The following is a 57,671-nucleotide window of genomic DNA, read 5'->3' as shown; positions in this document are numbered from 1 at the left end:
TCCAACGTCACAGGTTCACCGGCTTTCAGCGCGGCATCTAAACAGGCGGCGTCGTCCGGCTCTACGCCAATCACCCGCACATTCGGCAGTACCGCTTTGATATAGACCGCCATACCGGCCAATAAGCCACCGCCGCCAACCGGAATAAACACGGCGTTTAACTGGTTGTTTTGTGTCAGTAATTCTTTGGCGACAGTGCCTTGCCCGGCAATGACATCGACATCGTCAAACGGCGGAATGTAAATGGCGCCGGTGCTTTTTGCCAGTTCGATGGCGTGGCGGTTGGCTTCATCAAACGCCGTGCCGTGCAGCAGCACATTGCCGCCAAAACCGCGCACCGCGCTGACTTTGATTTCCGGCGTGGTGATTGGCATCACTATCGTTGCGTGCAGACCCAGTTTGCTGGCTGACAACGCCACGCCCTGCGCATGGTTGCCGGCGGATGCACAAATAACGCGGGTGCTGTCCAAAGTGCCGGAAGCTGAAGCTTTGGCCGCTACCTTGTGCAGCTTATGAAAAGCGCCACGCAGCTTAAAGGAATACACCGGCTGATGGTCTTCGCGTTTCAGTTCCACCTGGCAACCTAAGCGTTTGCTGAGTTTTGGCATCGTCTGCAGCGGGGTTTCCACCGCCGCCTGATACACCGGCGACAGCAGGATTTCGCGCAGATAATGTTGTTGCAAAGCTGCGCGTTCGTCTGCCGGATGGGCATGGAGTGCAGCAGCGCCCTTTTCTGCAACAGACACGGGCACTTGTTGTAACGCAGTCATTTTTTTCGCCTTTCTGATTGGCCGGCTTTGCTTTTAAGCAGCAAACGCCGGCCTGAAACTATTAGTCTTCCAGCTTGGACAAATCGCGCACTGCGCCTTTGTCGGCCGAGCTCGCCAGTAAGGCATAGGCTTTTAAAGCCGGGCTGACATAACGGGTGCGGTCCACCGGTTTCCAGCCTTGTTTGCCTTTGGCGTCCATGGCGGCTTTGCGCGCCGCCAGAGTTTCGTCAGAAATTCGAATATTAATACTGCGGTTCGGGATATCGATGTCGATGCCGTCGCCATCTTCGACCAGCGCAATAGCGCCGCCGCTGGCTGCTTCCGGTGACACGTGGCCAATCGACAGTCCAGAAGTGCCGCCAGAGAAGCGACCGTCGGTGACTAAAGCACAGGCTTTGCCCAGGCCCATCGATTTTAAGTAGCTGGTTGGGTACAACATTTCCTGCATACCCGGGCCGCCTTTTGGCCCTTCGTAGCGAATGACCACCACATCACCGGCTTTGACCACGCCGCCTAAAATGGCGGTCACGGCGTCGTCCTGCGATTCAAACACCCGCGCCACGCCGTTAAACACCAGGTTGTCTTTATCCACCCCGGCGGTTTTGACGATACAGCCGTTTGGTGCCAGGTTGCCGAATAACACGGCCAGGCCACCGTCCTGCGAGTACGCATGTTCTTTGCTGCGGATACAGCCGTTTTCACGGTCATCATCCAGTGTCGGGTAGCGGCAGTTTTGCGAAAACGCCTGGGTGGTGCGGATCCCGGCCGGGCCGGCGCGGTAGAAATCTTTTACAGCTTGGTCTTGCGTGGTAACGATATCAAAACGGCTTAACACGTCGCCAAGTGAACTGCCGGCCACATGCGGCGTGTCCGGGTTGACCAGGCCAGCGCGTTGTAACTCGGCCAGAATGGCGACGACACCACCGGCGCGGTGCACATCTTCCATATGGTATTTCTGCGTCGACGGCGCCACTTTGGATAAATGCGGCACGATGCGCGACAGCCGGTCGATGTCGGCCATGCCAAAATCGACTTCGGCTTCAATGGCGGCGGCCAATAAGTGCAGCACTGTGTTGGTGGAACCGCCCATCGCGATATCCAGCATCATGGCGTTTTCAAAAGCGGTTTTATTGGCGATAGAACGCGGCAGTGCGCTGGCGTCATCTTGCTGATACCAGCGGCGCGTCAGCTCCATAATGCGGGTACCGGCACTGATAAACAGCTCGCGGCGGTCGGCGTGCGTCGCCAGCATCGAACCATTGCCCGGCTGGCCTAAACCTAATGCTTCGACTAAACAGTTCATCGAGTTGGCGGTGAACATGCCTGAACAAGAGCCACAAGTCGGGCAGGCGCTGCGTTCGATTTTTTCGCTGTCTTCATCCGACACTTTCGGGTCGGCGGCAGACACCATGGCATCGACTAAATCGAGTTTGATGATTTGGTCTGAAAGTTTAGTTTTGCCGGCTTCCATCGGGCCACCGGAGACAAAAATCGCCGGGATATTCAGGCGCAGCGCGGCCATTAACATGCCCGGGGTGATTTTGTCGCAGTTGGAAATACAGACCATGGCATCAGCGCAGTGGCCGTTGACGACATATTCGACTGAGTCGGCGATGATTTCGCGCGACGGCAGGCTGTACAACATGCCACCGTGGCCCATAGCGATACCGTCATCGATGGCGATAGTGTTGAATTCTTTGGCGATGCCGCCGGCGGCTTCAATGGCTTCTGCCACTAATTTGCCCAAATCGCGCAGATGCACATGGCCCGGCACAAATTCGGTGAACGAGTTCACCACGGCGATGATCGGCTTACCAAAGTCGGTGTCTTTGACACCAGTGGCGCGCCACAAGGCACGGGCACCCGCCATATTGCGGCCTTCGGTGGTCGTGGCTGAACGTAATTTAGGCATGCAATTTACTCCTGCATAGGCAAATTTAATGATGCGGCGCCAGCTTTTGTGTATCTGGAAGATGCATGCGCCAGCATCGGGTTTTGGGTTCAGGGCCACTTGGTTGTAACGTCACCGCCTGTGGCAGTGATCATGCCGGGCTCTTATTTGTTGCCCGTGCTTTTTTTGTTGCCGGATTTCGGTCCGGCACCGTCTATTAAATACTTGCTGCTGTCACGTTGCTTCACTGGGCTCTGGTGAACACATGGAGCAGACCCTCTGCGGCAGGGACGCCGCAGAGGAGCCTACAAGGATGTATTCACGGCGTGTCTGCGGAATGTTTCGCCAGAGTCCAGCACAACGATATCGCCTTGTTCTTCAAGCCCGCAGCGCACCGGCTTCCGCTTGGTGCAGCTCCAGATCCAGCACGTCGTACAGCTTATTCAGCTGATTGACCAGCAGGCTGATCGGCTTGTCGCTGACCACGCTTAAGGTTATCAGTAAACCAGTCAAATCAGCCAGCGGCTTTAATTCAAGGCCGGCTAAAGTAAAACCGCGGTAGCGCGTGACTTGCAATAAACGTTCAATCGCGACGGCTTCATGCCGGGTGTGGATCGTCAAAGTATGCTGGTGGCTTTTGGCTGCGTTGCTCATGGTTATTCCTCCCACTGGGGTAAGTCGGTCATCATGTCGTGGTTGGCGGCACCTGGCGGTACTAATGGCCAGACGTTGTCCGTTTCGTCGATGCGTACGTGTAACAAATAAGGGCCTGGCCAGCTGAACATGGCGTCTAAGGCCGATTCCACTTCGTCTTTGTGGCTGATGCTATGGCCGGGAATGGCAAAAGCAGCGGCTAAAGAGACAAAATCCGGGTTGTCGGATAAATCGGTTTCGCTATAACGGCCGGCGAAAAACAGCTGTTGCCATTGTTTCACCATGCCAAGGCGCTGGTTGTCGATCACGACGATTTTGACCGGCAGGCGGAAGCGCTTAATGGTCGCCAGTTCCTGCACGTTCATCATAAAAGAGCCGTCGCCGGTGACCAGTACGCTGGTATCCTGCGGCCGCGAGATTTTGGCGCCAATCGCCGCTGGCAAGCCAAAGCCCATAGTGCCTAAGCCGCCGCTGGATAAATGGTTACGTGGTGAGTTAAAGCGCATGTGTTGCGCCACCCACATTTGGTGCTGGCCAACGTCGCAGCTGACCACGGAATTGTCCGGCATCCGTTCACTCAGCTGTTTCAGCAGCAGTGGCGCGTAGATACGCTCGCCCGGATGGTCGTAACGCCAGCCGTGTTTCGCTTTCAGCGCGGCGCAGTGCGACTGCCATGCGCTGTAATCTCCGGCTACTGTCATGGCTGGCAAAAGCGCTTTTAAATCGCCTAACATGGCAACTTCGGCAACACGTAATTTGTTGATTTCTGCAGGGTCGATATCGATATGAATGACCTTGGCTTCAGGCGCGAATTTCTTCAGATTGCCGGTCACCCGATCATCAAAACGCGCGCCTAAACAGAGCAGCAAATCGGTTTGTTGCACGGCGATATTCGCCGCCTGCGTGCCGTGCATGCCGAGCATGCCTAAATACAACGGGTTGGTTTTTTCCACCGAACCCATCGCTTTTAACGTGGTGACCGAAGGCATACCGGTGGCGGTTAAAAAGGCATTCAGTTCTGCCAGCGCGTCGGCCATATGCACGCCACCGCCGATGTAGGCCATCGGTTTTTGCGCCTGCTGCAGTAAAGCGCGGGCAGCGGCGATCTGTGTGGCCAGGCCGGAGCAATCTGGTGCAGCGGTGGCTGTGGTCAAATGCAGCGGTTGGTAATCCACTTGCGCTAACTGCACATCTTTTGGGATATCCACCAGCACCGGGCCGGGCCGGCCGCTTTGCGCTAACACAAAAGCTTCGCGTAAAGTTGCCGCTAAATCGGCGACATCGCGCACATAAAAACTGTGTTTGGTGCAGGTCAGGCTCAGGCCCAATACGTCGACTTCCTGAAAGGCATCTGTACCGGCAACCGCTTGCGACACCTGGCCGGTGATGGCCACCACCGGCACAGAATCCAGCAGCGCGTCGGCTAAGGCGGTGATGAGGTTGGTGGCGCCAGGGCCTGAAGTGGCCAGGCAAACGCCAGTCTGACCGCTGGCGCGGGCATAACCGATCGCGCTGAAGCCGCCGCCTTGTTCATGGCGGCACAGGTAGTGTTTAACCGGGCTTTGGTAGAGCGCGTCGTAAATCGGCATGATAGCCCCGCCCGGATAACCGAACACGGAATGCACACCGTGCTCTGTTAATAATTTCACTACCAATTCTGCGCCTGTCATACCCGTATCCTCTGTCTTGCCGGCCTGTGCCGGCTATCGTCGCTGTGCTAATCCGCCCATTTCCGCCGCCTGCGTTTTTTCACTGGCCCAGAAAGTACAAAACCCCCGGACCTTGCGGTGCGGGGGTTTTGTCGGAATCTGATTATTTTACGGTCTCAGTCCCAAACAGCAGCCCCCGCGGCGACTAATAATCACCACGTTTACGAGGACCACAATAATGTTCAGGATGGTTGTTTTACGCATAATGTTTGTAGCAATAACTCTGTTGGTTATATGTCTGAAAATGGCTATGACAACTTGGTCATAGCGAAACGCTATTAGAAATAGCCGTCTGCATGGCCTAAGTCAACAGTTATTTTCCGTTTCGACAAAATCAGCCGTAAAAACGTCTGTGGATTAACATTTGTACAGAGCCTGGCGACAGAATCTACATCAACCCGCGGCTTGGCAGTGTGGCTATGGATTGGGTAGACTCAGAGGATCCGCGATTCAGGCCGGCGCTGCCACAACTTCAGGTGCTATGGACCAACTCGAGCTGTTTGACTTACCCAACCCCTGTATCGGGGTGTGCCAGAGCAATAACCGCGGTTATTGCATGGGTTGTCTGCGCTCGCGTGATGAACGCTTTAACTGGCATCAGAAACCGGCTGCCGAACGCGCCCGCATCCTGAAACTGCTGGAACAACGCCGCGCCCGCCGCGATGCGGCGCGGCTGGCCGGTAAACCCGATACCAGCCTTGAAGCTGATCAACCGCCGTCCACACCAGATTTATTTGGTTTCTGAGCCCAGGATTCATCGGCTGCTGTTAAGGATCAACCAGCAAAGCGAAGCGCAATTCAAAAGTGGTGCCGAGTCCTTCCTGACTGCTGAAACTAATCTGCCCGCCCATATATTCCACCAGTTTTTTACTGATCGACAACCCAAGGCCGGTGCCGGGATGGCTTTGCTCAGGTGGCTGATCCAGCTGGGTGAAAGGCTCAAAAATTTTACTCTGTTGGGCGGCCGGAATACCAGGACCCTGGTCCTGCACGCCGATAATCAGCTGATGCTCCTCGCAGCGCGCCCACATCATCACCACACTGTGCTGCGGCGAAAACTTCACCGCGTTGGATAGCAGATTGGCGATCACTTGTTGCAGCCGGTCCGGATCCAGATTCACCACCGCATGCGGCGCCTGGTCGTTAAACAGGATTTTGGAGCCAAATTCCTGCGCATAACCCTGCAAATTATGCGCACAGGCGCGCAGTAACTGGCTGGCATCCACAGGAATCGCTGTCACTTCGAGCTTGCCTTGTTCAATCTTTTGCAGGTCAAGTAAGTCATTGACTAAAAACAACAAACGTTCTGAATTTTGCTGGCAGATCCGCGCCATCTCTTCGGCGCGTTTTGGAATGTCGCCCAAAGCGCCGCCCATAATTAAACCGATACTGGCACGGATAGCGGTCAGTGGGGTGCGCAGTTCATGGCTGACGTTGGCGATAAATTCGTTTTTATGTTGTTCAGCCAGCGCCTGGCGGCTGATGTCTTCAAATACGGTGATGCCATAGCCAATCTCACCCGTTTCGAGATAACCGGGCCAGCCCCAGCAGCGCACCACGGTCTCGCCACTACTGGTTTGCAACAACGCGGCATCAATAAACAGATTTTCACCGCGCAGTGCCGCCATCGCCGGTAACTGAGTCGCCCGCAGTGGCAGGCCGCTGGTTTTGTCGCGCAGGTGCGCCATCATTTGCAACGGCACGCCGGGCTGACTGTCCTGACCAAACAAGCGGCTCGCTGCATGATTGTGGTAATAAGTTTTTTGCTGTAAATCAACCACTTCCAGAGCTAACGGCAAATCATCCAGCCATTGCCGGTATTGGTGTTGTGTCACCGCCATCAATCTCTGTTGTTGTGCCTGGACCGCGCGATGCAGGATAAACACCATCATCACCGCGGTCAGCAAAAAGTTCAGCCAGGAACTGACACCCTGCATGTATAAATCGAGATTGGTTTGGGTGTGCAACAGCCCCGAGCTGTAGCCAATAAAATTCGCCAGGAAGATGGTCAGCGCCAGCGCACAGACCAGATACATAGAGCGCTCTGAAAACAAAAAGCCGGTGATGAGGCAGCCGCAAATTAACCAAAAAGTACCGTTGGCTGCCAATCCAAAGCTATACAAACCGCCCGCACCGAGCAGCAGCATCACAGTGATAATCAAAAAGCCTTTGAACTGCACGGATAAACGTTGCCGGTTCAGCGCAGTGATAATCACCAATGTAGCAATAACCAAATGCACCGCGTACAAATTAAGCCAGCCGGTATGAAAGATCCGCAACAGTGACACCGGCAACACCACAGCGGTCAGGATTAATAAATCGCGCCACAACGAGTTGAGAAACTGATCGGTGATCTGGAGTTTTTGTTGTTGTAACCAGGACGGTGGCTTGGACTGCTGCAAGATTAGAGTTCGCTTATTCAGAACGACTGAAACGTTAAAAGTAGAACGCCGTAGTCAGATTGCCAGCGAAAAACTGCAGGCGGTGCAAGATCAAACGAAAGAAGCGGCGCCCGGCCCTTTAAAAAGTCCGCTGTCACTGCACTTCCACACAAATGGGGTGCGACTAACATCAGTCACAGGGGACCGGGGGACTTGCTCGGAACCAGGGCGCCAAACACGGGAAATTGCAGCGGCTCGATTGAACCGCTGCCGGATGATCAGTTAAACCAGCTGCGCAGCTGCCAGGCAGACAGTTGGGTGGCAGTTGCTTCCGCTTCGTTCCAGCCGTTTTTCAGACTGTTATCCTGCAGTAGTTCCGCCGGCAACGCCTGTGGCTCCGCCGACAGGTTCAGCAGCACAATGCTCTTTTTCCCTGCCAGTTCGCGGCTGATTTGCAGCAATTTGCCGTCATTCAGCACTTTTGCTTCATAGCTGCCGGCGACGCCAAATTCGGCACGTTGTTGTTTTTGTGCAATCAGGAATTTGTACAGAGACCACAGCGATTTGGCATCTTGTTGCTGGTCCGCCACCGTCACTTTGGCGGCCAGCTGCGCTTGCAGAAACGGCGTCCACCAGCTGGTTTCACGCTGTGGCGGGAACAGTTGGTCTGATTGCACCCAGGCATTTGCCGCTGTGGTGAAACCGGCCTGCGGGCTTTGGTCCCACAACATTGGCGCGCGGCGCTGAATATGTTCGGCATCCGACGCCTGATTCAGACCAATTTCTTCACCGTAATACAGATAAGTACTGCCGGGTGAAGTCAGCAACATCGCAGCCGCCAGCTTGGCTTTGGCCAAATCGCCCTGTAACTGCCAGCCCAGCCGGGGTTGGTCGTGGTTGGTCAGAAACGGGCTGAAATAACCCATCGCCACACCGGCAGCTTTCCGCGCGTTGAAATTGGCCTGCAGCAATGGTTCGGTAGCGGCTGCTCCAGCACTATTCATAGTGCCAAATTCAGCTTTGACCCCACCATTGCCTTGCAACAGCTCCAGCACTTTATAACCAAATTCAAAATCAAAACCGGCATCGAGCGCCTTGCCATCACCGGCGTATTTGGCTGCCACCGGCAGGTCGGCCCAGGCTTCACCAACCAGCATCGCGTCTGGCTGCACTGACTTGACGTATTGGGTAAAATCTTTCCAGTATTCGATGGTTTCCGCAGTATCAGCCTGACCATCCGGCCCGGTTTCAATGGCATACCGTACCGCGTCTAAGCGAAACCCTGCCACGCCTAAATCCAACCAGTATTTCGCCATTTTTTTCATCTCAGCGACCACATCCGGATGGGTCAGATTCAGATCGGGCTGCGACGCGCCAAAGGCGGCGTAATAATATTCTTTGCGGCCTTCATGATAATGCCAGACCACTTTCGGGTCGGTTTTGCTGGCGTCCCAGGCTGGGCCCCAGCCATCAGTTGGCAGATCTTTGCGCCAGATAAAATAGTCTTTATACGGCGCTTCACCGGCGGCAGAACGTTTAAACCAGTCGTGTTGGTCTGAGATATGGTTAATGACTAAGTCGAGGATAATGCGGATATTTTTTGCTTTGGCTGCATCAATCAGCGCTTTGAATTCCTGCTGACTGCCGTAGTCGGTTTCGACCTGATAAAACTCGGTAAAGTCATAACCGTGGTAACTCGGCGCTTCAAACATCGGTGTGAGCCACAACGCATTGACGCCTAAATCGGCCAAATACGGCAGCTTCTGTGTGATGCCGTTAAAATCGCCGGTGCCATCAGCGTTACTGTCGGCAAAACTGCGTGGCCAAATCTGATAAAACACCGCGTCCTGCCACCAAGGTTTAGTGGCTACGACTGTTTGTGTTTGGCTGGCCTTTGCTTCGGTAGCCATTGGTGCAGTGACAGCCGCGCTAACAGGCTTGTTGGCCTCAGGGGCTGGCTGGCAGGCTGACAACAACGCCGCCAGCAATGACACTTTCAGTGCAGGTACAGCACGGCGACAGGCAAAAGCGACAGGGGAAAAGGCAGTACGCAGCGTTGTTCTGGTCATGGGCGGCTCCGGTGAATAAAGACCGCCTCAGCTTAGTCGAAGTCAGCGTACCGCGAATAGCACCGCTTTGGTGCAAAACCACTGCATACGTTTGCAGTGGCTTTGGCTGTGGTATGCATCAGGCAAAAATCAGTGGCCAGTCAGACGTTTACCAAAAGAAATGGCATAAGCGGCTGAGCGCATCGCCAGAATAGGATCAGCACTCGGGCTGATGCCGCTACTCAGCACGTTGGGGTCAAAATTCACCTGGTCGCAAGCGTTGTCGCCCTGCGAACGCAGCGTTACCAAACCGGCATCCAGCGTTTTGCGTGACGCTGGCCACTGCACGGACGGGTCCAGCAGATTATCGCCGGCCTCAGCCAGCACCAGCTGCAACTTAAATTGCACCGGCCCCTGCTGGAGCTGCTTTGCCAGTCGCTGTTGCAGAAACTCGCTGGGTTTAGCGGCAATTTCAGCAGCAGTTAACCCTTTCACCCCATCCACCGGTTGCAGCTGCCAGCGTACGGCCTGCTGCTGATCATTTTGATTCGTCAGCATAAAGCTATGCAGGCCAAAGTATGGCGTATTGGCATAACTGGCCGGTGGTGGTGTGCTGGCCAGAAATTTGGCCTGCGGCTGGGTATCCGGATGCGCGGCGCGGTACGCGGCCACTTTTGCCAAATCCGGTTTACCGTCTGGCCCCGGGATCAGCGTTTTTAACAAACCAAGAAATGACTCGGGATCTTTGGCACCAAACATCGGCGTCGACAGCAAGGCAAAATGCTGCAACTCGCCGTTCTTGAGCTTGATTTGCAGCGCCAGCCCACGCGGTGAGCGGCTGTTTTCGGCGGCTTTCGGATTACCGCCCGCCATCGAAAAACGCCCGAGCAACGGGTAAGTATCGCCGCTGAATAACACAGATTTACTATAGGGTTGGATGGCGGCTGCGCCCTGAAAGTCACCGGCAACACAAAAGCCTTTGGCGTGGCCTTTGCGCACGCCAGGGTGCTCACCAAAAATTTTGGCAAAGGTATCAATAAATTCTGGTGCGGTGGCAGATTCTGCACTAACGGGTAGCGCCAGGCTCAGCAACATGGCAACAATAAGTGGTCTTAACCGTGGTTTTACTTGGGGCATTTTGGGTCCTTGGGCAATTGAGCTACATAGCTTGTAGCCCACCGGACCGGCAACTTGGGCATTTGTGTGCAGGGACTGCGGTCAAGTGCTGAATATCAGCGACAACAGCCCGAAATGGTCCATGACGGGCTTTATTGAAAGCATCAACGACGGATTTTCCGCAGCACCTGCCGTAAACCGGCAAAACGCTGTTTATCGGTTTTTTTCCGTACATTCAGTGCCGGGTGCCAGGCATTGAGCGCCAGGCTGATCCGGGTCTGCAGCCCCAGATAAGGGTTCACCCGGTGTCCCAGCCAGCTCGGGAAGATGTACATATCACCATCTTGCGGTGTCACAGCGAAACTCTGCTCCCGTAACGGCACTGGACTGTGAATATTCAGCGGGCAACTTTGTTGGTTGATAAACACCGTTTCGCCGCCAACACCGGCGCCGCCACAACGCAGATAATAAAATGCACTGACGACAACGCCGCTACGGAAGTGATCATGCGCTTTATTAAAATGTCCGGTTTCATTGCAATTCGCCCAAATTTCCATTTGCCACAAATCTGGGTCCAGTGGCGTCTCAAGGGCGAAAAATTGTTGCGCCCAGGCCGACAGATGGGCAGGAATTGTATCGGTAAATTCCCGTATCGCCGGCTCCTGTCGATCCTGCAGCTCGGAAGGCGAATGCCAGCCGCCAACATTGGTTTTACTGACCGACGGTAACTGCTCACGCAGTGCCAGAACTTCATCAATCAAGGCGGGATTTAAACGCTGCGCCTGTGGCCAGGTTACTCTGAGCACCTGGCTTGGAAACAACTGCAGTAACTGATACATATTAACGTCAATCTTCTAAGAATCTGTCACGATCTTATCAACAGTTGCACCACCGTGCCAATTCACTGCGTAAGCTTTTTTGCCTGTTAGCAGCTGAATCAATTAAGTTTATTCTGAAACCATCAAGCCTCTGTTAAACTGCGGCAACTGATTTTGTTGAAGATCAAACCGCCCTGATGCAACTGCTGAATCTGCTTGAATGTGCTGACTTTATACCGACCATCGCCAGTTGGCACTTTACCGAATGGCACGCTTTGTTCCCGCATAAAACGGTGGAGGATTTCGCCGCTGACCTGCGTGAGTCATTGCAGCGGGATGGGCTGCCACAAACCTGGGTATTGCTCGATGGACAGGGCGAACCGATTGGCACTGCGTCTTTGTTGCTGTCAGATATGACCACCAATCAGGATTTAAGCCCTTGGCTGGCCAATATCTACATTCATCCGCTACAACGCGGCAAAGGCTTAGGCAAACAAGTGGTGCTGCATGTGATGGCAGAGGCGCGTCAGCGCGAGCTCAGAAAGCTGTATCTGTTTACTGAAGACCAGCAGGCTTTTTACGAAAAACTGGGCTGGGAACTGCACCACCGCGAGTTCTATGAGAACCATTGGGTCGCGGTGATGCAGTATGAGTTTTTCTGATTAGCTAGCACCAGGCTGATAGTGATAGGCGTAATACACCACCGGGATCACCAGTAACGTCAACACCGTCGACACGCCTAAACCGGCAATCAGCGCCACCGCCAGACCACCGAAGATCGGGTCATCCAAAATAAACATCGCGCCTAACATCGCCGCCAGTGCAGTCAGGATAATAGGCCGCGCCCGCACCGCGGAAGCGTGCACCACGGCCTGCTCCAGCGCGACACCGGCGGCGGTTTGTTGCTGAATGGCATCGACCAGCAAAATCGAGTTGCGCACAATAATGCCGGCCAGCGCAATCATGCCAATCATCGATGTGGCCGTGAACTGCACGCCGAGCAGCCAATGGCCCGGCATAATGCCGATAATCGTTAGTGGAATAGGCGCCATGATCATCAGCGGCACGCCGTAGGATTTAAACTGCGCCACCACCAGCAGGTAAATCATGATAAGGCCGACGCCATAAGCGATACCCATGTCGCGGAAAGTCTCAAAAGTGATTTGCCACTCGCCGTCCCACTTGATGCTGATCTGGTCGGTATTGGTTGGCACACTGAATAGTTGTTGCGCAGGCGCCGCGCTTTGTTGTGACAGCGTGGCTTTCACATCCAACATGCCGTATAGCGGGCTGTCCGGGCCACCGGCCAGGTCGGCTGTGACAAATACCACTGGTCGTAAGTCTTTGCGATAAACCGTATTTTCCCGCGTGGTTTCGACTTTGCGCGTCAGTTCAGACAACGCAATCAGCTGGCCGGTCTGGCTCACCACCGGCAACTGGCCAAGCGCTGTCCAGTTGGCCAGCACGCCTTCGCCCAGTTGCAGTTCAACCGGTGTCAGCTGGCGTTTATGATCGTCCCGGACAAAAGTCGCGATCTGACCGGCTACCGCCATCTGCAAAGTCTGGTTAATCGCTTCGACCGACACGCCAAGTAACGCGGCTTTTTGCTGATCAGCGATAAGCTGCCAGCGCGGCTGCGGCGCTTCGACCGTGCTGTCGATATCGACCAGCAGTGGCGTTTGGGCAAACTGCTGTTGCAGCTTAGTCGCGGCTTTAAGCTGCGCGGGATAATCCGGGCCATAAACTTCGGCGACCAGTGGCGCCATCACCGGTGGTCCGGGTGGCACTTCTACCAGCTTAATACTGGCGCCGGTGCTTTGTTCGAGTTGGCTCAACAGCGGACGCACGCGCAGCGCAATGGCATGGCTTTGTTCGTCACGTTGATGGCGGTCTTGCAGATTGACCTGCACGTCACCCTGCCACGGCAGCTGGCGCAGATAATATTGCCGCACCAGGCCATTAAAATTCATCGGTGCCGCGGTGCCGGCATAGGTTTGTAAATGGGTGACTTCCGGTAAGGTTAAAAGCGCGGTACTGACCTGATTCAGCACGGCCTGGGTTTGCTCCAGTGTGCTGCCTTCCGGCAAATCAACCACCACCTGAAATTCAGATTTGTTATCAAACGGCAGCATTTTCAGCACCACCTGTTGACTGGTGACCAGCAACACCGACATCGTGATCGCCGCCAGTAAGCCAACCAGCAGTTTCACCCGGTTATTACGGCCGGCCCGCGCCTGCAACATCGGTTGCATCAGCCGGCGGAAGAAATGCTCGAGTTTTTCATCCTGTGTTTGATGGGCGCCGGCCGCTGGCGTGCGGTTGGCGAACATTTTCAGGAACAACCAGGGCGTAAAAATAAAGGCGACCAACAGGCTAATCAACATGCCCATACTGGCATTGAGTGGGATCGGGCTCATATAAGGCCCCATCAGACCGCTGACAAAAGCCATCGGCAACAAAGCGGCAATGACAGTGAAAGTAGCCAGAATAGTCGGGCTGCCGACTTCTTCAACCGCCAGCGGTACGGCTTCAGACAGCGGTTTGCCACCCAATAACCAGTGCCGGTGCAGGTTCTCGACCACGACAATGGCATCGTCGACCAAAATACCAATCGAAAAAATCAGCGCAAATAACGACACCCGGTTCAACGTAAACCCGTAGGCCCAGGATGCAAATAACGTCAGCGCCAATGTGATCACGACAGCAGCGCCAACGACAATGGCTTCGCGTTTACCGAGTGCCAGGCCAACCAGCAACACCACCGAAGCGGTAGCGAAAATCAGCTTATGGATCAGCGTGTCAGCTTTGTCTTTAGCGGTGACGCCATAATCGCGGCTGATACTGAGTTCAATTTCCTGACTTAAATAACTCTGTTGCAGCTGCGCCAGTTTGTCCTGCAAGGCGGCAGTGACATCCACCGCATTAAAACCCGGTTGTTTCGCCACGACTACAGTGACAGCCGCAGAACTCAGTGCGCGGCCATCCGAACCAACCGGCTGCAGATGCTGCACATAGGTATCAGGTTCAGCCACCCCGCGGCTGATGTCGGCAACGTCGCGCAAATACACCGGCAACAATTCACCTTGTGCACCGCTACGCACCGCAACCACCAGTTGCGCCACTTCATCAGCGCTGGTTAAAAAGCTGCCGCTTTCCAATTGCACCAGCTGTTGCGGCGCCAGCATCGCCTGGCTGCTGCGCACTGTCCCGGCTTGCTGTAACGCCTGACTTAATTGCGGTAACGACAGCTGATAAGCGCCTAACCGCGCCGGATCCAGCCGCACGCTGATCTGTTCGGCCTGGCGGCCAATGGTATAAATATCGCGGCTGCCGGGCACTTGCTGCAGTTGCTCTTCCAGCGCATTGGCGGCGGCTTGCAGCTCAGCCCGGCCCAGCTGCGGGTTTTTACTCCACAGCGTGACGGCAAAAACTGGTACATCATCGATGCCTTTGGGTTTAATCAGCACAGGACCAATATTGGCAGCAGCGGGCTGCCAGTCGGCTTTGGCATAAAAAGCGTTGTATAAGCGCACTAAAGCGTCCGTACGTTTTTCACCGACTTCAAACTGCACGGTCAGCACGGTGCGGCCAGGCTCAGACACTGAATACACGTGTTTGACGCCGGCGATTTCGGCGATGATTTTTTCTGCCGGTACCGCCACTTGTTGTTCCACCATCGCGGCAGAAGCACCTGAATAGGCAATAAATACATTGGCAAATGTCACTTCAATCTGCGGTTCTTCTTCGCGCGGTGTGACCAGCACCGCAAACAGCCCTAATAACAAACTGACCAGCGCCAGCAGCGGCGTGATCTGATTCTGTTTAAAGGCTGCCGCTAAACGGCCGGAGATCCCAAGGTGCATTATTGTGGCTCCTGCACTGCAGCATTTGCCGCCGGTTGCAGGCTTTGCAGCATCGCCTGCGCATCCAGCGCGATTTGTTGCCCTGCTGTTAGGCCGGATAGCAGCTGGTACTGCTGGTCATTCATTTGCAATACCCGCACTGGTTGTAACAGCGGGTGAGATTGCTGCTGCAGATAAACCATTGCCACTTCACCGCGCCATAACACAGCGCTGGCCGGCAACAATAATTGCTGCTGGCTGCCGGTTTGCAGTTTCAGTTTGGTCCAGCTGCCCGGATACAAGTGCTGCGCGCTGTAATCGGCCACCGGCAATTTCAGCCGCAGCAGAAAACTATGACTGAGCGCATTACCCTGTGGCGCGATAGTCAGATCGGGCGCGCCCAGGCTGAGTTGACTGCCATTGACCAATTGCAGCTCGGCCGCGCTGCTTTGCCGCGCAGCCTGTAATTGTTGTTGCGGTAACTGCGCCGTTAACCGCAGGTGTTCCAGGCTCAGACCGACCAGTAACGGTTTACCGACGGTCGCCAGTTCGCCCAGCTCAACCAGCCGCTGCTGTAAAATGCCGCTGTAAGGCGCACGCACCACGGTTTGTTCCAGTTGCTCTTTCGCCGCACTGGCAGCGGCACTGGCTTGCTGTTGACGGGCTTTGGCAGCATTAAAGTTGGCCTGTGCCAAATCCAGTGCAGCTTTGGCCACCAGGCCCTGCTGATGAATTTGCTGCACCCGCTTCAGCTCTTTGTCCTGTTCGGTGAAACGCACCTGCGCTTCAATAAGCGCAGCTTCGGCCTGCGCCAACCGGGCTTTTTGTTCGGTATCGGTAAAACGCACCACCACAGCGCCTTGCGGCACGAGGTCGTTCACATCAAACGGCAGCTCAATGATCCGGCCCGAGGTTTGGGCCGATATGGTCGACTGCGCTACGGCTTCAACCAGCGCCGGCAATTCCAGCCAGACCGGCTGCGCCTGTGGCGTCAGTGTGTGCCAGTCAGTGGTGGCCGCTGACAGGGGCTGTACAGTGATCATCATCGCGCTGATGACCCAGGTGGCTGAGGCTGTCAGCTGCCGGACCAATCGTTTCATCTGCATATTGCCTCCAAATGTGTTGCGTTGCTGCTGTGTGGCATTTCCATACGCTAGTGCTCTGGCATAGTTCCCCGGCACTTTCCCTGAGGCAGGAACAGTATAGTCGCCACACATTGCATTAGATAAATTTAATATAAGTATATATTAGAAAATTCTAATTAGAAAGTGACCTGCCTACAACTCGAGCCAGCCGAAAAACCAGATTAATAAAATGCAGTCGTGATCAAATGATGTGGGATGGTTGGGGCGCGCAAAGTATTTAACCCTGACGCTTAGTCAGGGTTAAATACTTATTACAAATTATAAGCTTATTTGAATGAAGCGATTTCGTCCGCGCTCAGAAAACGATATTCACCTTCGGCCAGACTTTCATCCAGCGCCAGCGAACCTACACGTTCGCGGTGTAGCCGTACCACTTTATTGCCAATGGCGGCAAACATACGTTTGACCTGATGGTAACGACCTTCATGAATAGTCAGCAGGCATTCGGTCGGGCTGACTATTTCCAGCTGCGCCGGTTTGGTCAGATCTTTTTCACCGCGTAGCATCACCCCTTCAGCAAACAGCGCAATAGCAGTGTCTTCGACCGGATCTGCCAGCCAGGCGCGATACGTCTTAGCACACTGATGTTTCGGACTGCTGATTTTATGCGACCACTGACCATCGTCGGTGATCAGCAGCAAGCCGGTGGTATCCAAATCTAACCGTCCGACGGTATGCAATTTGTCGGCGTTAGGTTCGTCCAGCAGCACAAACACTGTGTTGTGATCCGGATCGTCTGTAGAGCAGACATAACCGGCTGGTTTATGCAGCAGGATATAACGCGGGCCGGTCAGTTGCAGCGGCTCACCATCGTACAACACGCTGTCGGTGTCTCTAATCTGCTGTGACGGCTGTTTGCACAGCACGCCATTCAGCAGGATCTCGCCCTGGCGGATCAGTTTGCCGGCCTGACTTCGCGTCAGTCCGGTGCAATCACAGACAAATTTATCTAAACGCATTGGTATATGGTCCATGACAATCGGGGCGCCAGTGTACTGAGGCGTCCGCGCGCCTGCAAGCAGCGGCAGGCTGCTGTTACAGCGGTTTTAAGCCGTACAGACTGAGCCGGTCCAGCCAATATTTCTGGATTGTCAGTCGTTGCAGTGCCTGTTCAAACTGTGGATATAGCTGCTGATAATCCCGGGTAAACAGAATTTGCCGGCGATAGGCCGGATAAGGCTGGCCAGTAATTTTCAGCTTGCCAAGATATTGGGTTTGCCTGCCGTAATATAAAAAACTGGAGCGGGTGATCACCACATGCTCCAGTTGTTTTTCCAGCAAGCGCGTCAGATTTTCTTTATCCGAGTCGGCATCAATACGCTGTAATTTGCCCTCCGCAATCAACTCATTTAAACCCGGATAGCTATAACCGCGGATGGCGCCAACCCGGCTGCCAGTCAGTTCTGTCAGCTGCTGGATTTTGTGTGTATGTTGATAAGGCGAGACAAAGACTTCGCGATCGCTGAATAAAGTACCAGACCAGAGGTAGGGCTCTGCGTCTGCCTCAAACCAAGCCGGGTTAGTCCACAATGCGATGGTCGGCAACTTTGCCGCCAGCCGCTGGTTCAGTTCAGGTCGGCTGATTTGCTGCAGATTCAGTTGATACTGATCACCAAGTTCCTGCTGGAGCGCACGCAGCAGATCATAATTCAGTCCGGTTTCATTCTCCGCGTTGATCACAAAAGGTGGCGCATTGTGATACGCATACAAAGTCACCACTGTCGTGGCAGTCGCCGGGCTCAGCCAGCACCAGAGAATAAACCAACACCAATACCGCATGCACTGCCGCTCCAAAGGACTCCCGGTTTTAACCTTAGCTGTCATCCCGTCGATACGCCAGCCGGCCAAATGTTGCCGGTTTGTAGCAAATGAAAACCGGACAAACTGGTCCAACCCTGCATTGGCGCCTGTTGCCGCAGAAAACAATGACCTGTTGCATTGCTAACCTGTTGCTAACCGCAGCGCGGCTTTTCTCAGCGTTTTTTGGTTGCAATTACCCCGTGCTTTCCTCTACATTGCTGCTGCCTCTGTCTGACTTCTGCGCAACAGCGGGACCGGGGTTGCCTGCCAACCCATATAATTATTAAAACGAATGATTCACCGACGAGAACATCATGACTGATCAATTAACCGCCCGGGGCAACTGGGGCTCACGCATCGGCTTTATTCTGGCCGCAGCTGGCTCAGCAGTAGGCCTGGGTGCAATCTGGAAATTCCCTTATGTCGCAGGTGCCAATGGCGGCGGCGTATTTTTACTGGTGTACCTGGCTTGTGTGTTTTCGGTTGGTGTCGTAATGATGCTGGCTGAGATGATGATCGGCCGCAGCGCGAAAAAATCAGCCACCTCGGCTTACCGGGTACTGGGCCAGGGGAAATGGCACCTCGCCGGCTGGATCTCGGTTCTCTGTGTGTACTTAATTCTCGGCTTTTATTGCGTCGTCGGTGGCTGGACCATTGCCTATATCATCGAAGCAATCAAAGGCGACATCCTGACCACAGATGCCAAAGTCCTCAGTGATACCTTTACCAATTTTATCGCCGACCCCACCGCAGCGTTGATTTACACAGCGGGCTTTATGACCATTACCGCTTTGATTGTGGTGGCCGGGGTGCAATCAGGCATCGAGCGCATCTGTAAAGTCCTGATGCCTGTGCTGTTTGCGCTGATGTTATTCCTTGTATATCGCAGCCTGAGCTTACCGGGCGCTATTGAAGGCGTGATGTACTTTATTACGCCGGACTGGAGCAAACTGTCGATTAAGATGGTGTTAGATGCGCTGGGTCTGGCGGTGTTTTCACTGTCGGTTGGTGCCGGTCTGATGATCGCTTACGGCTCCTATTTGAGCGAAGAGACCAAAATTGTCAACGCCGGTTTATGGATTGCAGGCCTCGCGACTATGGCGTCGGTACTGGCTGGCCTGATGATTCTGCCGGCCGTATTCGCCTTCCACGTTGACCCGGCCGCAGGCCCCGGTCTGACCTTTATTACGATGCCGGCCCTGTTTGCACAGATGGCTGGTGGCCAATTACTGGCGCTGGTATTTTTCAGTTTGTTGCTGTTTGCCGCTGTCACTTCGTCCATTTCGATTCTGGAACCGGCGGTCGCGTTCCTGATTGACGAATACGGCATTGCCCGTCGCACAGCGACATTGGTCGTGTCTGTTTCCAACTACGTGATTCTGGGAATACCAGCGGCCCTGTCGTTTGGCAGCATGGCCGAAAGCATGAAAGTCTTTGGCAAAACGCCGTTTGACCTGATGGATTTTGTCGCTTCGAACCTGCTGATGCCACTGGGCGGAATGTTTGCCGCCGTGTTTGTTGGCTGGGCAATTTGGCACAAAATCAAGCCAATCCTGCAGGACGAAATGCACAAACACGTGCTGACAGGCTATCGGCTGCTGGCTGCCGTGGTCGCACCGCTGCTGATTGCAATTGTGGCTTATATGACGATTAAAGGCTGATTCAGCCTGCAAACAATAAAGCCAGCATAACTGCTGGCTTTTTTTATGGTACACCGCAAATGCCTGAGGTTAAATTCACGGAGCCTGGACGATCAGCTTTCGGTCTTTTTCACCGGCTTGGTTGCTGCCGGGCCTGACAGCGCTTTGCTGGATTTACCCGGATGCAGATATTTGTCTTTTGGCGCAAAAGCACTCGGCATCACTTCAATGCCGAGTTTACGGCCCAGTTTGACGATCAGCGGAATTGTAACAGGAGCAAACGGCAGGATCGCGAAAACACCAAGGCCGGTGGCGCGCAATACGTCAGCCAGCTGTGCGTTCGCCTGCTGCAACTCAGCTTTACTGACCTGACCGGTCACATATTGCTGATAAATACGCAGCATCTGCTTGGTTTCAGCTTTTTCCTGCGACAACGCACATTGCAACCGGATCATGCTAAAGCGGATCCGCATCATGCTTTTGCGACGTTGTAACCGGAGCACACGCAAAGGCGCTTTATGCAGATGACGTAACAGTCTCATTCCGATCCTCAGGGTCGCATGCCACCCTCAGCAGCCGGATCAAACACGGCAACGGGCGGTCCGGCTATTATCCTTCGGAGCTGTAAAGAAAAACAGTATTATTTGCGGAAATTTTGACCCTGCTTTAGTCGAACCAGACTTGCTGTTCTGACCACTGCCAGAACTCGGACGTATTTGCCTCCACCGTGCCATTTCCCTGCTGTTAATCTGAACCAGTAGTACTGCACACCGTGCTAAGCAGCTCCCATCACATGCCAGGCGACCATGACAATCAATCCGCACAGTAAGGCGCCCATGAAGTATTTAAAGCGGAAGCGAAAAACTTCGTCTCACATCAAGGGTTATTTACCACAAGTTTAGACTGCAAGCTGTCACTGCGGGTTGATACGCGGACACCGGACTGAATCTGAATTGTTAAAAATAACTCAATGCAGGCCTCTCGGTCTGGCTGACCCAAGATTGAAACACCAGCAAGTATCGAGAATGCCAGTAATCACAGATGAGACAGTGATGACCCCCGATCAAAAATAACTATTAATTTACAATTAAATTACTTTTGATAAATTTATGATAAATTCCATTTCCACTAACACTCACCAGAATCAGTGCTTTTACTTGCAGCTGAAGTTTGTCATTCACTGCGACCAAGGAACTGCTTATGACAAGGACGAAATTGTGTAAACGCTGGCTTCGTTTTAAAACACTAATGCGTTTGATGGCCTGTACCGGCACGTTGTGTATGCCACTGCTGGCTGCTGCGACCAGCGAGAATTTCAGCTGGAATGCTGAAACCCATCAGTTACTGGAAGCTGATTTTAATCAGGATGGTTATCCGGATCTGATATTGCAGGCCAAAACACCCGCTCATCAGCACTATCTGCTGATCGGCAATGCGGCGGGCAACCAGCGCTATGACTTTACGAAACGGCTCGAACTGCCGGAAAAAATTGCCGGAATGCGTTGGACGGCGGACGCCATGCAGCTGCTGGCATTCCCCCGTCCTGACCAACCAGGCCCAGCCTTATTGGCCATTGCCAGCAATGGCAGCAAAGCGCTGTTGTTTTCTCAGCTTCACACCGCGGCAGATCTGGCAGTTGCATCAAACAGTTATGCATTCAAACAAAACAAATGGCTGCAGGACAGCGATGCGCCACGTTATTTTTCCGGTGATTTTAACGGTGATGGTCAGCAGGATTTGTTGCAGCTCGACACCGAAAAAGGCGCGCATCAGGTGATTCTGACTGAAAAAAACACTACGTTTAAAGTCACCGGAAAACTATCAAAAGTGGTGAAGTGGGGACTAAAAAACAACGAACGGCTGATCATTCGCGACTTTAATAATGACGGACAGGATGACATATTCGCCTTGTCGCGAGATGGCAAACTGCCCCATGTGCTGCTTTATAGTAATGGTAAAGGCGGTTTTGCTAAAGATGACGGAAAGTTCATCGCGGTAAGTCAGGCACATCTCAGTTGGGCCGAGAATGACGCTGGGATCGCAGCTGTCATGCGCAAGTCTGATAAACAGACAGTGTTATTCAGAGCCTATAACAGCGCAGAACGGCTTAACGTCAGTGCATCCTGTCTGGGCTGGGTATATGACACGGAAACAGACAAGGCGAAAGAATATTGTCCTGTACGCGATCAGGGCAATGGGCAGGGGGCCGCAGAAGTGCTCAGCGCTGAAACGCCGCTGGCGCACGACTGTCCGATTGAGATGTCCGGTAATAGCGGCGTGAATTCGGATTGTGACGGTAACTTTATTCTGCCAACAACCCCAACCGAGCCACCGCGGATGTCATTAGGCACGCCACAGCCGGGTGTTTTGTTTAATGTGATGCTGGCCAATACCGGTGATTACTCCAGTCTGACTTATACGTTGTTTGCGCAGGATGCACAGGGTAATAATCTGCATTTAGGTTCTGTGGCCGCCCCCACCTGGGACAATCCAAAACCAACAGTCTCGCTGAAAGTCCAGATCAACACCGCAGGGACATATCAGCTGATGTATCGCGCCTGCCATGCGCAGGGATGTTCTGGATTTAGTCCCACGACGTCGATCACTGTGCAGCAGCCGGTGGTCACACATGCCGTGACTACATCGGTGAGCGCAGGCGGCACCATTTCACCACAACTGACTATCGCCAACCATGGTCAGAGTGTCAGCTTTACGCTCAGTGCCGCAGCGGGTTACTCTGCCAACAAACCCAGTGGCTGTGGTACAGGCAACTGGGTCAACAATGTCTACACCACAGCACCAGTCACAGCGCCTTGTCGTGTTGATGCCAGTTTCAGTCCATGGCCAGTGGTAGCAACACCCAAAGCCAACCCGCCCGCCGGCACTTATGCAGGGTCTGTCCTCGTCAATCTGAAGTCCGACACCGACGGCGCCGCCATCCGCTATACCACCAATAGTTCGGACGTCAGCAGCAGCTCTGCGCTGTATTCGGGCCCTTTTACGCTGACCAGCACCAGTACAGTAAAAGCCAAAGCATTTATGACCGGCAAAACCGACAGTGCACAAGCAGCATTCAGCTATACCATCACCCCAATCCCTGTGGTGGCAACACCCAAAGCCAACCCGTCCGCCGGCACTTATGCAGGGTCTGTCCTCGTCAATCTGAAGTCCGACACCGACGGCGCCGCTGTCCGCTATACCACCAATGGTTCGGACGTCAGCAGCAGCTCTGCGCTGTATTCGAGCCCTTTTACGCTGACCAGCACCAGCACAGTAAAAGCCAAAGCATTTATGACCGGCAAAACCGACAGTGCACAAGCAGCGTTCAGCTATACCATCACCCCAATCCCTGTGGTGGAGACACCCAAAGCCAACCCGCCCGCCGGCACTTATGCAGGGTCTGTCCTCGTCAATCTGAAGTCTGACACCGACGGCGCCGCTGTTCGCTATACCACCAATGGGACGGACGTCACCAGCAGCTCTGCGCTGTATTCCGTCCCTTTTACGCTGACCAGCACCAGCACAGTAAAAGCCAAAGCATTTATGACCGGCAAAACCGACAGTGCACAAGCAGCGTTCAGCTATACCATCACCTCCATGCCTGCGCCAGATCCCGCCACCTTATACGATTACGATGCGCGGGGCCGGTTAGTCAAAGCGCAGGACCATCTCGGTGAATCCGCATCTTATGCCCTCGACGATGCTCACAACCGACTGACGGTGGAAGGAAAAATGGCACCCGCATCAGCCCCCAAAATACTCAGCTTTAATGCCCCCACTACGGCCAGTGCCACAGATGGCAGCGTCAGCGTCAGCTGGACGTCCACGAACACGACGTCGTGCGCTCTGACAGTTTTTGGCCAGCGTAATGTGCTGTCGGATTTGGCCAAAAATGGCTCAGCCACGGTCACGATTAACAAAAGCACCGGGATAAAACTGACCTGTTTCCATGGCGATAACAGTGTATCCAGCGGCAGGATTATTCGCGTGCAGTGACTTCTTACACACTCAACCTGACATCTTACGGATTGGACCCTATCAGCAACGGCTACATGGATAAGAGAGACAGATGATGAATCACTACTTTTATTGTGCAATCAGTTTATTGGCAACACTCTGGCTAAGTGGCGCTCAGGCTACTGAACCCACGCCTGAACCCGCACCCACACCACAGGTAGAAACGCCCACGGCGCCGCAACTCAAGCCATTGCAGGTGGCGCCGGATATCAACGCGGTTGACCTGCTTTCCGGTAAGTATTATCCGGAGATACCGGTATTAAGCATTCCGGCAGCGCCCCGGCTGACGTTTGAGAGTATGCAGCAGTTTGATTCAAAAATTACCGGCGTGCGTGGGCAAGGACAGGATGCGCCTGAACAATACTCTCTGACCTTTGGCGGCAAAACCTCAGAATCTGTTACCTGCACCAATGACAAATGTACCGCAGCCAATGCCACTGGTTCACAACTGCGGGGCCGCATGACTGCAATGCAGAAAAGATTCATCTACATCCAGGGGCACACTGGTATCACCGTCGTATATGACCGGCAATCGTCGTTTATTGATACGATTAACCGGGATGAAGGCACCTGGTATGCCAGTCAAATCATCTATCCGGATGGCGAAAAAATTGACATTGCCTACGACCAAGCCACGTCGGGTCTGATCACGCACTTTCGGCCAAAAACTGTGACGTCCACGACCGGCTACCAGCTGCAGCTGACTTATCAAAGTGGAGCGATCAGCAACACAGCAGATTGGGGCGCGGTTAAAACCGCTACGCTGGCCAGCACAGGTACGCCGGATATTGCACTGGCGCAATACACTTACAGCGGCAATACCGTGACCGATTTGGCCGGCCGCATTTTTACCATCAGTGGGTTTACCAACGCCCTTGGCTACCCGGAGCATGTCAATGCTTTCACCAAGATCCTGCCCGGCAACAGCCACACCAGCTTAGCGGTCAGCGCGGCAAGTCAGGATTATGGCGGCACCACGCACAATAACTTTGTGACGAAGGTGGTGCGGGATGGCATGTCATTCACTTACACCTACACCGCCGCCAGCGGCACCGGCTATGATCCGCGCACGCAGTTCAGACAGGTGGCCATCAGCGGCCCGGCGGGATACAGCCGCACCATCACGTTAAAGGTAGATCCGGCCCCCAAACCACAGCAGCTGATTAGTTCTGATACCGACAGCCTGGGCCAGGTCACCCGCTATACCTACACGTCTTACAACCGTCTCGAGTCAGTCACATTTCCCGAGGGCAATCAGGAATTTTACAGCTACGACACCTATGGCAATGTTTTTAAAAAACAACAAAAAGCCAAAGGACATCCTGCTGTGGCAGCAATCGTCACAGAAGCGTACTACAACATCACCAATTGTGACGTGCAACTGACACTGTTGTGTTTTCGCCCTGAATACAGCACCGACGCCAAAGGCCAGGTCACGAATTATACCTTTGACCCTGACCACGGCGGTATGCTGACGATGCTGGAGCCGGCAGACGCCAAGGGGGTGCGTCGCCTGACCACCCACGAGTATACAAAAATCGGCGGCATGACCCGGCTGGTCAAAACCACGGTTTGCGGGCAAGGCTATTGCGATGGCAAGAATGTTGATATCACCACGTACGGCTACTGGAATAACACCGCTTTAGTCAGCAGCATCACCAAAACCAATCTCAGTGGCAGCATGTCGGAGGTCACCAGTTATGGCTATGACAGCGCCGGCCGGCTGACATCAGAAGCCGGCCCTCTGGCGAGTGGCGGCGTGGCCAAAAGTTATCGATATGATGAGGTTGGCCGGAAGACCTGGGAGATAGGCCCCGTCAATCAACAGGGCAAGCATCCGGCGAGCAAATTCACTTACCGCACTCAGGATGCTCAGGCCAGAGTGATTGAGCAGGGCTATCTGGCAAATGCCAGCGCGGATGCACTGACGGTTGAAACGACCACCACCCACACCTTTAACAATCAAGGCTTAGCAGTCAAAACCGAAGTGGTATCAAAGAGCCAGGCCGAGCGGTTAAGTCATATAAATTATGATGGCCTGAACCGCCAACAATGTGTGGCACTTCGGATGAACCCGGCTGTTTTTGCCAGCGCAGAGGAAGATGCCTGCACCTTGGGTGTCAAAGGCAGCTACGGCGATGACCGTATCACACGGCATTCTTATGATGCCAACTCACGTTCCACCGGCAGCAGCTCCGGAGTCGGTACCGCTGCCGAAGGCGTGGACATCAGCATCAGTTACACATCCAATGGCCAGGTGAATACCCGCAGCGACGGTAACGGCAATACCACCACTTACAGCTATGACGATTTTGACCGGCTCAAACGCACCACTTTCCCGGATGGCACTTATGAAGAAAACGACTATGACGTCAATCACAATCTGACCAGCCTGCGTAAACGGGATGGGGTCACGTTCACGCACGCCTTTGATAACGCCAACCGGCTGCAAAGCACCACTCTAAGCAACAGCGAAAAGCCGATTGTCTTTGCTTATGACACCCTTGGCCGGGAGACCTCAGTCAGCCGGGAGGCGCCTGCGGCAGGGATGGACGTGCAAACGGTCAGTACCACTTACAATGATTTAGGTCGCCCGGAAACTATCACTACCAATGACAAGAAGCTCAGTTATCAATATGACAGCCAGGGCCGGCGCCGCAAACTCAGCCATCCGGATGGTTATTATCTGACTTATAGCTACACAGCTGATAACAGTCCAAGTAGCGTCACCGAGAATGACAGCAAAACGCTGGTCAGTTACAGCTATGACTCGATGAGCCGGCTCAGTGGCATCAGCCGCTACAACGGCGTCAACACCGGACTCAGCCACACTGTGTTGGGTCACCTGCAAAACTTCGACCACCAGAACCTGAACAAAGCCAGCTTTGAGCACAACCCGGCCGGCCAGCTCATCAGCCGCCTGACTTCTAACAGCGACTATCAGATTAAAATCGCCGCACCGACTCAGGCCTATCAGCCCAACAATCTCAATCAATACACCAGCCATGACGGCCAAAGTTTCAGCTATGACAACAATGGCAATCTGACCGGCCATGATGGCTGGACTTACAGTTACAACGCACACAACCGCTTAACAACAGCCAGCAAAACCGGCCAGAATTTAATCCTGCAATATGACGCTAAGGGCCGCTTAAACAGCAGCACCCTGAACGGCACAAAGACGGTGTTCCTGTACGACGGTAATGAATTGATCGCCGAATACAACGACAGCGGCACCCTACTCAGACGTTACGTCCACGGCAGCGGCAGCGACGACCCGCTGGTCTGGTACGAAGGCGCTACCCTGACCAACCCCAGGTACCTCATCGCCGACGAACGCGGCAGTATCATCGCCGAAACCAACACGTCGGGTGCTGTGGTACAAACCCATCAGTACAGTGCATACGGCGAGCCGATTAATAGCAGCACCTCACGCTTTCGCTACACCGGCCAAATCTTACTGCCCGGCACCGCGCTTTATCACTACAAAGCCCGGGTATACCATCCGAAGTTAGGACGATTCCTGCAAACCGATCCGCTCGGCTATAAAGACGGCATGAACTGGTATGCTTATGTGGGGAATGATCCGATGAATGCGGTTGATCCGGATGGGACTTGTGGGACAAGAATTAAGGGTAGGTGCTCAGTTAATAGTTCTGAGTATGGCGTTGGTTCTAACGTAACAAAATCTAACTATTCAGGTGCCTTTGTTAATAAATGGAACGAGCGTGTTGGTCAAATTACATCGGCCGCTGATGATGCCGTTGACTATTGGATTCAAAGAGACAATCCAGTTATGGGTACACTTGCAGCTACCCTCACATCCAGAAATATTGGGAATACCGCATTCCAACTGACTGCTGGTGCAGCAATGGCACCACTTAATGGTGCTTCAGTAATTAATAAATTTGCTTCTCAGTTTGGCCAAAAATTATTTCTGAGTGAAACATTTGGCATTACTTCTTCAAGATTTGCAAACAGTGTTACAGGTGTTACAGGTTCGTGGAATGTTACCGGAACCGCATACAAAATGGGCTGGAGTACGACATCGCAAAATGGTGGTGGGATGATGTTTAGGATGGGAGTAGGAAGTTCTGGCAATACTGCTAGATTACACTTTTATGTTCCAGGAACATTTGTCCCCAACTCATTTGCAAATGGATCTATTCAGGTTAAAAGAGCTTTAAATAACATGGGGATATAGCTTTGAATAATAATATTGAAGTTTTGAATGATGCACTAGCCCTAATTAACGAAATAAAATTACCGGAGAATAAACTATTTGTTGTGAAAAATGATTTTCATGGCGACAATTTTACAAGAGTAGAGTGTTCTATTACCAATAAAGCCCATTTAATTATCGATTTCTCAAATGGAGGAATTGATTTGCATATTGATGGTGCAAGTGAAGCGTTCTCATGGGGGACGGAGCTTATCAAGAAAGAACGTAAATTAATAATTGATAAGTTTGTAATGATATTAACATCCAAAATCCGCGTGATATCCTATGGAAAATCTTACAAAGAAATCACTTTCGAAAGTTGCGAGAAAAATATAACACATGAAAAATTAAGAATATTTGATGGATTATTTTTTAACCCTTTTAGAAAGAAAATAAAATGCTATCCAGCCTTTATTGAAAAATGCAATAAATAAAGATAGCCACTATTTGACAAACGTTCACAAATGTCCCAATAAGGAGTAATTCAGGACAGCAATACTTTAAAAGAATCGTTTATGAAAGTCCTGATAAATGGAATTTTCTTTACCGATAGCAACGAAAGGACTGCCATAAAGTGAAATATCTGAGGCCGATGTGATTTAAATATCGAGCCGGAACACGGCTAAGCCAAAAATTGGTCAGCCGTACGCTCTTTTCGCTGAAAGTTGTGTTTAAACAATTGGATAGAAAGATAGCAGCTCAGACAAAAATTCGTCGGCATGCATTTGTCCCCCAGAAATATCTGTGAGGTTATATGATTACTTTTGAAGCATGGGAAGATGAAAATGGAATCACCTTCACAACACAAGAAAATGTTGTTGATTTCAAAGAAAAAATTTTATTTCCAACAATGCAAAATTGCTCCATCAAATAGAATCTTCTACATATGAAGAAGCTATGATGCAGCACCATATAAAAATGAAATGGGGTCCATATATCCCTGTAGATAAAGGCGATACCTAATTGCAGCAAAACGACTTTTCTGTATGACGAGTCGCTGGTCAGTTATGAAGGAAGCACCATAACCAGACCAACAACACCGGTACCGCCACTGCGATACATCAATATCGCGCCTACGGCGAGCCGATCAACAACAGCACCTCACGCTTTCGCTACACCGGCCAAATCTTACTGCCCGGCACCGCGCTTTATCACTACAAAGCCCGGGTATACCATCCGAAGTTAGGACGATTCCTGCAAACCGACCCGCTCGGCTATAAAGACGGCATGAACTGGTATGCTTATGTCGGGAATGATCCTATTAATGGGGTGGATTCAACTGGACAGTACGCAGAACTAGCTATCGAAATTGTTAGCATCGGCATGGGGATTAAGTCATTCAATGATAATTTATCTGCAGGAAATTATGGCTCTGCCGCGGTTGATGCACTCGGTGTTGTGCTTGACGGCGCAATGGCTATGGTTCCCATTGCGCCTGGCGTTGCAGGTATTGCTATTAATACAGAAAGAGCTGGCGCAACGGTTCTGCGTAATTCTGATAATGTTGTTCGTGGTGGAACAAATACAGCTGAGCGATTTACTAATGGTAGTGGCGTGACTATAGGAGCTGATGGCACATTAAACGGTGTTTCAGTTACTAGCGCACCTGGAGCTTCAGTTGAACAGCTTTCGCAAGGTATCCTTAACGGCCAAGTAGGAATAACAACTGTAGGTGAAATACGGGCGGCCGGTGGCAATGTTATTCCTTCACCCACCACGAATAATCCTAATCACTGTACTATGTGCGGAATTACAGCAGAGAAAGCCGAAGAGCTGTTTCATCCAACAATTAAAAATCCTAGTAAATAATAATTGGGTTGAAATTATGATTACAAAGCTTCAGATCGAAGAGATTGAAAAACGACTTGCACATGCAACACCAGGTAAGTGGGTTTCATATATTGAAGGCCGTGACCATACCTGTGGTTCAGATTTTATTATGACGGGAGTTGGAGGTAAACGAGGCCCCGATATAGAATTGACTGGTGCAACAAAAGCGGATCAAGATTTTATTGCAAATGCACGGCAAGATATTGAACTACTTATATCTGCTCTAAAGGAGTCGGGATGTTTGGAGAAAAATGAGGCGTAGAGCGACATATTTCTACACTATGGATTGAATGATTAAGTTTTAACCATGTTTAGCGCCACTCCACTCGAAAGCCTAGCTCACAATAATAAGCTGGGCTTTTTATCCTAACTCTTATTTTTTGTTGGCATCTTGCTCGTATCAGTGATGACTGCTTATGTTTAATTTATTGTTTTAGAAAGTAATTCAGAACAGCCACACTTTAAGAGAATCGGATATAAAAATCCCGATAAAAGGAACTTCATGAGCTGATAACAATGAAGGGACTGTCTCAAAGGGGAATATCTGAGGCCGATGTGATTTAAAAATCGAGCCGGAACACGGCTAAGCCAATAATTGGCCAGCCGTGCGCTCTTTTTCGCTGAAAGTTGTGTTTAAACAATTGGATGAAAAGACCGCAGCTCAGCTAAAACTTGGTCAGCATGCGGTTTGGCCGTGTAGCCAGCGTAAAATGAGTACCCGACAGAACTGTTTCAAGCAGCTAATGGGTCCAATCACCTGATGGAATTCTGTCTCCAATTGTTGGCAAAATGCCATTCAGACAGCGCATAAACCAGCTGATATCACAAAGCCTTGAACGCCAGGTTTCCAGAATAGTTTCAACGACTTGATTTTCAGCCTCGCCGCTTGAATCCCCACGTAGATAGCGTTCGACCAGAACGGGCAGCTGGAACAAGAGTTGCCAGCGGTCAATGATGTCCTGATAGCTCCAGAGGGCGGCTTTTGTTGTATCGACCCGAACCACTAAGTGATAGTGATTCGACATCAGCGCAAAAGCAGCGATATCAATCGCGAACATCCGGGTCAGCTGGTGCAGTCTTGCCAAAATCCAGCCGCGACGGTGTTCAAAGTTATAAGTCTCTGTCCTGCCGCATAAAAATGCACGGCGGACACAGCGGCTAATCAAGTGGTAATAAGGAGTTTCGCTCAGAGCGATTTGTAGTTTACGTGGTTTAGGCATGATGTCGTCCTGACAGTCACAAATCCGTTTGCTTTAAATTTGGTTGCAAAAAGGTTAATGTCAAGGCGGGTTCGGTAATCCGTGGATGTCCGGCATTCGCTGTACGGCATTCGCGTCTCCAGGCAACAGAACTTTCAAGCGGGAAGATGCGGTCTTGATTAGGAAGCAGAAATGAAAATATATGAATTCAATGCTGCTGAAAGTAGCAATAGCTGGAAAGCTGAACCAAAGTTTCAAAGCTTTGGATATGACATGATAACGTACACGGAAGGTGTAGTTTTATTTAATGACAATAAAAATAAAGCTTACCTTAATACTTTTTTTATGGAATTTATCATTGAAGTAGAATTAATGTTAAGGCGTCGATGTGGGCTAGATTCATTTGAATCAAATGTATCTCTTCAGCACTCCGGCGATAGCATTTTCTTTAAAAAAACTGCAGACACTCTTGAAGTTCGTATCAACGGCATTGATGTGGAAATAGAATATGCATGGAGTGATTTCATTGATCTTTTCATTCAGTTGAAAAAGAGTGTTCGTTTAAAATTTAAGAGACACTATCCAAATTTATATAAATTCAAGGAAGTTGAGTTCCTTTTGTTGGGTTGAAGTAATGCTGGCAACGAAGATTGATTACATAGACAGGATTATCTGACGCTGATCTGAATTTAAAATCGAGCCGGAACACGGCTAAGCCAATAATTGGCCAGCCGTGCGTTCTTTTCGCTGAAAGTTTTGTTTAAACAATCGGATGAAAAGACCGCAGCTCAGCCAAAACTTCGTCGGCAAGCGGTTTGGCCGTGTAGCCAACGCAGACTGAGTGCCTGGCAGAACTGTTTTATGGAGCTGATGGGTCCAACCACCTGATGAAATTCAGTCTCCAATCGTTGGCATTCCCACCCATGATTGGGAATGCCAAGACATGCCAGGAAGGATGGAGTTTCGTAAAACCCCATCATCCGACTAAGACATGCAAAAATCAGTGGGACACAAAAATATGCGGGACATCACCTTTGATAGAACGTCGACTCAGAGTAGAGTGGGTCTTCATGAACATTATTTAAAAGAGATACAATGAATAAAAAATATTCAGTCATTGTCAGAGGTGAAAACTTCAGTCTTGAGATTGATGGCAAAACTAATACATATGGATTTATAACAACAAGAAATGTAAAAGCTTTTTCAATAGATGATGCTAGAGAATTAGCTATTACATTAGTTGAAAACGATGCTGATTTGAAAAGCCTGATGACTGATAAACAAAACAATGCAAAACCACCAACGTTATATGTTGAAGAGATGTATCACTTATCTTGGTGGAGAAAGTTGGGCGGAAAAGGATTCACTTTTTACATAGAAGAAAACACAGCACAGGAATAAATTTCGTGGGACATCCTGTGACACTCACCGAATTCGGTGCTCAGAAAATAGTATAATTAGCCCCCCATAGATCTGGCAAATACAAGGACAACCATAAAAGGATGTCCTTTTTTTACCAAACTGTGCATTACCATTCGAATAAAGCAGTGGTTCTATTCAGCCAAACGCCAGCCTTGCCACCGTGCAAGCTTCCACTGGTTTTTGTCTGAACTTCCCACTGAATTCCTGCAAGCGGCTGCCGAGATTTAAGTTGGTGTCCATGAACTGCATCCCACTGAATTCCTGCAAGCGGCTGCCGAGATTTAAGTGGGTGTCCATGAACAGCAGATTATCATTCTATGCTGATCGCGCGGCAGCACCTTGCCGCCAGGCCTGCGCCAGCAACAGCATGTTAGCGATAAACCACAAGTCTTTGATGATAAACACACCGCTGCTGCTGAGAACTGCCGGTGCTGTCCAGGCGTCCGGAAAACTGACTAAAAAGGTCTGCGTCGTGACAAACACCGAGCCACACAGCAGAAAACCGGGCACAAACAGCCGTGGCCAGCGATAACCTGCAGCCAGCAGCAGCAGCGCCAGCCAATCAAACAAGCCGATTAAATCAGAAGCAGTTTGCTCATCCGCCAGCAGATATAACCAGCTTAATAACGGTGAACTACTGACCAAATCGACGATACCTTTGGCTTCAAACGGCAGAAATTTCATCCCGCCAATCCACAGCAAAACCAACCCCACCGGCAGATAATTCAGCCAAAAACGTTCGGCCGCTGAAGACACAGGCCAGCGCCATAAAGTGATAGCAAGCGCGACCAGCGCGACAAATTTAATCACGCCCTGGCCGGACCCAATGATCGGGAAGCCACCCAGACTGGCGATATAGTGCTGTGCGCCGAACAAACTGATTAACGGTAAAATACTGAACAGGACCAGACTCAGCGCCAGTAACTGCTGCGGCAGACGCCAGCGCAAACCCAGCAGCGCCAGAAGCACCACAGTCCAAAGCAACCAAATCTGCGGTTGTGCTAACTGCGCCAGCAAACCCGGCGACACTTCGGTGAAATAGGCCACAATAGCGCTGAACGCGCCATATTGGCCGGCCTGAAATGACCACGCCATCAGCGCAGCAGAAAGGGCAATTAAAATCAACGCGGCTTGCAACATCTTGAACAACCTGATTGGCACAATGACGGGCAGTTGACCGGTGCAGCATCAATTTTCTTTCACTGCACCCGTCTTTGACAGAAATACCACAGTTGAACTGGCGCAGCCCTCAGAGCTTAAACAGACCCGCCGTATTGCGTAATTGACCGGCCAGCCCAGTTAACGCCTGACTGGTCGATGCCACTGCCTGGTTAGCGGCACTGACCGACTGGCCATTTTGTTCAAACGCGGCGATCTCGTGTTTGAGCGCGCTGGCTTTTTGCTGGGAATGATTGGCCAAATCGGCCGCCTCCTGACTCACACCCGCCAGCGTCAAGATCACCTGACGCCCGTTTTCCAGCGTTTGCACCAGCTGTCCGGCCAGCTCAACCGAGCGCTGCGCGGTTTCACGGTTGGACTGCATATTGGCCACTGCCGCCTGGATCGAGCTGACAATCTTCGCCAGCATGTTGTTAATTTCCGCCGTAGATTGCTGTGTCCGCACGGCCAGCGTACGCACTTCGTCCGCAACCACGGCAAAACCACGGCCCGATTCACCGGCGCGTGCCGCTTCAATCGCGGCGTTCAGTGCCAGCAAATTAGTCTGTGAGGCAATGTCGGCAATAGTTTTCACGACGCCGGAGACTTCAGTGCCTGTGGCCTGCAGCGTCAGCAGCATTTGCCCTGTAGTTTCAATATCTACTGACAACTGACTAATACTGTCCGAAGTTTGCCGCACTTCGATCTGGCTCTGCGACATGGCCGCCGCACCGGCATGTGCCGAACTGGCTGCATGCATCGAGCGACTGACACTGTCTTCCATTTGCTGTTCCAGCTGCGCCATGCTGCTGACCAGCACTGACAATGTTTTTTCCAGTTGCTGCACCGCACTTGAGGATTGCGCCGAACTGCCCGCCAGCGCATCAACCGCCTGATGAATGCCGGAAATCGCCTGATAGATATCGGTGATGCCGCTTTTAAACACCCGAAGCAGCAAATTAATACTGGCGGCCACACTGTTCACTTCTGCGACCGTATCTGTACTCAGGCTGCGGTTTAAATCGCGGCTATCGGCGACTTGCTGTAGTTCGCCGGACAAGCGGATGATCGGATTGGCGATTTGTTTTTGGGCCAACAGGAAAAAACCTATGGCCACCGCGAGGATCAACAGCAACAGCACCACAACAGTGGTACTGTTTTGCGCTAATGACGCGCTGATATTGGTTGTGCTGGTTTGTGCGTCTTTGGTGATATTCGCAGCGAGCTTTTCCAGCTGTTGATTCAGAGCGCCGGCCGCCTGATTAATGGCGCTGAGTTGTATGCGGGCCTGGTCCCAATCCACCTGTTCCGCAGCCATGACTTTCAGCAGTTGTTGTAAAGCTTGCTGCAGCTGTTGTTGCCCGGTCTGCAAGCCTTGCCCGCCGACTTTATCCAACGCCTGCAGATGCCGTTGCAACGACTGCTCCATCCGTTGCTGTCTTTCGGTAAATTCAGCACTTTTGATCGTCGTGCCGTAGAGCTCATAGCCGGCAAGCACTTGCTGATGCGCCACATTCTGCAACGCTGAAATGGCCTGCAACGCCGGCACGGAACGGTCGACAAAACCGCCGACCTCGCGCATCAACTGGCGATTGCTTTGGATCAGCAACACAGCAGCGATTAGCGTGACGAAGAAAATAGCGGCATAACCGATAAAAATACGACTTTTCACTGAACCTGAACTAGCCAAGAAGCACCTGCCTGTTTCTGTTGTTGCCCGATTGAACAATACAGAGACTGGCACAAGCACAAGATTCTTTCAGGTATTCGCAAAAAAAACTGCACAGAGGGGGTTAAGGTTTTGAAATTTGCATTCGGTTTGAGCCAGCAAAAGAAAGATGTGGCAAAGCTGTCTGCCTGACCTTCTGCAGTCACACAGATTCAGTGCCAGATTGGGGATCAATCTGGCACCGGGGAGAACGAAGAAAGTTATACCCGCACGACAAAATTACCGTTACGCAGGTTCTCACGCTGATAGGCCGGGCCTTCAATGCCTTCATACACGACGCTGGCGCCGGCGGCGGTGGCGATGATATGGCCGGCACCGGTGTCCCATAACATGGTTGGGCCAAAGCGTGGATAGATGTGCGCCACGCCTTCGGCCACCAGACAGAATTTTAACGAGCTGCCAACCGCCACCAGTTCATGCAACGGGAATTGCGCTAAATAGGGTTCCACTTCCGGCTGATAATGGCTTTTACTGCCGACCAGCCGCACTGTTTCACCGGCTTTGGGCGCAATAGCCTGGATCGCCCGCTCGCCACTGCTGTCTGCGACAAAAGCACCCAGCCCTTGTGCGCCGCTATAAGTCTTGCCCAACACCGGCGCATGAATAACACCCAGCACCGGCTCGCCAGCATCAATCAGCGCAACATTAACGGTGAATTCGCCGTTTCGTTTGATAAATTCTTTAGTGCCATCCAGCGGGTCGACCAGCCAGAAGCGTTGCCAAGTCTGGCGCTCGCTCCACGGAATATCGGCAGCTTCTTCGGATAACACCGGAATGTCCGGCGTAAGCTTCTGCAGTTCCCGCATGATCAGCTGATGCGCAGCTAAATCGGCGGCGGTCAGCGGGCTGTCATCGGCTTTGTGTTGCACATCAATGGCTTGTGGTTGGTTGTAGATCGCCAGAATGGCGTCACCCGCATCAATACTGATGCGACGGATTTGTGGCAACCAATGGCTGAGTTCTGCGGCTGTCGTTAACATTCACAAATGTCCCTGTCAGGCTTGTGGCTGGATAATGCCACGTTGCTCCAGTAATTTCAGCAACTGCTGCACGCTGTCATCCAGCGATAACACACCGGTATCCAGGCTAATCTCGGGCTGCAGCGGCGCTTCGTACGGATCTGAAATACCGGTAAAATTGGCGATCTCGCCACGCCGGGCTTTCTGATACAGGCCTTTAACATCCCGTTGTTCACAGACATCCAGCGAAGTCGCAACATGGACTTCAATAAACCGGCCTGCCGGCAAACTGGCGCGAATAGCATCGCGCTGGTTACGCAGAGGCGAGACAAATGCGCTTAAGACAATCAGGCCAGCATCCAGCATCAGCCCGGCCACAGCACCAACCCGGCGCAGGTTTTCATTGCGGTCAGCTTCGCTGAAACCTAAACCGGCACACAGGCCATGGCGCACGTTATCGCCATCCAGCAGATAGGTGTGGGCACCGCGCTGCAACAATGCCTGCTCTAAAGCGCCGGCGACGGTCGATTTGCCGGCACCGCTTAAACCAGTGAACCACAACACCACCGCCTGCTGCTGTTTCTGCGCCTCGCGATCGCTGCGGCTAACGGCATGTTGTTGCCAGACGATGTTGTTGGTTTGCGAATTTGTATTTAGTGTCATCAATGCTACCGGACTTGATTCAGACAAGCCTGCCTGCAATCACTTAAGGTTATTGCGGTGGCAGTCAGCGCAACGCAGACACGCCGTGAATACGTCCATGTAGGCTCCTCTGCGGCTTCCTTGCCGCAGAGGGTCTGCTTATCCGCTGGCCGCCACTCGCTTCTTCGAGCCATTTGACATCTTCTGGTCAGGCTCTATGGCGGATCTGCAACATCACAACTTACTGATATCAACCGCCTGCCAGTGCGGGAAATGTTTACGCACTAAAGCGTTAAATTCCAGCTCAAAAGCGCTGAACTCAGCACGGCTGCTGTTTGACGCCAGCGCGCTGTCGACCATACCGGCACCCACGGTGATATTGCTGATCCGGTCGATAAAAATAAAGCCACCGGTGTCGCGGTTCTTGCTATACGGGTCAAATACCACCGCTTCGGTCAGCTCCAGCTCAACCAGCGCGATACTGTTCAGATTCAACTCGGTTACTGCATCCTCTGCCAAAGTATTCACATCGATGCTGTGCGCAATGGCGGTGACTGTGCCCGGTACTTTTTTCGTGCCGAGTTTGATGTTGTATTGCTTGCCGATGGTCAGCGGATCTTCATGCATCCACACCACTTTGGCCAATATCCGGTTCGACACACAAGCATGATGCTGCGCAGGCACAATCACATCACCACGGCTGATGTCGATTTCATCGGTTAGCGTGAATGTAACCGCCTGACCGGCAAAAGCTTGCGGCAATTCGCCATCGAACGTCACGATGGATTTAATCACGGAGCCTTTGCCTGACGGCAAAGCCACGACTGCATCGCCAACGTTAAAGCTGCCAGACGCGACAGTGCCGGCAAAACCGCGAAAGTCCAGGTTCGGCCGGCTGACATACTGCACCGGCAGGCGCGCTTCAAACGCATGATTAAAGCCAGTCACCGGCGCATCTTCTAACAGTGCCAGCAACGTCGGGCCCTGATACCAGGGCGCTTGCGCCGAGCGGTTCACCACGTTGTCGCCGTTTAACGCCGACAGCGGCACAAACTGAATATCCGGCACCTGCAGCTGCGCCGCAAAAGCTAAATACTCACGGCGGATCTCGTCGTAACGCGCTTCAGAGAAGCCAACCAGATCCATTTTGTTAATCGCGACAACAAACTGCTTAATGCCGAGCAACGCACAGATAAAGCTGTGGCGGCGGGTCTGTACCTGCACGCCGTAGCGCGCGTCGACCAAAATAATCGCCAGGTCGCAGTTCGAAGCGCCGGTCGCCATATTGCGGGTGTACTGTTCATGGCCTGGTGTGTCGGCGATGATAAATTTGCGTTTCGCCGTGGAGAAATAACGGTAGGCTACATCGATGGTGATGCCTTGTTCCCGCTCCGCCTGTAAACCGTCGACCAGCAGCGCCAAATCAACCGTTTCGCCGGTGGTGCCGTGGGTTTTGCTGTCTTTATGCAGCGCGGCCAGCTGGTCTTCATAAATCTGCTGGCTGTCGTGCAACAAACGGCCGATCAGCGTACTTTTGCCATCATCGACCGAGCCACAGGTCAGGAATTTCAACAGAGATTTATGCTGTTGTTGTCTGAGATATTCTTCGATCCCCAGTTGTTCCAGTTCAATTGCCACTGACATCAGAAATAGCCCTCACGTTTTTTCTTTTCCATCGACCCACTGGAATCGCTGTCAATGACCCGGCCTTGCCGTTCACTGGAGCGCGATAACAACATCTCTTCAATAATGCCGGTTAACGTCGTTGCTTCCGACTCGACAGCACCGGTCAGCGGGTAACAGCCTAAAGTCCGGAAACGCACCAGTTTCTGCTCCGGCACTTCGCCCGGCTCCAGCGGCATGCGGTCATCGTCGACCATAATCAGCGTGCCATTGCGTTCAACCACCGGGCGGTGCGCAGCAAAATACAGCGGCACGATGTCAATGTTTTCCTGATAGATGTATTGCCAGATATCCAGCTCAGTCCAGTTCGACAGCGGGAACACGCGGATACTTTCGCCTTTGTTGACCTGACCGTTGTAGGTATGCCACAGCTCAGGCCGCTGGTTTTTCGGGTCCCAGCGGTGGTACTGATCACGGAATGAATAGATCCGCTCTTTGGCGCGGGATTTTTCTTCATCCCGGCGCGCGCCGCCAAAAGCAGCGTCAAAACCATATTGGTTCAGTGCTTGTTTCAAACCTTCAGTTTTCATCACGTCGGTATGCTTGGCACTGCCGAAAGTGAATGGGTTCATCCCCATCGCGATGCCTTCCGGGTTTTTATGCACGATCAGTTCAAAATCGTAGGCTTTGGCTAAACGATCGCGAAATTCAATCATCTCGCGGAATTTCCAGTCGGTATCGACATGCAGCAGCGGGAACGGGATCTTGCCCGGATAAAAGGCTTTGCGCGCCAGATGCAGCAGCACCGACGAGTCTTTACCAATCGAATACAGCATCACCGGATTATCAAATTCGGCCGCTACTTCACGGAAGATCTGAATACTTTCCGCTTCAAGCTGTTGTAAGTGCGTTAAGGTCGGCATATCAGTTACCTTGCTATAAAAACTATTCAATTCAATCTGTTTGCTGTGCTGCGCAGCATTGTTTTATATCAATGCAGCGGCGTGATCTGCGCTCGCGGCGCCTGTGCGCCATACCAGGCCAATTTCTGTTGCAGCGCCACCACTTCACCGATCACCAGCAACGCCGGGGATTGCACCTGATGCTGATCAATCAATGTCGCCAGTTGCCCGAGCGTGCCAGTGAACACACGCTGCTCTGGTCGGGTGCCATTTTCCAAAATCGCGACAGGCGTGTCAGCAGCGCGGCCTGCCTGTAGCAGCTGCGCCTGAATAAATGCCGATTTCATCAGGCCCATATAAATCACTAAAGTTTGGTTCGGCCGGCTCAGGCTTTGCCAGTCAGGCTCTTTGCCGTCTTTCTGGCAATGTCCGGTGACAAACTGCACCGCCTGCGCATAGTCGCGGTGCGTCAGCGGAATACCGGCGTAAGCGGCGCAACCTGCGGCGGCGGTAATGCCCGGCACCACCTGAAACGGGATTTGATGCGGCAACAACACTTCGATTTCTTCGGCGCCCCGGCCAAAAATAAAGGGGTCGCCACCTTTTAACCGGCAGATTTTTTTGCCTTCGAGCGCCAGCTTCACCAGCAGTGCATTGGTCTCTTCCTGCGCCACTGAATGCGCGCCGGCTTTTTTACCGACACAAATCAGCTCAGCATCGCGGCGCACCAGCGCCATAATCGGTTCTGAGACTAAATAGTCGTACACCACGACATCAGCTTGCTGCATCAGCTGCAGCGCCTTCAGCGTCAATAACTCAGGGTCGCCAGGCCCGGCGCCAACGACAAATACTTCACCGCGTTGTGGCTGATGGCCATCGAGCATTTGTTCAAGTGTTTCTTCCGCCGCTTGTGGCTGGCCGCTTTGCAACAAACTCACCACTTTAGAACTGAATACCTGTTCGTAAAACTGCCGGCGGGCGGCGAAATTGTCCAGCTTCTGCTGCACGTTTTTGCGGAACTTGCCGACCAGCGTGGCCAAAGGCCCCAGATGCTGCGGTAATAACGTTTCTAATTGCTCGCGCAGCCGGCGCACCAGCACAGGCGCAGTGCCGCCACTGGAAATCGCGATTTGAATTGGCGCACGGTTGATAATGGCTGGGAAAATAAACTCGCATTTGTCCTGATCGTCAACAGTGTTGACCCAGACCTGACGCGCCGTGGCGGCCTGATGCACCGCCGCATTAACGGCATCATCATCCGTCGCGGCAATCACCAGCCAGTGTCCAGAGATTTGCTCAGGCTGAAAATCGCCTTGCACCAGCACGGCTTTACCCTGTGTGGCCCAGTGTTGGAAATCCGTTTCAAACTGATGCGATACCACGGTCAGCACCGCGCCAGCATCCAGCAGCGCCCGCGCTTTACGCAAAGCGACATGGCCACCGCCTATCAGCAGCACGGCTTTGCCGGTCAAATCAGTGAAAATCGGTAAGTACTGCACGCTGTTGTCCCCACGGGCTCTTGCCTTGGTCAGGCTCAGATCGTCGACACACCATACTGCATTTCAATCAAAAGGCAGTGTGATGATTCAATATGGCTGCGATATTAGACGTCTAAACGTCCTGAATCCAAGAAGCAAATCGGCTCAGATATAACTAAAAGGAATTAGCGGCTTGGTTTTCGGACTTTAAGAGGATTCAAAGATGGGTTATCAGCAGAGGCCGGCATCTGGTGATACCGGCCTCTTTGAAAAACTCAGGCGCCAGCGCGCTTACTAACAGCTGCGGTAAACACCACATCTGTTGAGCTATTCAGCGCAGTTTCGCAGGAGTCCTGTACCACACCGATGATAAAACCAACCGCGACCACCTGCATCGCAACTTCCGCCGGAATACCAAACAGGCCACAAGCGAGTGGAATCAATAATAAAGAACCACCGGCCACACCCGAGGCGCCACAGGCACAAACTGCCGCGACCACACTTAACAACATCGCAGTGGCAAAATCGACCGGGATCCCCAAGGTATGCACCGCAGCCAGCGTCAGCACTGTGATGGTGATTGCAGCACCGGCCATATTGATGGTGGCACCGAGCGGGATCGACACAGAATAAGTATCTTCATCCAGTTTCAGCTTCTCACACAGCATCATATTGACCGGAATATTGGCGGCAGAACTACGGGTGAAAAACGCCGGAATGCCACTTTCGCGCAAACAAGTCAGTACCAGCGGATAAGGATTGCGTTTTGTGGTGACAAACACCAGCAGTGGATTTACCACAAAGGCAATCACCGCCATCGAGCCCACCAACACAGCCAATAAATGGCCGTAACTGGCAAGGCCAGCAAAACCAGTGGTGGCGACAGTTTCCGCCACCAGGCCAAAAATACCGATAGGTGCTAAGCGAATGATAAGCGTCACCAGGTGCGAAACCCCGTGCGAAATATCACTGAAGACTTTTTTCGTTGTGCTGTTGGCGTGATGCAGGCCCAGACCAAAACCAACAGACCAGGTTAATACGCCGATAAAGTTGCCGGTCAGCAGCGCGTTGACCGGGTTGTCGACCGCCTGAAACAGAATACCTTTGAGCACCTGGCCAATGCCTTCAGGCGCTGTCACCGCTTGCTGGGCATCGCTTAACACCAGGCTGCTCGGGAACAGAAAACTGGCACCGACAGCGGTGAGCGCCGCCAGAAAGGTACCGAGTAAATACAGCACCAGCACCGGTTTCATTTTCGCCTGGCCGCCGATTTTGCGGTTGGCAATGGCGGACGCCACCAGCACAAATACCAAAATAGGCGCGACCGCTTTTAGCGCTTTAACAAATAACGCGCCCAGTATCGCCACGGATTGACCGGCCTCAGTCGACCAACTCGCCAGCGCCACGCCTAAAATCATGCCCAATAAAATTTGTGGTACTAAACCAAAATGGGCGAAAAAGCCCTTTTTCGGAATTTCAGTGCCTGATACTGTTGTTTTTGTTGTCATTATAGGAATTTCCAATTGGAGTGCTGCCTGATTCTGCCGTGTCCGGGCGGATGGAGCAAGGCTGACCAGCATAGATGTGGCTAAACTCAGCGATGAATGCGGCGGATAGCAGCCATTTTCCGCTGGAATCCTCTGTTGTAGTTGTGTTAACAATATGAAAAACATTCACGGAGTTTGATGATGCACCGGATAGCTTTATGCCTGACTCTGAGTCTGGCCGGTTGTGCTCAGCAGGTTGCTGTCACGGCAATACCGCAGGCCCCTTCAACCGACCAATCAACCGCAGTGCGGATTTATGCACCACCGGTGCCGGCACAAACCTTTGCGGCTTTGGCGCCAGTGCCAGAGATGTCAGATCTGCTGCAGCTGACGGCGGCACAACAACAGGATTTCCTTAGTTATTTTCATCACCCGCGTTATGCAGACCAAACTCCGGAGTATCGGCTGTACAGCTACATGCAAAATGTACTGGCGGTGTTTCAGTTTAGTGGCAGCACCACCCCCGCCAGCGAGGTGATGCGTACCGGCTCCGCCAATTGCGTCAGTCTGGCATTGCTGACCAAAGCACTGGCCGATGTCGCCGGCATTGATGTGCGTTTTCGCGCGACCTACCGCGAACCAGTCATCGATATCCGTGGCGACTTATTGTTACAGGCCACCCATGTGCGCAGTTATCTGAATGCAGCGCCAGACTCCGGCACGATCCGCCAGCTTTACATCGATTATTTCCGTGGAACATTGAGCTATCAGGGCGATTTTCTCAGCGACGCCCGTTTCAAAGCCACGGTATACAACAATCTGGCGGCGGAAGCCTTGCTGCGTGGTGAGTTAGACCAGGCCCATGCACTGGTACAGACCAGCTTGCAACATGATGACCAATTTGTGCCGGCGATTAACCTGATGGCGGTATTGTTGCGCCGCCAGCACCAGCCGGCACTGGCACAACAATGGTATCAATATGGGTTAACTGTTGCGCCGCAGCAGTTGGCGCTGCTGCATAACTATCAGGTGCTGGCAACACAGTTAGGCGACCAGCCGCTGGTGCAGCTGTTAGAACAGCAACTGGTGCTGGCTGACAGTGACGACCCGTTTGAGCTGTATATTCAGGCGGTCCAGGCAGAACAAGCCGGGCGGGAGGCAGTAGCGATCAGCTTCTATCAGCGGTTACAAAAACGAGTGCCTTATTTATTCCAGGCGAACCAGGTACTGGTGCGGCATTATCTGAAAAATCATCAATACCAGGCGGCAAAACAAATTCTCGAAGCCGCGCTGGAATACAGCTACGAACCGGAAAAACGATCGCTACTGCAACATAAACTGGCGATGCTGCGGACGATGTAAAATACCGATAGATCCAACAGCTGGTCGGCGTTTTTGACCTTTGGTCAGCGCACACAGCAGCAATGAACCACTGCTTTTATCCTGTCCGCACAGCCTTTCCCAGGCTGAGCTGAATGAAAAGGAGTGGATCTATGTCGTGGTGGTATCCAACGATGGCTGTGGTACTGAGTGTTAGTCTGAGCTTTAGCACAGGCGTGCAGGCGGCGCAGCCAGATTTGCAATACCGTGTACTCGGTAGCAACGCGCAGGGCGACAGCTTGTTGCGGGGGGCGCAGCGCCAGCAGCTGCTACTGCAAACACTAGATCTGCAATGGCAAAGCCCGCTCGGCGCCAACCAACAATTTCAGCTCGCCAGCACGCTATGGCGCACCGATCCGCAGCAACCGGCCGGTGCAACAGCCGAACAAAAGCTGGAATTTTCCGAAGCTTACTGGAGCATCGACGAAGGCAACTGGAGTTTTAGCGCCGGCAAACGCAAACGCGATTTTGACGTCAATTATGGCCTGCGGCCGCTGGATTTGTTTTCGCCGACCGACACGCTGGCGCTTTACACCGTCGTCGCGCCCGGCGTCTGGCAAGCGGCTGCTGACTGGTTTGGTGCCGACAACGCCTGGACTTTGCTGTGCAATCAGACGGAACCAGTGTTTCGCCGCTATGGCCAAACCTTGCCCGCGAGCACCGGTTGCGGCGCGCGTTATTACCAGCAGGCCGGCGATCTGGAATGGCAGGCGCTGGCGCATTATGACGAGGACATCGGCTGGCGGGTTGGCACCAGCCAGGTCTGGGTGCTCAACGAAGGGCTGGCGCTGCAGGGCAGTCTGCTCTGGCAACAGCATTATTGGACCAGTCATTGGATCCAGTGGCCGAAGCACCAGCAGCCGGTTGGAATTACCATAGATCGCCCCCTGGCCGATGCGGTGCAACAACAAGGCGCCTGGCAGCTCAGTACCGGCCTAAATTACACCGCTGCAGCTGGCTGGAATCTGATACTGGAATATAGCTATGACGGCCAGGCCAGCGCCGACAGGGACTGGCAGACGCTGCAACAACGGCTGCATGGCCCGACGCTGCAAGCACTGGAACGACAAAGCAGTCTGCAACTGTTCAGTGGCCGCCAGCTGACACGTCAGCAATGGTTGTTGCATCTGCACGCCGAAGGCGACTGGCACCCGTCATTGACGCTGCTGTATCAACCTGCGGTAACAGGATTGTTAATTTCGGGGGCTGTCAGTTATAGTGTCAGCGATCAGTTCAAAATTAACTTAGGGATCAAGCACTTCGCTGGTCCTGCCAACAGCAGTTTCCGTTTGCTTGGCAAAAAACACGAAGTCGTGGCCGGAGCCCAATATGCCTTCTGACAGCACACCCATCCGTTGCGAAGGACAACCCCCGTTCTGGCGCGATCAGCTGAACCTGATTGTGCCTTGTTCTTTACTGGCGCTGCTGTTCACTTTATTTGGCATGGGGCCTTGGTGGCTACAATTGCTGTACTCGAATGGTATCGGTTTGACTATGCGTACCACCATTCGCTGGCTGCAGCGACATCGACCTGCGCTGTCGATGACACTCAACACTGTGCTGGCACTGGCATTGGCCGGATTACTCTGGTTTGGTTTGCCGATGGGCTGGACCTGGTGGCAGTTCAGCGCAGCCGGCAAGGAGTTTACACCCGGCTTTGACTTGTCGCTGCTCGGTATTGTAGGGGTGGTCAGCGTGGCGATGACGGCATTCTATTATCTGCTGGACCAAAAACATCAGTTACAGCAACAGCTGATGCAAACGGCACTGAAGCAATCGGAACAGGAAAAACAGCTGCTGGAACAACAACTAAAACTGCTGCAATCGCAAATCGAACCGCATTTTTTGTTTAATACGCTGGCCAATGTGCAGGCGTTGATCCGGATTGAACCGCAACAGGCCAGTCAGATGCTAGCCGCCTTAACGACCTTATTACGCCAAAGCCTGGACCAGACCCGCACCCAGCTGGTGCCGCTGGCCGATGAACTCAGCTTCAGCCGCGCTTACCTGCAGATCCAGCAAATTCGTCTCGGTGAGCGTTTGCAGCTGGACTGGCAACAAAGCGACGACCTGCCGCTCCAGCTGCCGGTTCCGCCGGTGCTGTTGCAACCTTTGTTAGAAAACGCCTTACAACACGGCATTGAACCAGTGCGCAGTGGCGGTCAGCTGCAGGTCCGCCTGTTTGTTGAACAGCAAAAACTCTGTTGTGTGCTGAGTAATTCCATTCCACCAACCGCAGCCGCCCAAACGCCGGACGGCCGCAAGGACCACGGCATTGGTCTTAGTAATACCCGCGCCCGGCTGCAACAACGATATGGCGATTTGTCTGGTTTAACTTTAACGCTGGCCGAACAGCAGGCCATAGTCCGTCTGGAGATCCCGTTGTGAATACTGGTCTGAATTCGAGTGTAAATCCTGCGACCCCACGTCTGTTAATTGCCGATGATGAACCGTTATTACGCCGCCATTTGCAGGCGCTGCTGGCAGAATTCTGGCCAGAAGCGCACACCACATTGGCCGAAGACGGCTCAGTTGCTTTAACTTTGTGCCAGCAGCAACAGTTCGACGTCGCTTTTCTGGATATTCAGATGCCGGGCTTAGATGGCCTGCAGTTATTACGCGAGTTACGCCGGTTACCTGCGCCGCCTTTGGTCGTGTTCAGCACCGCTTATAACCAGCATGCGGTCAGCGCTTTTGAACTGGAGGCAGTGGATTATCTGTTAAAGCCTTTAGAAGAAGCGCGGCTGCAGCAGTGCATCACACGGCTGCAACAACGGCTGAGCCAGCAGCAAAAGCCCCAGGCCAATCTGCTGCATTTACAACAGCTGCTAAGCCAGTTACTGCCCGCTGCTGCAGGCACGGAGCCGGTAAGCGCAGCCCCGGAAGCCAGCACTACAGCGCCCGGAACCGAGCCACTGCGCTGGATCAAAGCCAGTCAGCGCGACACTATTCATCTGCTGGATATTGCCGATATCGACTTTTTTCTCGCCGAAGATAAATACACCACAGTAGACAGCGCCGGCCAGCAATACCTGATCCGCACCTCAATCGCCACCCTGGAACAACAGCTCGACGCGCAGCTGTACTGGCGGATTCACCGCGGCTGTATAGTCCGGGTCAAAAGCATCCTGAAAGTGGAACGCGACGAATTTGGCCATATGACGCTGGTGCTGAAAAACAATACGACAGAACTTGCCGTCAGCCGTGCTTATCAGCATTTGTTTCGCCAGCACTAGGGTGGCGACTGGCCAGGGGGCGCAGTATTGCAGCCTGAAACCAGGCAAACCGCGAGATGACGCCGGAAAAGGCTGTGACAACGCCAAATGATGATGCTGTTACCGCACAGGATGACACTTGTGATCAAGCGGCACAAATGCCATGTACCACTGTCACGGTTCGAGACTGATTAATATTGCGATGGTGCAGACACCAACTGAAATTGACTATCCATTGCCTGATTACGTAACTCAATCAATGCCTGGTATTCTTCGCTGTTATACCAATCCATTGCCTGTTGTTCACTGCCGAACTCAATGACAGCTTTGTTCGCATACAATTGTTTGCCGTATAACGATTGCGATGCTCCCTTTGCAATAAATTTTCCACCAAATTTCGCCACAGTTGGTGCTGCAAGCTGACTGTATTGAGCAAGTTTTGCAGCGTCTAACACGTTTGATTCAACAACAATATAACTAGTCATAGTTTTTCCTTATGCCTTCACGTCACTCAAAAACGTTGACAAAGGTTAACGCCAGTCCATATTTTGAAACAATATAAACAAATTGAACTGACTGTCCGTAAATATGAACACTGTGAAGCTTGCGCCTCTGTTATTGATCTTTGCTGAAGTGGCCAGACAACGATCTTTTACCGGTGCAGCCAAGAAACTGGAATTAAGCAAATCCGCGATAAGTCAGCAGATCAGGCGCTTGGAAAGCGAGCTCAATATGCAGTTGCTGGCGCGGAACACCCGCGGGATCGCCCTGACACAAGCAGGGGAAACACTGTTAGCCCGAAGTGAACTCCTGAGTGAACAACTGGCGAACGCAATCAACGATATCCAACAGGTGAGAGCACAGCCCAGCGGGGTTTTTAAAATATCAGTTCCACCATTTTTTGAACGGGACATCATTGTGCCGGCCATTCGTCAGTTGTGTTTGGAGTTTCCACGCATCGAACCTGAACTTGTTGTCACTGGAAGATGGCAAGATCTGATTGAACATCAGCTGGATGCCGCGATATTTGGCGGCTTGCTTAGAGACAGCAACTATAAGGCGCAGTCGATTGGCAAAGTCAGTGATATGTTTTGTGCGACACCGAATTATCTGCAGCGCCATGGCAGCCCTGACACAGTGGCAGACTTACAGCAGCACAAATATATCGCCAGTCGCTGGCAAAAAGGTGACCTGACTTTAATCGACAAACAACAAGGCATTGAATATACACTGTCACTGTCACTGTCACACTTCGCACAAACCAACAATCTGCCAACACTGGTCGAAATGACGTTGGCCGACATGGGGATTGCCTTACTCCCTGAATTTATCGCAAAACAAGAAATCCGCCGTGGTCAGTTAGTTCACGTACTGCCGAATCATCATGGACGTCCATGGCACTTTTATTTTTTGCATCGGTATCAAGATCAAAAACCAGCTTACGTTGAGCGTTTTTATATGCTCGTGACGCATTACTTTAAGCTCGTCATATCTGGGAATTAATCCAAACAACAGCAGGCCTCAGACAGGTATATAAAATGACTTTTTCCCTTGGGGGAAATCAAACAAAAGACGCGGTGAAATGCGCAGGTTGTTGACTGCACGGGAGCCAGAACTGATTGTTCAATCATGGCTCCCCGCTCATTGTGGGATGTCACTTACGATACGGCTATGGATGTAGCCGCTTGGCTACCGCCTGTACCAAAGCCGCTGGTGCTGTGACATCATCCTGCATCAGCCAGTCTGGTGTTTGTAATTGCTCAGTAAATCCACCTTGTGGCCTGGCGACCCAAAACCTTGGCACAACGATGAATAACTTACTGTGTGGCAAAGTAAAATACTGAATGCCGCCTGTGCTCCGCGCACGCACATAGCTGGCTTCCCCTGCCAGCGTGGCAAAGCCAAAATCCTGCATCACGTTAGAAAATTGCACGGCGGATGAATAAGTACGACGACCTGTTAACACCACCACTTTGCCTTTGAAACGCAGCGGGTTGGCTAATTGCGGCTGGTACCAGGTTTTAAGTTCGCTTTCAATCACCTCACCTGCAGGTTCGGCAGCACTGGCACGGCTGGCAATCACTTTCTTTTTGGCGTGAGAACCGGTTCGAAATGGTTTGTCAGCCAGATAAGGCATCACATGATCAAGCCAGACGGAATCATTGCCACCGCGGTTTTCCCGCACATCGATAATCAATGATTTGGCACCGGAATTTTTGATTTTGGTAAAAACATCCTTGGTAAAAGCGCCAACAACCTGTTCATCCGGTAAAGCAAAAGTGCCGAGTTTCAGATAGGCGGTGTTGGCGTTTAATGCCTGATAACTAAAATCAGCACTGAACTCTTTTCCGGATGTACCAAGCACTGCCGCCCGTTTGCTGGCCGGTAGGGTCAGATCGGTCAGCTTGTCATTTTGTTTTAATTGCAGGTTAAATTCGGCAGGTGTGCCAAAGGCAATGGCGTACATCCGCTGAAAAGCCGGCCCCAATAAGTTGGCTCTGTTCATAGAAGTATCACCATGGCGCAGTGCCAATAATTGCCGGGCAAGCAGCGGCGCTGCCACGCCATTAATACTTTCAATAGTGGCACCACGCCATGGTGTATCGGCGCCACCGGCCAGTGCCAAAACGACCAGTTCACCGTCTGGTTTAACATGCACTTCGAGCGGAAAGACACCGCTGGTTCTGTCGATGAATGTTTGCAAATCATGTTCGGTTTCCGGCAAATTCACCGACCAATGCGCATCGTTAAACAGCGGATTGAGCTTGGCTGCCTGCAGCCAGAATTCGTGGGCGGTCATTGGTTTGGTCAGGTTCGCACTAATTTCCTGGTAAGCCCGTGCCAGTTGTTCCGGCGAGGCTGAGTGGCGGATGTCCGGGTGAGTGGCGGCGATAAATTCCTGCAGACTGGCGAAATCCGCTTGCAGTTGCGCCGGGCTGAATTGCTCTGTAGGCGCCTTGCTGGCGGTAGTCACCGTGCCTGCCGATGTGGCATGTACCGGCAGGGCTGTGGTCAGTACAGTAAGACCACAGAGCAGCAATAATGCGCGCCCGGAAATTTTTCGATATTGCGTTGTATTTTCAGATTGAGTGGTACGGTGTCCCGGGCGCATTGCCATGTTGGTTTTCCTGCATTGATAGAGATAGACATTGCCGGCTTGGTCGCACTGTGGCAGGAAAAAGTTGGCCGTTATGGTGATTTTTAGTTTATTTATGGCTTTTGCAGAGATGGCATCTGGTTGTTGTCTCTCTGTGAAGCAATCTGGGGACCATGTCATTCAGCGCTGTTTTTTACCATTCAGCGCCATTTTTGCCCGTCTGTCAGCTCATCCTGCTGCGGGTTAAATAAGCCCTTAAAGTCACTCCATCAGGCCGCTTGACCGACCGGCCTCAACTCAGGAGAGACGACATGAATACAACTCACTTCTTCCGCCCGCTGTTACTGACCTCTGCACTGATCCTGGCCACACCTGCCATGGCGAATAACTGGATGTCGATTTATCAGCAAGGCGTACAGGGCGATGAAACCGCCAATGAACAGGCCATTGCCAGTCTGACTGCAGCCAGCGCTGCGGCCCCTGAAGATCTGCAGTTGCAGGCGATGCTCGGTGCTGTCGAAACGGCGGCAGCCAAACACGCTATGTTGCCGTGGAACAAAATGAAACTGGCCGAACAGGGCCTGAGCAAACTGGATAAAACGCTGCGCCAGTTAGACCCACAAGACCGCGCGCAGGCCATAGTGACGATGCAGGTCCATACCATCGCTGGCTGTACTTTTATCAATCTGCCGGACCTGTTTAACCGCTTTAACGAAGGTTATGCCCTGCTGAAAAACCAGATCCAAAGCCCGGCGTTCGGTTTTGCCCCCACCGCCGCGCAACAAGCCCTGTATAGCTGTGGCGCCAAAGCCGCCAGCAAAGCCGGTGACGAAACGCTGGCCAAAACCTGGCAACAACAAAGCGCGCAGTGATCAAACCAACAACTCAAGCCAATAGATCAGGCAAGGAACCAGCCATGCTGACTTTTCAACACTTAAGCAAAACCTACGGCAGCGGTTTGTCACAAAACACCGCATTAAAGGATGTCAGCGCTGACATCAGCTGTGGCGAAATGGTGGCTTTATGCGGACCGTCTGGCAGCGGCAAATCCACTTTGCTGAACCTGCTGGGTCTGCTCGACACACCCACCCAAGGCCAAATTTGGCTGGATCAGCAGCCGGTGCCAACAGATCCGGCCGCACTGGCGCAACTGCGCTGTCGGGCTATTGGCTTTATTTTCCAGCGCTACAATCTTTTGCCGGTGCTGACTGCGCTGGAAAACGTCGAATATCCGCTGCAGTTGCTTGGCGTCGCCAAAGCGGAACGGCGGGCGCGCGCCATGGCGCTGCTGGAGGCGGTCGGCGTTGGTCAATTTGCCGGCCAGCGTCCGGACCAGTTATCCGGCGGCCAACAACAACGTGTCGCGATTGCCCGGGCTTTAGTCAAAGCGCCACCACTGGTGATTGCAGACGAACCGACGGCCAACCTCGATGGTGTCAGCGCTGCGCAAGTGATTGATTTGATGCAGCAACTTGGTCGTGATGCCACCACCACTTTTTTAATTGCCAGCCACGACCCACGGCTGTACGAACGCTGCTCGCGGTTGTTAACCCTGAAAGACGGCGTGCTGGTGGAAAACCAGCCGCAAAGCCTGAACCCAGCGCGCCGCGCCAGTTAACAAGGAGAATCATCATGTTGCATGCTGCCTGTTTAAATTTATGGCGCCACCGTCGCCGCACGCTGTTCACCGGTCTGGTTTGCAGCGCCGCCATGACTGCTGTGTTGTTAGGGGCCGGTTTTGCCCTGTTTACCTATCAGTCGCTGGCGGAAAAAGCCGCGCGCGATTTGGGTCATCTGACCCTGAGCCACCCGGATTATTTTCTCGATAACGAAGATGTGCCGCTGCAACATGGCATCCAGCGCGACCCGGCGCTGGAAAAGCGGCTGCTGGCGCGCGACGACGTCAAAGCGGTGTTACCTCGCTTACAGTTTTCCGGCCTGGTGTCCAACGGTGAAAAATCGACGATTTTCCTCGGCAGTGGCGTCGATGGCAGCGAGTTCCAGTTAAAAGGCCCCTTCCTGCAAATCAAAGCAGGCGGCGTGTTGCCACCGGCTTATCTCAGCAAAGCGGACGACAACATTCCGCTGCTGATTGGTGAAGGCCTGGCGGCCATTTTAAAAGCCAAAGTCGGCACTGAACTGAGCCTGATGTCGGCTACCAGCACGGGTGCACTGAATGCACTAGATGTGGTCGTTGTCGGGATCTTCTCCACCGGTGTGCCGGATCTGGATAAGCGTCAGTTGTATCTGCCAATCAAAGCTGGCCAGCAACTGTTGCAAAGCGACAAAATCAGCGAACTGAATATCTATTTACTGCACGACCAACACCAAGACGAGCTGGCGGCCGCGTTGCAGAGCGAATTACCGGATAGCAAAGTCACGCCCTGGCAAGACCGCGCCTTTGTATTTAAAGCCGTGCGCGACCTATACAACCGCATCTTCGGCACCCTCGGCATCCTGATGTTATTGCTGGTGTTATTCGCTGTCGGCCATGGTATTTCGCAAGTAGTGACTGAACGCACCCGGGAGATTGGCACTATGGCGGCCCTTGGCGAGCGCCGCAGCCGCATCGTCGGTAACTTCGTACTGGAAGCCTTGTTGCTGGGCGCCTTCAGCGCCGTGGTCGCTACCCTGTCGACCTTAGTGAGCTGTGAATTGCTGCGCCAGTTTGAAGTAATGATGCCACCGCCACCAGGTTCCAGTCAGGGCTACCCACTGATGATCAGTTTCAGCACCGAACTGACCCTCTATGCCGGTCTGGTGTTGATGGTGGTCTGTATGTTGTTCGCACTGAAAGCCAGCCTGAGCGCCGCCCGTAAGCCGTTAGTGGAAGCGTTGGGTTTTGTGTAACTAACACTCGTGGGCAGCTGGTCCGCACCGGCTGCCATCTGGCGGTGCTAGCGACCTTTGGTCAGAGCGCTCTGCAACAACACCCAATCTTCATTAGTCTGCTTCTAAACTCGAGCACGACAAGGAACTACACCATGACACAAAAACTGAATACATTTTCCCGCCTGACGATGCTGCTCCCGACTTTATTACTGCTCGGCAGCGCTCTCAATGCCAGCGTCGCCGCTGAATTACCACTGCCACAGGCGCAGCAATATCTGGCAACCGCCGAACAGTTTCGCGGTCCACAGCAAAGTTTTGTGCTGCAAGGCCGGATTGAAACCATCAAAGCCGGTCGCAGCGAAAAAATGCAGCCGTATCAGCTGTTGTCAGGGGAAGATCGTAAGTCACTGGTAATTTTCACCGGCGGTACCAGTCAGGGGCAAAAAGTGTTGTTGCAGGACCAGCAATTCTGGTTACAACTGCCAGGCAGCCGCCGCGCGCTGCGCATCACGCCGCTGCAAAAGCTGATGGGCGAAGCGTCCAGCGGTGATGTCGCGACGCTGAACTGGCAACAGGATTACCAGCTCGTCGCCGCCGATGCACAAAAAGATGGGATCCAACTGAGCCTGCACGCCAAGCGCGAAGGTCTGAGCTATCAACGGATTGAACTGTGGGTCGGCAGCAGCGACCAATTTCCGCAACGGGCCGAGTTTTATCTGCCATCCGGCAAACAGGCCAAATCTGCCCGTTTTGTCCGAAGTAGCACCGGTGAAGCGCCGCGCGTGGTCGCGATGGAACTGCTGGACCGGATGCAGAGTAAAAATGTGACGGTGCTGCATTACGATGTGGTGACGCCACAAACCTTGCCGGCGAGGTTATTTAATCCGCAGGCGCTCAGCACTGTGCAGGCGATATAGACGACTGAAGTTTACAAGCGCCTTAACCAAACGTCGGCGATCCCATCTCCGGTTTTGCGCCAGACGAAAGCGCTCACGCCGACGCGCAAGCATGGTTCAGCCAGTACCATGCTTGCCGGGGGAACATCAGAATGTTAATGTTTTAACTGGTTTATTGTTAATTAATTTCAAGGACAGAATTGATGAATAATGCCCGTTTGCTGGCTCTGGTCGGGATGATGTTTGCCGTGAGCGCATGTAAAGACTGGAATACGTCCGCGCCTGTCACTCATACATCAATTATGAATTTACAATTGCAGACACCACTGACACCGGCACAAATTGAGTTACAACAACAGCGGATCAAACTACTGACTGAAATTGTCCAAACACATGCGAACAGCATTGAATTAGGCATTAAATCATATAGCGAAACTGTGCAGGATTCGGTGCAACTGCTCCAATTAAAATTAACCTTGGCGACGACCGCAGCAGAGCAAAAAGCATTATTGCAAGAACTACATCAGGTCTATACAAAACTACTGGAAGTACAAAAAGCTCAGTACTAGGTCGGCATCCTGAGTATTAATGACTACAAGCACACCCAAGTAAAATTACTTGAAGTTCAGATGTTACAGATGCAGTTACCACAATAGCGGCTGGCATTGATCACAATGGTGCGCTGCCAGCCGCAAGGTATATTTTTGACTGAGATCAGATGCCGTCACCAGCGACATGCAGACCACATTCGCGGCCCATGCCATTAAAGCGGGTGTCTTCTTCGCTCATCCCGGCTGACAGCGGTGCACTGGAATGGGTGTCGCCGACCGAGACATAGCCCTGCTCCCACAGCGGATGGTAAGGCAGGTTGTGGTCCTTCAAATAATAAAAAATATCTTTGTTAGTCCATTCGACAATCGGATTAATCTTCAGTACGCCGCGCTGAATACCGACAATAGGCGTATCGGTGCGGCTGCTACTTTGGCTGCGGCGCAGGCCGGTAAACCAGCTGCTGATGTTCAGCTCCTGCAAAGCGCGTTGCATCGGCTCGACTTTGTTCAGCTGGTTGTATTGCTGCAGGCCTTCCGGCGTCGTCCAAAGCTGACCAAAGCGTGCTTCCTGCCAGGCCGGCGTGATGTCGGCGCGGTATACCTTGAGATTCAGCTGCAGCCGTTCCGTCAGCTCATCTATAAAACGATAAGTTTCCGGGAACAAATAACCGGTGTCGGTCAGCACCACCGGAATGTCCGCTTTGACCTGAGTCAACAGATGCAACATCACCGCAGCCTGAATGCCAAAGCTGGAACTCAGCATATGCTGGCCCGGTAATTGGTTGAGCGCAAAAGCCACCCGCTCAGCCGGCGACAGCGTTGCCAGCTGTTGGTTGATTTCCGCTAAGGCTTGCTGCTGCGCGGCCGGGTCCAGCTGTAAAATCTGCTGATAACTCATTTATTTACCTGTCTTGCTTTGTTTGACGGGTAACCACAAGGGTTACCCTTACCGCTAAACTCACCGATGCGTGATGGCGATGTTTTTAGACGGGCAGCCAATGTACGGTGGCGCTACTTTCGTACGGTGGCGGTAAACGTACGGTGGCGGTAAACGTACGGTGGCGCTTTGCTTACCGTACCTACCTGTACCTTCCAGTACCTACCCGCACGTACCCGCACGTACCTGCCGCCCTGTTGTCTGGCGGGTAACCGCGAGGGTTACCCCTACGGCTTATTTAGGCGTGGAAGTCTGTTTTGCTGACTTTCACTTCAGCAACCACACCAACCCGGATGACAAAATCACCAAAACATTCGCCAGCATGGCGTTCCAGCGCCCAGCGGCCAATCAGCGTGTCCAGTGCAGCCAGAATTTCCGCTTCGGCCACATTGTCTAGATACAGCTTCGGAATGCGCGTACCAGCGGTGTTGCCACCCAGATACAGGTTGTATTTGCCCGGGCCCCGGCCGACTAAACCAGCCTCGGCCAGCATGGCGCGGCCACAGCCGTTCGGGCAGCCAACCACACGCAAAATGATGTGATCGTCCGCCACACCATGCTTGGCCAGAATGCCTTCGACGTGAGTGACTAAAGTCGGCAAATAGCGCTCGGCTTCAGCCATTGCCAGAGGGCAAGTTGGTAGCGACACACAGGCCATCGAGTTTTTGCGCTGCTCGGTGACTGAGTCTTCAATCAGGCCATGCGCGCGGGCAATGGCTTCAATCTGCGCTTTATCCTCAGCGGCGACGCCGGCGATGATCAGGTTCTGGTTCGCCGTCATACGGAAATCACCTTTGTGAATTTTGGCAATTTCCGACACACCGGTTTTCAGCGGCTTGCCCGGATAATCCAGCAAACGGCCATTTTCGATAAACAACGTTAAATGGTGTTTGCCATCAATGCCTTCGACCCAACCAAAGCGGTCACCGCGATGGGTAAATTCGTAAGGCCGGCTCGGCTGGAATTGCACACCAACGCGTTTTTCCACTTCCTGTTTAAAAGTGTCCACGCCAATACGGTCGATGGTGTACTTGGTTTTGGCATTTTTGCGGTTGACCCGGTCACCATAATCGCGCTGCACAGTGACGACGTGTTCTACCACTTTCAGCACATGTTCGAGGCCGATAAAACCAAAATCTTCGGCGCGGCGCGGGTAGGTACCTTTATCGCCGTGCGTCATCGCCAAGCCACCGCCAACCAGCACGTTAAAGCCAACCAGCTGGCCGTTTTCGGCAATAGCCACGAAATTTAAGTCGTTGGCATGCACGTCGATGTCGTTATGCGGCGGAATGACGACGGTGGTTTTGAACTTACGCGGTAAATAGGTATCACCCAGCACCGGTTCGGTTTCTGTGGTTTCAACCTTTTCTTCATCCAGCCAAATCTCGGCATAGGCGCGGGTTTTTGGCAGCAGATGCTCAGAAATTTTCACTGCCCATTCATAGGCTTGCTGGTGCAGCACCGATTCCACCGGGTTCGACGTACAAAGCACGTTGCGGTTCACATCGCCGGCCGTGGCAATCGAATCGATGCCAATGCTGTTCAGCATCTGATGCATCGGTTTGATTTCAGGCTTAAACACACCGTGGAACTGGAAAGTCTGCCGGGTGGTTAAGCGGATACTGCCGTACAGGGTTTTTTCACTGGCGAATTTGTCGATGGTCAGCCACTGCTCCGGCTTGATAATGCCGCCCGGCATCCGGGCACGCAGCATCACGTTATGCAGCGGTTCCAGTTTTTGTTCCGCACGTTCCGCGCGTAAATCGCGGTCATCTTGCTGATACATGCCGTGAAAACGCACCAATAAGAAGTTATCGCCGGTGAAACCGCCAGTAATTTCGTCTTTTAAATCTGTGGTGATAGTGCCGCGTAAATGATGGCTTTCGGCTTTTAACCGCTCGTTATCAGACAGCGCGCCCTGCACTTGCAGTTCAGGATTAATCGGATATTGGCTCATTAATACACATCCTTCTGATAACGTTTGGTTTCACGCAGTTGTTCAAAATAGTCTGCAGCAGTTTCTGCACTCAGGCCGCCGTGCTCAGCGGCAATATTCAGCAGCGCCTGATGCACGTCTTTCGCCATCCGGTTGCCGTCACCACAAATATAGAGGTGCGCACCTTGTTGCAGCCAGCTCCAGACTTCAGCACCTTTGGCTTTGAGTTTATCCTGCACATAGACTTTCTGCGCCTGGTCGCGGCTAAAGGCCACGTCCAGTTTGCTTAACACACCGCGTTTTAAATAGTCCTGTAATTCCACCTGATAGAGGAAATCACGGGTG

The 57,671-nt window shown here is 52.6% G+C and carries 48 protein-coding genes (2 of these 48 cut by a window edge); 20 read left to right on the top strand and 28 right to left on the bottom strand.

Translation table 11 applies throughout. The features are described from left to right. The 4 genes from ilvA to ilvG all read right to left on the bottom strand — a co-directional run. A protein-coding gene (gene ilvA / locus ATY27_RS03365; protein WP_244151431.1) for a threonine ammonia-lyase, biosynthetic crosses the window boundary here: on the bottom strand, positions 1-683 show its start. Its footprint begins 883 nt before the window's first position; the window shows 683 of its 1,566 coding nt (coding positions 1-683); its start codon is at positions 681-683; the stop codon falls past the left edge of the window. Between the two features lie 148 nt (positions 684-831). Beyond that, entirely contained in the window at positions 832-2,682 is a 1,851-nt protein-coding gene (ilvD, locus tag ATY27_RS03360; protein ID WP_208932750.1) for a dihydroxy-acid dehydratase, read from the bottom strand. A gap of 357 nt (positions 2,683-3,039) precedes the next feature. Continuing rightward, positions 3,040-3,315, bottom strand: a complete 276-nt coding sequence (ilvM, locus tag ATY27_RS03355; RefSeq protein WP_208932749.1) for an acetolactate synthase 2 small subunit — start codon at positions 3,313-3,315, stop codon at positions 3,040-3,042. A 2-nt stretch (positions 3,316-3,317) separates the two neighbouring features. Then, the gene (ilvG, locus tag ATY27_RS03350) at positions 3,318-4,985 is read right to left on the bottom strand and encodes an acetolactate synthase 2 catalytic subunit (RefSeq protein WP_208932748.1); all 1,668 of its coding nucleotides are present in this window, start codon (positions 4,983-4,985) and stop codon (positions 3,318-3,320) included. Between the two features lie 520 nt (positions 4,986-5,505). On the opposite strand from ilvG, the gene ATY27_RS03345 reads away from it, so the two are divergent. After that, complete coding sequence (locus tag ATY27_RS03345) at positions 5,506-5,769, top strand: DUF1289 domain-containing protein (RefSeq protein ID WP_208932747.1); 264 nt, start codon at positions 5,506-5,508, stop codon at positions 5,767-5,769. Positions 5,770-5,791: 22 nt separating this feature from the next. Here the strand turns inward: ATY27_RS03345 and ATY27_RS03340 are convergent, their stop codons facing one another. The 4 genes from ATY27_RS03340 to ATY27_RS03325 form a co-directional block, all read right to left on the bottom strand. Next, entirely contained in the window at positions 5,792-7,426 is a 1,635-nt protein-coding gene (locus ATY27_RS03340; protein WP_208932746.1) for a PAS domain-containing sensor histidine kinase, read from the bottom strand. Between the two features lie 257 nt (positions 7,427-7,683). After that, positions 7,684-9,474 carry an alpha-amylase family glycosyl hydrolase gene (locus tag ATY27_RS03335; protein ID WP_244151402.1) on the bottom strand — a complete coding sequence of 597 codons (1,791 nt, stop codon included), beginning with the start codon at positions 9,472-9,474 and terminating at the stop codon, positions 7,684-7,686. Between the two features lie 129 nt (positions 9,475-9,603). Beyond that, positions 9,604-10,590, bottom strand: coding sequence for a catalase family peroxidase (locus ATY27_RS03330; RefSeq protein ID WP_208932745.1), 987 nt, complete (start codon positions 10,588-10,590; stop codon positions 9,604-9,606). Positions 10,591-10,733: 143 nt separating this feature from the next. Beyond that, positions 10,734-11,408 carry a putative 2OG-Fe(II) oxygenase gene (locus ATY27_RS03325; RefSeq protein ID WP_208932744.1) on the bottom strand — a complete coding sequence of 225 codons (675 nt, stop codon included), beginning with the start codon at positions 11,406-11,408 and terminating at the stop codon, positions 10,734-10,736. 176 nt (positions 11,409-11,584) lie between these two features. Here ATY27_RS03325 and ATY27_RS03320 point away from each other — a divergent pair, with 176 nt between their 5' ends. Then, positions 11,585-12,049, top strand: coding sequence for a GNAT family N-acetyltransferase (locus ATY27_RS03320; protein ID WP_208932743.1), 465 nt, complete (start codon positions 11,585-11,587; stop codon positions 12,047-12,049). Here the strand turns inward: ATY27_RS03320 and ATY27_RS03315 are convergent, their stop codons facing one another. The 4 genes from ATY27_RS03315 to ATY27_RS03300 form a co-directional block, all read right to left on the bottom strand. Next, positions 12,050-15,250 carry an efflux RND transporter permease subunit gene (locus ATY27_RS03315; RefSeq protein WP_208932742.1) on the bottom strand — a complete coding sequence of 1,067 codons (3,201 nt, stop codon included), beginning with the start codon at positions 15,248-15,250 and terminating at the stop codon, positions 12,050-12,052. It abuts the gene before it with no gap. Then, positions 15,250-16,329: an efflux RND transporter periplasmic adaptor subunit gene (locus ATY27_RS03310; RefSeq protein ID WP_208932741.1), complete on the bottom strand. Its 1,080-nt coding sequence runs from the start codon at positions 16,327-16,329 to the stop codon at positions 15,250-15,252. The genes ATY27_RS03315 and ATY27_RS03310 overlap by 1 nt, the downstream gene beginning before the upstream one ends. A gap of 311 nt (positions 16,330-16,640) precedes the next feature. Beyond that, entirely contained in the window at positions 16,641-17,333 is a 693-nt protein-coding gene (rsuA, locus tag ATY27_RS03305) for a 16S rRNA pseudouridine(516) synthase RsuA (protein ID WP_208932740.1), read from the bottom strand. A gap of 76 nt (positions 17,334-17,409) precedes the next feature. Continuing rightward, positions 17,410-18,153: a transporter substrate-binding domain-containing protein gene (locus ATY27_RS03300; RefSeq protein WP_208932739.1), complete on the bottom strand. Its 744-nt coding sequence runs from the start codon at positions 18,151-18,153 to the stop codon at positions 17,410-17,412. Positions 18,154-18,488: 335 nt separating this feature from the next. Between ATY27_RS03300 and ATY27_RS03295 the strand changes: the two genes are divergently transcribed. Further along, a complete protein-coding gene (locus tag ATY27_RS03295) occupies positions 18,489-19,835 on the top strand; it encodes a sodium-dependent transporter (RefSeq protein ID WP_208932738.1) in 1,347 nt (448 codons plus the stop codon). A 92-nt stretch (positions 19,836-19,927) separates the two neighbouring features. On the opposite strand, the gene ATY27_RS03290 is transcribed toward ATY27_RS03295, so the two are convergent. Beyond that, positions 19,928-20,356 carry a hypothetical protein gene (locus ATY27_RS03290; protein WP_208932737.1) on the bottom strand — a complete coding sequence of 143 codons (429 nt, stop codon included), beginning with the start codon at positions 20,354-20,356 and terminating at the stop codon, positions 19,928-19,930. Between the two features lie 658 nt (positions 20,357-21,014). On the opposite strand from ATY27_RS03290, the gene ATY27_RS03285 reads away from it, so the two are divergent. From ATY27_RS03285 to ATY27_RS03265, 5 genes are all read left to right on the top strand, one after another. Next, entirely contained in the window at positions 21,015-23,810 is a 2,796-nt protein-coding gene (locus tag ATY27_RS03285; protein WP_208932736.1) for a chitobiase/beta-hexosaminidase C-terminal domain-containing protein, read from the top strand. 73 nt (positions 23,811-23,883) lie between these two features. After that, complete coding sequence (locus ATY27_RS03280) at positions 23,884-28,035, top strand: RHS repeat-associated core domain-containing protein (RefSeq protein ID WP_208932735.1); 4,152 nt, start codon at positions 23,884-23,886, stop codon at positions 28,033-28,035. 2 nt (positions 28,036-28,037) lie between these two features. After that, entirely contained in the window at positions 28,038-28,487 is a 450-nt protein-coding gene (locus tag ATY27_RS03275; protein ID WP_208932734.1) for a hypothetical protein, read from the top strand. A gap of 622 nt (positions 28,488-29,109) precedes the next feature. Then, positions 29,110-29,862 carry an RHS repeat-associated core domain-containing protein gene (locus tag ATY27_RS03270; RefSeq protein WP_208933399.1) on the top strand — a complete coding sequence of 251 codons (753 nt, stop codon included), beginning with the start codon at positions 29,110-29,112 and terminating at the stop codon, positions 29,860-29,862. A gap of 16 nt (positions 29,863-29,878) precedes the next feature. After that, positions 29,879-30,145, top strand: a complete 267-nt coding sequence (locus ATY27_RS03265) for a hypothetical protein (RefSeq protein WP_208932733.1) — start codon at positions 29,879-29,881, stop codon at positions 30,143-30,145. 478 nt (positions 30,146-30,623) lie between these two features. On the opposite strand, the gene ATY27_RS03260 is transcribed toward ATY27_RS03265, so the two are convergent. Beyond that, positions 30,624-31,103, bottom strand: a complete 480-nt coding sequence (locus ATY27_RS03260; RefSeq protein WP_208932732.1) for a transposase — start codon at positions 31,101-31,103, stop codon at positions 30,624-30,626. Positions 31,104-31,274: 171 nt separating this feature from the next. On the opposite strand from ATY27_RS03260, the gene ATY27_RS03255 reads away from it, so the two are divergent. Both ATY27_RS03255 and ATY27_RS03250 read left to right on the top strand, forming a co-directional pair. Continuing rightward, positions 31,275-31,712 carry a hypothetical protein gene (locus ATY27_RS03255; RefSeq protein WP_208932731.1) on the top strand — a complete coding sequence of 146 codons (438 nt, stop codon included), beginning with the start codon at positions 31,275-31,277 and terminating at the stop codon, positions 31,710-31,712. A gap of 465 nt (positions 31,713-32,177) precedes the next feature. Continuing rightward, a complete protein-coding gene (locus tag ATY27_RS03250) occupies positions 32,178-32,483 on the top strand; it encodes a hypothetical protein (RefSeq protein WP_208932730.1) in 306 nt (101 codons plus the stop codon). Between the two features lie 156 nt (positions 32,484-32,639). Here ATY27_RS03250 and ATY27_RS03245 read toward each other — a convergent pair whose 3' ends face one another. From ATY27_RS03245 to sstT, 9 genes are all read right to left on the bottom strand, one after another. Next, complete coding sequence (locus ATY27_RS03245; protein ID WP_208932729.1) at positions 32,640-32,801, bottom strand: hypothetical protein; 162 nt, start codon at positions 32,799-32,801, stop codon at positions 32,640-32,642. A gap of 18 nt (positions 32,802-32,819) precedes the next feature. Continuing rightward, on the bottom strand, positions 32,820-33,644 hold the full coding sequence (locus ATY27_RS03240) for a DUF417 family protein (RefSeq protein ID WP_208932728.1): 825 nt from the start codon (positions 33,642-33,644) through the stop codon (positions 32,820-32,822). Positions 33,645-33,753: 109 nt separating this feature from the next. Further along, positions 33,754-35,334: a methyl-accepting chemotaxis protein gene (locus ATY27_RS03235; RefSeq protein ID WP_208932727.1), complete on the bottom strand. Its 1,581-nt coding sequence runs from the start codon at positions 35,332-35,334 to the stop codon at positions 33,754-33,756. 257 nt (positions 35,335-35,591) lie between these two features. Continuing rightward, positions 35,592-36,371 (bottom strand): 3'(2'),5'-bisphosphate nucleotidase CysQ, encoded by a 780-nt coding sequence (gene cysQ / locus ATY27_RS03230; protein WP_208932726.1) that lies wholly within the window; start codon positions 36,369-36,371, stop codon positions 35,592-35,594. A 15-nt stretch (positions 36,372-36,386) separates the two neighbouring features. Next, positions 36,387-37,013: an adenylyl-sulfate kinase gene (cysC, locus tag ATY27_RS03225; RefSeq protein ID WP_208932725.1), complete on the bottom strand. Its 627-nt coding sequence runs from the start codon at positions 37,011-37,013 to the stop codon at positions 36,387-36,389. A 213-nt stretch (positions 37,014-37,226) separates the two neighbouring features. Further along, entirely contained in the window at positions 37,227-38,636 is a 1,410-nt protein-coding gene (gene cysN, locus ATY27_RS03220) for a sulfate adenylyltransferase subunit CysN (protein ID WP_208932724.1), read from the bottom strand. Next, positions 38,636-39,538: a sulfate adenylyltransferase subunit CysD gene (gene cysD / locus ATY27_RS03215; protein ID WP_208932723.1), complete on the bottom strand. Its 903-nt coding sequence runs from the start codon at positions 39,536-39,538 to the stop codon at positions 38,636-38,638. Before cysD ends, cysN begins: the two co-directional genes overlap by 1 nt. 68 nt (positions 39,539-39,606) lie before the next feature. Beyond that, positions 39,607-41,016, bottom strand: coding sequence for a siroheme synthase CysG (gene cysG / locus ATY27_RS03210; protein ID WP_208932722.1), 1,410 nt, complete (start codon positions 41,014-41,016; stop codon positions 39,607-39,609). A 254-nt stretch (positions 41,017-41,270) separates the two neighbouring features. Further along, positions 41,271-42,503 carry a serine/threonine transporter SstT gene (gene sstT / locus ATY27_RS03205; RefSeq protein WP_208932721.1) on the bottom strand — a complete coding sequence of 411 codons (1,233 nt, stop codon included), beginning with the start codon at positions 42,501-42,503 and terminating at the stop codon, positions 41,271-41,273. A 177-nt stretch (positions 42,504-42,680) separates the two neighbouring features. Between sstT and ATY27_RS03200 the strand changes: the two genes are divergently transcribed. The 4 genes from ATY27_RS03200 to ATY27_RS03185 all read left to right on the top strand — a co-directional run bounded on the left by ATY27_RS03200 (position 42,681) and on the right by ATY27_RS03185 (position 47,098). Next, positions 42,681-43,844, top strand: coding sequence for a hypothetical protein (locus tag ATY27_RS03200; RefSeq protein WP_208932720.1), 1,164 nt, complete (start codon positions 42,681-42,683; stop codon positions 43,842-43,844). Between the two features lie 131 nt (positions 43,845-43,975). Further along, positions 43,976-45,202, top strand: a complete 1,227-nt coding sequence (locus tag ATY27_RS03195) for a hypothetical protein (RefSeq protein WP_208932719.1) — start codon at positions 43,976-43,978, stop codon at positions 45,200-45,202. Next, positions 45,192-46,250, top strand: a complete 1,059-nt coding sequence (locus tag ATY27_RS03190; protein WP_208932718.1) for a histidine kinase — start codon at positions 45,192-45,194, stop codon at positions 46,248-46,250. The genes ATY27_RS03195 and ATY27_RS03190 overlap by 11 nt, the downstream gene beginning before the upstream one ends. Then, entirely contained in the window at positions 46,247-47,098 is an 852-nt protein-coding gene (locus tag ATY27_RS03185) for a LytTR family DNA-binding domain-containing protein (protein ID WP_208932717.1), read from the top strand. Before ATY27_RS03190 ends, ATY27_RS03185 begins: the two co-directional genes overlap by 4 nt. A gap of 170 nt (positions 47,099-47,268) precedes the next feature. On the opposite strand, the gene ATY27_RS03180 is transcribed toward ATY27_RS03185, so the two are convergent. Beyond that, a complete protein-coding gene (locus ATY27_RS03180; protein WP_208932716.1) occupies positions 47,269-47,562 on the bottom strand; it encodes a DUF1330 domain-containing protein in 294 nt (97 codons plus the stop codon). 103 nt (positions 47,563-47,665) lie between these two features. Here ATY27_RS03180 and ATY27_RS03175 point away from each other — a divergent pair, with 103 nt between their 5' ends. Continuing rightward, positions 47,666-48,580: a LysR family transcriptional regulator gene (locus ATY27_RS03175; RefSeq protein ID WP_208932715.1), complete on the top strand. Its 915-nt coding sequence runs from the start codon at positions 47,666-47,668 to the stop codon at positions 48,578-48,580. A gap of 166 nt (positions 48,581-48,746) precedes the next feature. Here the strand turns inward: ATY27_RS03175 and ATY27_RS03170 are convergent, their stop codons facing one another. Beyond that, positions 48,747-50,195 carry a S41 family peptidase gene (locus ATY27_RS03170; protein ID WP_208932714.1) on the bottom strand — a complete coding sequence of 483 codons (1,449 nt, stop codon included), beginning with the start codon at positions 50,193-50,195 and terminating at the stop codon, positions 48,747-48,749. A 290-nt stretch (positions 50,196-50,485) separates the two neighbouring features. Here ATY27_RS03170 and ATY27_RS03165 point away from each other — a divergent pair, with 290 nt between their 5' ends. From ATY27_RS03165 to ATY27_RS03145, 5 genes are all read left to right on the top strand, one after another. Further along, positions 50,486-51,046, top strand: a complete 561-nt coding sequence (locus ATY27_RS03165) for a hypothetical protein (protein ID WP_208932713.1) — start codon at positions 50,486-50,488, stop codon at positions 51,044-51,046. Positions 51,047-51,090: 44 nt separating this feature from the next. Next, complete coding sequence (locus tag ATY27_RS03160) at positions 51,091-51,792, top strand: ABC transporter ATP-binding protein (protein WP_208932712.1); 702 nt, start codon at positions 51,091-51,093, stop codon at positions 51,790-51,792. Between the two features lie 14 nt (positions 51,793-51,806). Then, the gene (locus ATY27_RS03155) at positions 51,807-53,024 is read left to right on the top strand and encodes an FtsX-like permease family protein (RefSeq protein ID WP_208932711.1); all 1,218 of its coding nucleotides are present in this window, start codon (positions 51,807-51,809) and stop codon (positions 53,022-53,024) included. A gap of 134 nt (positions 53,025-53,158) precedes the next feature. Continuing rightward, on the top strand, positions 53,159-53,923 hold the full coding sequence (locus ATY27_RS03150) for an outer membrane lipoprotein-sorting protein (RefSeq protein ID WP_208932710.1): 765 nt from the start codon (positions 53,159-53,161) through the stop codon (positions 53,921-53,923). A 182-nt stretch (positions 53,924-54,105) separates the two neighbouring features. Continuing rightward, complete coding sequence (locus ATY27_RS03145; RefSeq protein WP_208932709.1) at positions 54,106-54,471, top strand: hypothetical protein; 366 nt, start codon at positions 54,106-54,108, stop codon at positions 54,469-54,471. Between the two features lie 145 nt (positions 54,472-54,616). On the opposite strand, the gene ATY27_RS03140 is transcribed toward ATY27_RS03145, so the two are convergent. The 3 genes from ATY27_RS03140 to ATY27_RS03130 all read right to left on the bottom strand — a co-directional run. Further along, positions 54,617-55,351: a phosphoadenylyl-sulfate reductase gene (locus ATY27_RS03140; protein WP_208932708.1), complete on the bottom strand. Its 735-nt coding sequence runs from the start codon at positions 55,349-55,351 to the stop codon at positions 54,617-54,619. 277 nt (positions 55,352-55,628) lie between these two features. Then, positions 55,629-57,347 carry an assimilatory sulfite reductase (NADPH) hemoprotein subunit gene (gene cysI / locus ATY27_RS03135; RefSeq protein ID WP_208932707.1) on the bottom strand — a complete coding sequence of 573 codons (1,719 nt, stop codon included), beginning with the start codon at positions 57,345-57,347 and terminating at the stop codon, positions 55,629-55,631. Then, a protein-coding gene (locus ATY27_RS03130; RefSeq protein ID WP_208932706.1) for an assimilatory sulfite reductase (NADPH) flavoprotein subunit crosses the window boundary here: on the bottom strand, positions 57,347-57,671 show its 3' end. The gene runs 1,487 nt beyond the window's last position; the window shows 325 of its 1,812 coding nt (coding positions 1,488-1,812); its start codon lies off the right edge, out of view; the stop codon is at positions 57,347-57,349. The genes cysI and ATY27_RS03130 overlap by 1 nt, the downstream gene beginning before the upstream one ends.

This window comes from Rheinheimera sp. F8 (assembly GCF_001518915.1).
Note: the sequence above shows the minus strand (reverse complement) of the source record. Positions and strands in the feature narration are given on the sequence as shown.

Coding starts and splice junctions, on each gene's coding strand:
- ilvD (WP_208932750.1), bottom strand. CDS start 2,682: ATGCCTAAATTACGTTCAGCCACGACCACCGAAGGCCGCAATATGGCG.
- ilvM (WP_208932749.1), bottom strand. CDS start 3,315: ATGAGCAACGCAGCCAAAAGCCACCAGCATACTTTGACGATCCACACC.
- ilvG (WP_208932748.1), bottom strand. CDS start 4,985: ATGACAGGCGCAGAATTGGTAGTGAAATTATTAACAGAGCACGGTGTG.
- ATY27_RS03345 (WP_208932747.1), top strand. CDS start 5,506: ATGGACCAACTCGAGCTGTTTGACTTACCCAACCCCTGTATCGGGGTG.
- ATY27_RS03335 (WP_244151402.1), bottom strand. CDS start 9,474: ATGACCAGAACAACGCTGCGTACTGCCTTTTCCCCTGTCGCTTTTGCC.
- ATY27_RS03330 (WP_208932745.1), bottom strand. CDS start 10,590: ATGCCCCAAGTAAAACCACGGTTAAGACCACTTATTGTTGCCATGTTG.
- ATY27_RS03325 (WP_208932744.1), bottom strand. CDS start 11,408: ATGTATCAGTTACTGCAGTTGTTTCCAAGCCAGGTGCTCAGAGTAACC.
- ATY27_RS03320 (WP_208932743.1), top strand. CDS start 11,585: ATGCAACTGCTGAATCTGCTTGAATGTGCTGACTTTATACCGACCATC.
- ATY27_RS03315 (WP_208932742.1), bottom strand. CDS start 15,250: ATGCACCTTGGGATCTCCGGCCGTTTAGCGGCAGCCTTTAAACAGAAT.
- ATY27_RS03310 (WP_208932741.1), bottom strand. CDS start 16,329: ATGAAACGATTGGTCCGGCAGCTGACAGCCTCAGCCACCTGGGTCATC.
- rsuA (WP_208932740.1), bottom strand. CDS start 17,333: ATGCGTTTAGATAAATTTGTCTGTGATTGCACCGGACTGACGCGAAGT.
- ATY27_RS03300 (WP_208932739.1), bottom strand. CDS start 18,153: ATGCGGTATTGGTGTTGGTTTATTCTCTGGTGCTGGCTGAGCCCGGCG.
- ATY27_RS03295 (WP_208932738.1), top strand. CDS start 18,489: ATGACTGATCAATTAACCGCCCGGGGCAACTGGGGCTCACGCATCGGC.
- ATY27_RS03290 (WP_208932737.1), bottom strand. CDS start 20,356: ATGAGACTGTTACGTCATCTGCATAAAGCGCCTTTGCGTGTGCTCCGG.
- ATY27_RS03285 (WP_208932736.1), top strand. CDS start 21,015: ATGACAAGGACGAAATTGTGTAAACGCTGGCTTCGTTTTAAAACACTA.
- ATY27_RS03280 (WP_208932735.1), top strand. CDS start 23,884: ATGATGAATCACTACTTTTATTGTGCAATCAGTTTATTGGCAACACTC.
- ATY27_RS03265 (WP_208932733.1), top strand. CDS start 29,879: ATGATTACAAAGCTTCAGATCGAAGAGATTGAAAAACGACTTGCACAT.
- ATY27_RS03260 (WP_208932732.1), bottom strand. CDS start 31,103: ATGCCTAAACCACGTAAACTACAAATCGCTCTGAGCGAAACTCCTTAT.
- ATY27_RS03255 (WP_208932731.1), top strand. CDS start 31,275: ATGAAAATATATGAATTCAATGCTGCTGAAAGTAGCAATAGCTGGAAA.
- ATY27_RS03250 (WP_208932730.1), top strand. CDS start 32,178: ATGAATAAAAAATATTCAGTCATTGTCAGAGGTGAAAACTTCAGTCTT.
- ATY27_RS03245 (WP_208932729.1), bottom strand. CDS start 32,801: ATGGACACCCACTTAAATCTCGGCAGCCGCTTGCAGGAATTCAGTGGG.
- ATY27_RS03240 (WP_208932728.1), bottom strand. CDS start 33,644: ATGTTGCAAGCCGCGTTGATTTTAATTGCCCTTTCTGCTGCGCTGATG.
- cysQ (WP_208932726.1), bottom strand. CDS start 36,371: ATGTTAACGACAGCCGCAGAACTCAGCCATTGGTTGCCACAAATCCGT.
- cysC (WP_208932725.1), bottom strand. CDS start 37,013: ATGACACTAAATACAAATTCGCAAACCAACAACATCGTCTGGCAACAA.
- cysN (WP_208932724.1), bottom strand. CDS start 38,636: ATGTCAGTGGCAATTGAACTGGAACAACTGGGGATCGAAGAATATCTC.
- cysD (WP_208932723.1), bottom strand. CDS start 39,538: ATGCCGACCTTAACGCACTTACAACAGCTTGAAGCGGAAAGTATTCAG.
- sstT (WP_208932721.1), bottom strand. CDS start 42,503: ATGACAACAAAAACAACAGTATCAGGCACTGAAATTCCGAAAAAGGGC.
- ATY27_RS03200 (WP_208932720.1), top strand. CDS start 42,681: ATGATGCACCGGATAGCTTTATGCCTGACTCTGAGTCTGGCCGGTTGT.
- ATY27_RS03195 (WP_208932719.1), top strand. CDS start 43,976: ATGTCGTGGTGGTATCCAACGATGGCTGTGGTACTGAGTGTTAGTCTG.
- ATY27_RS03190 (WP_208932718.1), top strand. CDS start 45,192: ATGCCTTCTGACAGCACACCCATCCGTTGCGAAGGACAACCCCCGTTC.
- ATY27_RS03180 (WP_208932716.1), bottom strand. CDS start 47,562: ATGACTAGTTATATTGTTGTTGAATCAAACGTGTTAGACGCTGCAAAA.
- ATY27_RS03175 (WP_208932715.1), top strand. CDS start 47,666: ATGAACACTGTGAAGCTTGCGCCTCTGTTATTGATCTTTGCTGAAGTG.
- ATY27_RS03170 (WP_208932714.1), bottom strand. CDS start 50,195: ATGGCAATGCGCCCGGGACACCGTACCACTCAATCTGAAAATACAACG.
- ATY27_RS03165 (WP_208932713.1), top strand. CDS start 50,486: ATGAATACAACTCACTTCTTCCGCCCGCTGTTACTGACCTCTGCACTG.
- ATY27_RS03160 (WP_208932712.1), top strand. CDS start 51,091: ATGCTGACTTTTCAACACTTAAGCAAAACCTACGGCAGCGGTTTGTCA.
- ATY27_RS03155 (WP_208932711.1), top strand. CDS start 51,807: ATGTTGCATGCTGCCTGTTTAAATTTATGGCGCCACCGTCGCCGCACG.
- ATY27_RS03150 (WP_208932710.1), top strand. CDS start 53,159: ATGACACAAAAACTGAATACATTTTCCCGCCTGACGATGCTGCTCCCG.
- ATY27_RS03145 (WP_208932709.1), top strand. CDS start 54,106: ATGAATAATGCCCGTTTGCTGGCTCTGGTCGGGATGATGTTTGCCGTG.
- ATY27_RS03140 (WP_208932708.1), bottom strand. CDS start 55,351: ATGAGTTATCAGCAGATTTTACAGCTGGACCCGGCCGCGCAGCAGCAA.
- cysI (WP_208932707.1), bottom strand. CDS start 57,347: ATGAGCCAATATCCGATTAATCCTGAACTGCAAGTGCAGGGCGCGCTG.